Origin of the sequence: Microbacterium sp. NPDC086615 (assembly GCF_040686055.1) — a bacterium.
Lineage (GTDB): Bacteria > Actinomycetota > Actinomycetes > Actinomycetales > Microbacteriaceae > Microbacterium.
In genome coordinates this window covers 57,672-110,436 of sequence record NZ_JBFBJJ010000013.1, presented here as the reverse complement: position 1 = coordinate 110,436, position 52,765 = coordinate 57,672, and the positions used below count along the sequence as shown (strand labels likewise).

General features: G+C 68.1%; 67 protein-coding genes (1 of these 67 running past the window's edge). 20 read left to right on the top strand and 47 right to left on the bottom strand.

Annotation, left to right across the window (positions count from 1 at the left end; all coding sequences use genetic code 11):
* Positions 1–656 carry the 3' portion of an ABC transporter ATP-binding protein gene (locus AB0O24_RS13890; RefSeq protein ID WP_363375660.1) on the top strand. The gene continues 109 nt to the left of window position 1, outside the view, so 656 of the gene's 765 nt are visible here — the last part of the coding sequence; the start codon falls outside the window, past its left edge; the stop codon is at positions 654–656.
* Positions 653–2,107 (top strand): FtsX-like permease family protein, encoded by a 1,455-nt coding sequence (locus tag AB0O24_RS13885; RefSeq protein WP_363375658.1) that lies wholly within the window; start codon positions 653–655, stop codon positions 2,105–2,107. The genes AB0O24_RS13890 and AB0O24_RS13885 overlap by 4 nt, the downstream gene beginning before the upstream one ends.
* Before the next feature lie 2 nt (positions 2,108–2,109).
* Here the strand turns inward: AB0O24_RS13885 and AB0O24_RS13880 are convergent, their stop codons facing one another.
* Positions 2,110–2,781: a DUF998 domain-containing protein gene (locus AB0O24_RS13880; protein ID WP_275800949.1), complete on the bottom strand. Its 672-nt coding sequence runs from the start codon at positions 2,779–2,781 to the stop codon at positions 2,110–2,112.
* 534 nt (positions 2,782–3,315) lie between these two features.
* Between AB0O24_RS13880 and AB0O24_RS13875 the strand changes: the two genes are divergently transcribed.
* Together AB0O24_RS13875 and AB0O24_RS13870 are read left to right on the top strand one after the other, a co-directional pair.
* Positions 3,316–4,671, top strand: coding sequence for a cell division initiation protein (locus AB0O24_RS13875; protein ID WP_307382720.1), 1,356 nt, complete (start codon positions 3,316–3,318; stop codon positions 4,669–4,671).
* A gap of 92 nt (positions 4,672–4,763) precedes the next feature.
* Positions 4,764–4,982: a hypothetical protein gene (locus AB0O24_RS13870; protein ID WP_275800951.1), complete on the top strand. Its 219-nt coding sequence runs from the start codon at positions 4,764–4,766 to the stop codon at positions 4,980–4,982.
* A gap of 32 nt (positions 4,983–5,014) precedes the next feature.
* Here AB0O24_RS13870 and AB0O24_RS13865 read toward each other — a convergent pair whose 3' ends face one another.
* A complete protein-coding gene (locus AB0O24_RS13865; RefSeq protein WP_363375653.1) occupies positions 5,015–5,386 on the bottom strand; it encodes a hypothetical protein in 372 nt (123 codons plus the stop codon).
* Between the two features lie 93 nt (positions 5,387–5,479).
* Between AB0O24_RS13865 and AB0O24_RS13860 the strand changes: the two genes are divergently transcribed.
* The 3 genes from AB0O24_RS13860 to AB0O24_RS13850 are packed head-to-tail and all read left to right on the top strand — an operon-like array spanning position 5,480 to position 8,709.
* Positions 5,480–6,019 carry a MarR family transcriptional regulator gene (locus tag AB0O24_RS13860; RefSeq protein ID WP_363375651.1) on the top strand — a complete coding sequence of 180 codons (540 nt, stop codon included), beginning with the start codon at positions 5,480–5,482 and terminating at the stop codon, positions 6,017–6,019.
* Positions 6,016–6,810, top strand: a complete 795-nt coding sequence (locus AB0O24_RS13855; RefSeq protein WP_363375649.1) for a transglutaminase family protein — start codon at positions 6,016–6,018, stop codon at positions 6,808–6,810. The genes AB0O24_RS13860 and AB0O24_RS13855 overlap by 4 nt, the downstream gene beginning before the upstream one ends.
* 51 nt (positions 6,811–6,861) lie before the next feature.
* The gene (locus AB0O24_RS13850; protein ID WP_363375646.1) at positions 6,862–8,709 is read left to right on the top strand and encodes a DUF2207 domain-containing protein; all 1,848 of its coding nucleotides are present in this window, start codon (positions 6,862–6,864) and stop codon (positions 8,707–8,709) included.
* 2 nt (positions 8,710–8,711) lie between these two features.
* Here AB0O24_RS13850 and AB0O24_RS13845 read toward each other — a convergent pair whose 3' ends face one another.
* Positions 8,712–9,488, bottom strand: a complete 777-nt coding sequence (locus AB0O24_RS13845; RefSeq protein WP_345799728.1) for an alpha/beta hydrolase — start codon at positions 9,486–9,488, stop codon at positions 8,712–8,714.
* Between the two features lie 30 nt (positions 9,489–9,518).
* Between AB0O24_RS13845 and AB0O24_RS13840 the strand changes: the two genes are divergently transcribed.
* Complete coding sequence (locus AB0O24_RS13840; RefSeq protein ID WP_363375644.1) at positions 9,519–10,961, top strand: glycosyltransferase; 1,443 nt, start codon at positions 9,519–9,521, stop codon at positions 10,959–10,961.
* 163 nt (positions 10,962–11,124) lie between these two features.
* Here the strand turns inward: AB0O24_RS13840 and AB0O24_RS13835 are convergent, their stop codons facing one another.
* Positions 11,125–11,313, bottom strand: a complete 189-nt coding sequence (locus tag AB0O24_RS13835; protein WP_275800959.1) for a hypothetical protein — start codon at positions 11,311–11,313, stop codon at positions 11,125–11,127.
* On the bottom strand, positions 11,310–14,003 hold the full coding sequence (locus AB0O24_RS13830; protein WP_363375641.1) for an MMPL family transporter: 2,694 nt from the start codon (positions 14,001–14,003) through the stop codon (positions 11,310–11,312). Before AB0O24_RS13830 ends, AB0O24_RS13835 begins: the two co-directional genes overlap by 4 nt.
* 113 nt (positions 14,004–14,116) lie before the next feature.
* Between AB0O24_RS13830 and AB0O24_RS13825 the strand changes: the two genes are divergently transcribed.
* The 3 genes from AB0O24_RS13825 to AB0O24_RS13815 all read left to right on the top strand — a co-directional run bounded on the left by AB0O24_RS13825 (position 14,117) and on the right by AB0O24_RS13815 (position 17,046).
* Positions 14,117–14,689, top strand: coding sequence for a TetR/AcrR family transcriptional regulator (locus tag AB0O24_RS13825; protein WP_363375638.1), 573 nt, complete (start codon positions 14,117–14,119; stop codon positions 14,687–14,689).
* Between the two features lie 262 nt (positions 14,690–14,951).
* Complete coding sequence (locus tag AB0O24_RS13820; RefSeq protein ID WP_058595144.1) at positions 14,952–15,974, top strand: TerC family protein; 1,023 nt, start codon at positions 14,952–14,954, stop codon at positions 15,972–15,974.
* A 106-nt stretch (positions 15,975–16,080) separates the two neighbouring features.
* Complete coding sequence (locus AB0O24_RS13815) at positions 16,081–17,046, top strand: LLM class F420-dependent oxidoreductase (protein ID WP_363375635.1); 966 nt, start codon at positions 16,081–16,083, stop codon at positions 17,044–17,046.
* A gap of 24 nt (positions 17,047–17,070) precedes the next feature.
* On the opposite strand, the gene AB0O24_RS13810 is transcribed toward AB0O24_RS13815, so the two are convergent.
* The 5 genes from AB0O24_RS13810 to AB0O24_RS13790 all read right to left on the bottom strand — a co-directional run bounded on the left by AB0O24_RS13810 (position 17,071) and on the right by AB0O24_RS13790 (position 20,463).
* On the bottom strand, positions 17,071–17,889 hold the full coding sequence (locus tag AB0O24_RS13810) for a helix-turn-helix transcriptional regulator (protein ID WP_363375631.1): 819 nt from the start codon (positions 17,887–17,889) through the stop codon (positions 17,071–17,073).
* A 509-nt stretch (positions 17,890–18,398) separates the two neighbouring features.
* The gene (locus tag AB0O24_RS13805; protein ID WP_363375628.1) at positions 18,399–18,890 is read right to left on the bottom strand and encodes an FBP domain-containing protein; all 492 of its coding nucleotides are present in this window, start codon (positions 18,888–18,890) and stop codon (positions 18,399–18,401) included.
* 274 nt (positions 18,891–19,164) lie between these two features.
* On the bottom strand, positions 19,165–19,542 hold the full coding sequence (locus AB0O24_RS13800) for a PPOX class F420-dependent oxidoreductase (RefSeq protein WP_363375625.1): 378 nt from the start codon (positions 19,540–19,542) through the stop codon (positions 19,165–19,167).
* Complete coding sequence (locus tag AB0O24_RS13795) at positions 19,536–20,066, bottom strand: 2'-5' RNA ligase family protein (RefSeq protein ID WP_363375622.1); 531 nt, start codon at positions 20,064–20,066, stop codon at positions 19,536–19,538. The genes AB0O24_RS13800 and AB0O24_RS13795 overlap by 7 nt, the downstream gene beginning before the upstream one ends.
* Before the next feature lie 19 nt (positions 20,067–20,085).
* Entirely contained in the window at positions 20,086–20,463 is a 378-nt protein-coding gene (locus tag AB0O24_RS13790; RefSeq protein WP_363375619.1) for a hypothetical protein, read from the bottom strand.
* A 167-nt stretch (positions 20,464–20,630) separates the two neighbouring features.
* Here AB0O24_RS13790 and AB0O24_RS13785 point away from each other — a divergent pair, with 167 nt between their 5' ends.
* Positions 20,631–20,924, top strand: coding sequence for a hypothetical protein (locus tag AB0O24_RS13785; RefSeq protein WP_363375616.1), 294 nt, complete (start codon positions 20,631–20,633; stop codon positions 20,922–20,924).
* A 7-nt stretch (positions 20,925–20,931) separates the two neighbouring features.
* Here the strand turns inward: AB0O24_RS13785 and AB0O24_RS13780 are convergent, their stop codons facing one another.
* Positions 20,932–21,255, bottom strand: coding sequence for a hypothetical protein (locus tag AB0O24_RS13780; RefSeq protein ID WP_275800971.1), 324 nt, complete (start codon positions 21,253–21,255; stop codon positions 20,932–20,934).
* Positions 21,256–21,445: 190 nt separating this feature from the next.
* Here AB0O24_RS13780 and AB0O24_RS13775 point away from each other — a divergent pair, with 190 nt between their 5' ends.
* The gene (locus tag AB0O24_RS13775; protein ID WP_363375613.1) at positions 21,446–21,901 is read left to right on the top strand and encodes a MarR family transcriptional regulator; all 456 of its coding nucleotides are present in this window, start codon (positions 21,446–21,448) and stop codon (positions 21,899–21,901) included.
* 4 nt (positions 21,902–21,905) lie between these two features.
* On the opposite strand, the gene AB0O24_RS13770 is transcribed toward AB0O24_RS13775, so the two are convergent.
* The gene (locus tag AB0O24_RS13770) at positions 21,906–22,226 is read right to left on the bottom strand and encodes an ATP-dependent DNA ligase (RefSeq protein ID WP_275800974.1); all 321 of its coding nucleotides are present in this window, start codon (positions 22,224–22,226) and stop codon (positions 21,906–21,908) included.
* Positions 22,227–22,382: 156 nt separating this feature from the next.
* Here AB0O24_RS13770 and AB0O24_RS13765 point away from each other — a divergent pair, with 156 nt between their 5' ends.
* Positions 22,383–23,339 carry a glycoside hydrolase family 6 protein gene (locus AB0O24_RS13765; protein WP_363375610.1) on the top strand — a complete coding sequence of 319 codons (957 nt, stop codon included), beginning with the start codon at positions 22,383–22,385 and terminating at the stop codon, positions 23,337–23,339.
* Between the two features lie 135 nt (positions 23,340–23,474).
* A complete protein-coding gene (locus AB0O24_RS13760) occupies positions 23,475–24,449 on the top strand; it encodes a response regulator transcription factor (RefSeq protein ID WP_363375607.1) in 975 nt (324 codons plus the stop codon).
* 103 nt (positions 24,450–24,552) lie between these two features.
* Here the strand turns inward: AB0O24_RS13760 and AB0O24_RS13755 are convergent, their stop codons facing one another.
* Entirely contained in the window at positions 24,553–26,028 is a 1,476-nt protein-coding gene (locus AB0O24_RS13755; protein ID WP_058596227.1) for a glycosyltransferase family 2 protein, read from the bottom strand.
* A 149-nt stretch (positions 26,029–26,177) separates the two neighbouring features.
* Between AB0O24_RS13755 and AB0O24_RS13750 the strand changes: the two genes are divergently transcribed.
* Positions 26,178–27,251 (top strand): hypothetical protein, encoded by a 1,074-nt coding sequence (locus tag AB0O24_RS13750; protein ID WP_275800977.1) that lies wholly within the window; start codon positions 26,178–26,180, stop codon positions 27,249–27,251.
* Between the two features lie 54 nt (positions 27,252–27,305).
* On the opposite strand, the gene AB0O24_RS13745 is transcribed toward AB0O24_RS13750, so the two are convergent.
* The gene (locus tag AB0O24_RS13745; protein WP_275800978.1) at positions 27,306–28,106 is read right to left on the bottom strand and encodes a fructose 1,6-bisphosphatase; all 801 of its coding nucleotides are present in this window, start codon (positions 28,104–28,106) and stop codon (positions 27,306–27,308) included.
* A gap of 174 nt (positions 28,107–28,280) precedes the next feature.
* On the opposite strand from AB0O24_RS13745, the gene AB0O24_RS13740 reads away from it, so the two are divergent.
* A complete protein-coding gene (locus tag AB0O24_RS13740) occupies positions 28,281–29,948 on the top strand; it encodes an ATP-binding protein (RefSeq protein ID WP_081318599.1) in 1,668 nt (555 codons plus the stop codon).
* The gene (locus AB0O24_RS13735; protein WP_363375603.1) at positions 29,945–31,063 is read left to right on the top strand and encodes a hypothetical protein; all 1,119 of its coding nucleotides are present in this window, start codon (positions 29,945–29,947) and stop codon (positions 31,061–31,063) included. The genes AB0O24_RS13740 and AB0O24_RS13735 overlap by 4 nt, the downstream gene beginning before the upstream one ends.
* Before the next feature lies 1 nt (position 31,064).
* Here the strand turns inward: AB0O24_RS13735 and AB0O24_RS13730 are convergent, their stop codons facing one another.
* Positions 31,065–31,691 carry a hypothetical protein gene (locus tag AB0O24_RS13730; RefSeq protein WP_363375600.1) on the bottom strand — a complete coding sequence of 209 codons (627 nt, stop codon included), beginning with the start codon at positions 31,689–31,691 and terminating at the stop codon, positions 31,065–31,067.
* A gap of 87 nt (positions 31,692–31,778) precedes the next feature.
* Between AB0O24_RS13730 and AB0O24_RS13725 the strand changes: the two genes are divergently transcribed.
* Both AB0O24_RS13725 and AB0O24_RS13720 read left to right on the top strand, forming a co-directional pair.
* On the top strand, positions 31,779–33,545 hold the full coding sequence (locus AB0O24_RS13725) for a DUF4012 domain-containing protein (RefSeq protein WP_363375598.1): 1,767 nt from the start codon (positions 31,779–31,781) through the stop codon (positions 33,543–33,545).
* A 203-nt stretch (positions 33,546–33,748) separates the two neighbouring features.
* Positions 33,749–34,321: a hypothetical protein gene (locus AB0O24_RS13720; RefSeq protein ID WP_363375595.1), complete on the top strand. Its 573-nt coding sequence runs from the start codon at positions 33,749–33,751 to the stop codon at positions 34,319–34,321.
* A gap of 74 nt (positions 34,322–34,395) precedes the next feature.
* On the opposite strand, the gene AB0O24_RS13715 is transcribed toward AB0O24_RS13720, so the two are convergent.
* The 32 genes from AB0O24_RS13715 to rpsJ all read right to left on the bottom strand — a co-directional run bounded on the left by AB0O24_RS13715 (position 34,396) and on the right by rpsJ (position 52,447).
* Complete coding sequence (locus tag AB0O24_RS13715) at positions 34,396–35,088, bottom strand: endonuclease/exonuclease/phosphatase family protein (protein ID WP_363375593.1); 693 nt, start codon at positions 35,086–35,088, stop codon at positions 34,396–34,398.
* Positions 35,089–35,153: 65 nt separating this feature from the next.
* The gene (gene truA, locus AB0O24_RS13710) at positions 35,154–36,011 is read right to left on the bottom strand and encodes a tRNA pseudouridine(38-40) synthase TruA (protein WP_363375590.1); all 858 of its coding nucleotides are present in this window, start codon (positions 36,009–36,011) and stop codon (positions 35,154–35,156) included.
* Between the two features lie 78 nt (positions 36,012–36,089).
* On the bottom strand, positions 36,090–36,650 hold the full coding sequence (rplQ, locus tag AB0O24_RS13705) for a 50S ribosomal protein L17 (protein WP_363375587.1): 561 nt from the start codon (positions 36,648–36,650) through the stop codon (positions 36,090–36,092).
* Between the two features lie 43 nt (positions 36,651–36,693).
* Positions 36,694–37,683, bottom strand: coding sequence for a DNA-directed RNA polymerase subunit alpha (locus tag AB0O24_RS13700; protein ID WP_013583989.1), 990 nt, complete (start codon positions 37,681–37,683; stop codon positions 36,694–36,696).
* A 178-nt stretch (positions 37,684–37,861) separates the two neighbouring features.
* Positions 37,862–38,260, bottom strand: coding sequence for a 30S ribosomal protein S11 (gene rpsK / locus AB0O24_RS13695; RefSeq protein ID WP_013583990.1), 399 nt, complete (start codon positions 38,258–38,260; stop codon positions 37,862–37,864).
* A gap of 36 nt (positions 38,261–38,296) precedes the next feature.
* A complete protein-coding gene (gene rpsM / locus AB0O24_RS13690) occupies positions 38,297–38,671 on the bottom strand; it encodes a 30S ribosomal protein S13 (protein WP_058623963.1) in 375 nt (124 codons plus the stop codon).
* Positions 38,672–38,850: 179 nt separating this feature from the next.
* Positions 38,851–38,967, bottom strand: a complete 117-nt coding sequence (rpmJ, locus tag AB0O24_RS13685) for a 50S ribosomal protein L36 (protein WP_005050492.1) — start codon at positions 38,965–38,967, stop codon at positions 38,851–38,853.
* Between the two features lie 61 nt (positions 38,968–39,028).
* The gene (gene infA, locus AB0O24_RS13680) at positions 39,029–39,250 is read right to left on the bottom strand and encodes a translation initiation factor IF-1 (protein ID WP_013583992.1); all 222 of its coding nucleotides are present in this window, start codon (positions 39,248–39,250) and stop codon (positions 39,029–39,031) included.
* 141 nt (positions 39,251–39,391) lie between these two features.
* The gene (locus AB0O24_RS13675) at positions 39,392–40,096 is read right to left on the bottom strand and encodes a thioredoxin domain-containing protein (protein ID WP_275799833.1); all 705 of its coding nucleotides are present in this window, start codon (positions 40,094–40,096) and stop codon (positions 39,392–39,394) included.
* Positions 40,096–40,935, bottom strand: coding sequence for a type I methionyl aminopeptidase (gene map / locus AB0O24_RS13670; protein ID WP_275799832.1), 840 nt, complete (start codon positions 40,933–40,935; stop codon positions 40,096–40,098). The genes AB0O24_RS13675 and map overlap by 1 nt, the downstream gene beginning before the upstream one ends.
* Positions 40,936–40,937: 2 nt before the next feature.
* Complete coding sequence (locus tag AB0O24_RS13665; RefSeq protein WP_275799831.1) at positions 40,938–41,534, bottom strand: adenylate kinase; 597 nt, start codon at positions 41,532–41,534, stop codon at positions 40,938–40,940.
* Positions 41,531–42,853: a preprotein translocase subunit SecY gene (gene secY / locus AB0O24_RS13660; RefSeq protein WP_275799828.1), complete on the bottom strand. Its 1,323-nt coding sequence runs from the start codon at positions 42,851–42,853 to the stop codon at positions 41,531–41,533. Before secY ends, AB0O24_RS13665 begins: the two co-directional genes overlap by 4 nt.
* A gap of 109 nt (positions 42,854–42,962) precedes the next feature.
* Positions 42,963–43,496 carry a 50S ribosomal protein L15 gene (gene rplO / locus AB0O24_RS13655; protein ID WP_275799826.1) on the bottom strand — a complete coding sequence of 178 codons (534 nt, stop codon included), beginning with the start codon at positions 43,494–43,496 and terminating at the stop codon, positions 42,963–42,965.
* Positions 43,496–43,681: a 50S ribosomal protein L30 gene (gene rpmD / locus AB0O24_RS13650; RefSeq protein ID WP_013583998.1), complete on the bottom strand. Its 186-nt coding sequence runs from the start codon at positions 43,679–43,681 to the stop codon at positions 43,496–43,498. The genes rplO and rpmD overlap by 1 nt, the downstream gene beginning before the upstream one ends.
* Positions 43,681–44,337 (bottom strand): 30S ribosomal protein S5, encoded by a 657-nt coding sequence (rpsE, locus tag AB0O24_RS13645; RefSeq protein ID WP_231848142.1) that lies wholly within the window; start codon positions 44,335–44,337, stop codon positions 43,681–43,683. The genes rpmD and rpsE overlap by 1 nt, the downstream gene beginning before the upstream one ends.
* A gap of 20 nt (positions 44,338–44,357) precedes the next feature.
* A complete protein-coding gene (gene rplR / locus AB0O24_RS13640) occupies positions 44,358–44,717 on the bottom strand; it encodes a 50S ribosomal protein L18 (protein ID WP_058596239.1) in 360 nt (119 codons plus the stop codon).
* A 2-nt stretch (positions 44,718–44,719) separates the two neighbouring features.
* Complete coding sequence (gene rplF / locus AB0O24_RS13635) at positions 44,720–45,256, bottom strand: 50S ribosomal protein L6 (RefSeq protein WP_058596240.1); 537 nt, start codon at positions 45,254–45,256, stop codon at positions 44,720–44,722.
* A gap of 6 nt (positions 45,257–45,262) precedes the next feature.
* On the bottom strand, positions 45,263–45,661 hold the full coding sequence (rpsH, locus tag AB0O24_RS13630) for a 30S ribosomal protein S8 (RefSeq protein ID WP_058596241.1): 399 nt from the start codon (positions 45,659–45,661) through the stop codon (positions 45,263–45,265).
* 92 nt (positions 45,662–45,753) lie between these two features.
* The gene (gene rplE, locus AB0O24_RS13625) at positions 45,754–46,344 is read right to left on the bottom strand and encodes a 50S ribosomal protein L5 (RefSeq protein WP_058614733.1); all 591 of its coding nucleotides are present in this window, start codon (positions 46,342–46,344) and stop codon (positions 45,754–45,756) included.
* A 2-nt stretch (positions 46,345–46,346) separates the two neighbouring features.
* On the bottom strand, positions 46,347–46,706 hold the full coding sequence (rplX, locus tag AB0O24_RS13620) for a 50S ribosomal protein L24 (protein ID WP_058596243.1): 360 nt from the start codon (positions 46,704–46,706) through the stop codon (positions 46,347–46,349).
* Between the two features lie 2 nt (positions 46,707–46,708).
* On the bottom strand, positions 46,709–47,077 hold the full coding sequence (rplN, locus tag AB0O24_RS13615; protein WP_013584005.1) for a 50S ribosomal protein L14: 369 nt from the start codon (positions 47,075–47,077) through the stop codon (positions 46,709–46,711).
* Positions 47,078–47,111: 34 nt separating this feature from the next.
* A complete protein-coding gene (gene rpsQ, locus AB0O24_RS13610; protein WP_058596244.1) occupies positions 47,112–47,438 on the bottom strand; it encodes a 30S ribosomal protein S17 in 327 nt (108 codons plus the stop codon).
* Positions 47,438–47,749 carry a 50S ribosomal protein L29 gene (gene rpmC / locus AB0O24_RS13605; RefSeq protein ID WP_013584007.1) on the bottom strand — a complete coding sequence of 104 codons (312 nt, stop codon included), beginning with the start codon at positions 47,747–47,749 and terminating at the stop codon, positions 47,438–47,440. The genes rpsQ and rpmC overlap by 1 nt, the downstream gene beginning before the upstream one ends.
* Complete coding sequence (rplP, locus tag AB0O24_RS13600; RefSeq protein ID WP_013584008.1) at positions 47,749–48,168, bottom strand: 50S ribosomal protein L16; 420 nt, start codon at positions 48,166–48,168, stop codon at positions 47,749–47,751. Before rplP ends, rpmC begins: the two co-directional genes overlap by 1 nt.
* The gene (rpsC, locus tag AB0O24_RS13595; RefSeq protein WP_013584009.1) at positions 48,168–48,926 is read right to left on the bottom strand and encodes a 30S ribosomal protein S3; all 759 of its coding nucleotides are present in this window, start codon (positions 48,924–48,926) and stop codon (positions 48,168–48,170) included. The genes rplP and rpsC overlap by 1 nt, the downstream gene beginning before the upstream one ends.
* Positions 48,926–49,324, bottom strand: a complete 399-nt coding sequence (gene rplV / locus AB0O24_RS13590) for a 50S ribosomal protein L22 (protein WP_013584010.1) — start codon at positions 49,322–49,324, stop codon at positions 48,926–48,928. The genes rpsC and rplV overlap by 1 nt, the downstream gene beginning before the upstream one ends.
* A 25-nt stretch (positions 49,325–49,349) precedes the next feature.
* Positions 49,350–49,631 (bottom strand): 30S ribosomal protein S19, encoded by a 282-nt coding sequence (rpsS, locus tag AB0O24_RS13585; RefSeq protein ID WP_013584011.1) that lies wholly within the window; start codon positions 49,629–49,631, stop codon positions 49,350–49,352.
* Between the two features lie 12 nt (positions 49,632–49,643).
* On the bottom strand, positions 49,644–50,483 hold the full coding sequence (gene rplB / locus AB0O24_RS13580) for a 50S ribosomal protein L2 (protein ID WP_013584012.1): 840 nt from the start codon (positions 50,481–50,483) through the stop codon (positions 49,644–49,646).
* Between the two features lie 24 nt (positions 50,484–50,507).
* Positions 50,508–50,807, bottom strand: coding sequence for a 50S ribosomal protein L23 (rplW, locus tag AB0O24_RS13575; protein ID WP_058596245.1), 300 nt, complete (start codon positions 50,805–50,807; stop codon positions 50,508–50,510).
* Positions 50,804–51,466, bottom strand: a complete 663-nt coding sequence (gene rplD / locus AB0O24_RS13570; protein WP_058596246.1) for a 50S ribosomal protein L4 — start codon at positions 51,464–51,466, stop codon at positions 50,804–50,806. Before rplD ends, rplW begins: the two co-directional genes overlap by 4 nt.
* A gap of 4 nt (positions 51,467–51,470) precedes the next feature.
* The gene (gene rplC / locus AB0O24_RS13565; RefSeq protein ID WP_058596247.1) at positions 51,471–52,130 is read right to left on the bottom strand and encodes a 50S ribosomal protein L3; all 660 of its coding nucleotides are present in this window, start codon (positions 52,128–52,130) and stop codon (positions 51,471–51,473) included.
* A gap of 8 nt (positions 52,131–52,138) precedes the next feature.
* Positions 52,139–52,447, bottom strand: coding sequence for a 30S ribosomal protein S10 (rpsJ, locus tag AB0O24_RS13560; protein WP_013584016.1), 309 nt, complete (start codon positions 52,445–52,447; stop codon positions 52,139–52,141).
* Positions 52,448–52,765 lie beyond the last annotated feature (318 nt).

Genomic DNA, 52,765 nt, shown 5'->3' with positions numbered 1-52,765 from the left:
CCGTTCGCCGCGGCGAGTTCGTCGCGGTCATGGGACCGTCCGGTTCGGGCAAGTCCACGCTCATGCACGTGATGGCGGGCCTGGATGCACCCTCCAGCGGTCGGGCGTGGCTCGGCGAGCAAGAGATCACCGGCCTGTCCGACGCTGAGTTGACGGTCCTTCGGCGGCGGCGCGTCGGCTTCGTGTTCCAGGCCTTCAATCTCGTTCCCACGCTGACCGCGGCTGAGAACATCCGGCTGCCCTTCGACCTCGATGCTCGTCGACCCTCGGCGACCGAGGAGGCACGGATCGCGAGCCTCGTCGACTCGCTGGGACTGTCGGCGCGGATGAACCATCGCCCGGACCAGTTGAGCGGCGGGCAGCAGCAGCGCGTGGCCATCGCCCGCGCTCTCGCCACGGCGCCCGATCTCGTCTTCGCGGACGAGCCGACCGGCAACCTCGACAGCAGGTCGGGGCGCGAAGTGCTGCAGCTGCTTCGGACGGCGGCGCAGGAGTTCGGTCAGTCGATCGCCATGGTCACGCACGACGCGGTAGCCGCGAGCCGCGCCGACCGAGTCGTCTTCGTGGCCGACGGTCGCGTCGTCGCCGACAAGCCCGGCCAGACCGCCGAGGAGATCTCGTCGTTCATGCTCCGCGCGGAAGGGGCTGCAGCATGACCGCCCCCGCCGTCACTCCCCCCGCACGCCGGAGCGCTGCGGCCTGGTTGCGCGAGCCCGGCATGGGTGCCACCGTGCTGGTCGGCGCGATCTCGACGGCGTTCGGTGTCGTCCTCCTCTCGGTCACCGAGTACGTCGCCACCCTCATCCGGACGCAGCCCGGACTCGAAGGGGTCGAGGGGGTGCAGAGTGTGCTCACCATCGCGACGACCGTCCTGGTGGGCCTGTCGATCTACGTCGGCGCGGTGGTCACCGCGAACACCTTCGCCACCGTGGTCGCGGGGCGGACACGCCGTATCGCGCTTCTGCGGCTGCTCGGGTCCTCCGCTCGACGTGAGCGGACGATCCTTGCTCGCCAAGGTCTCGTTCTGGGGTGCCTCGGTGCGGCGGCGGGGTTGATCGGCGGTCTCGTCGTCTCTCTCGTCGGACTGCGACTCGCGTCGAACGCGTGGGGGCTGGACGTTCAGTGGACCGTTCTCCGTGCCGATCTCGCGGCTCCCTCGATCGCCGTCATCCTCGTCACGTGGGCAGCCGCATGGGTCGGTTCGCGGCGGGTGGGGGTCGTCACCCCCGTCCAGGCGCTCTCGAATGCTGTGGAAGCGCCGCGTGAGCGGGTCGTCGCGCGACGCGGCCGTCATGTCACGGCGGCCGCGCTGGCCATCATCGGGACGGGGCTGCTGGCGGTCGGTATCGTCGTGGGGGGAGTGTCGTCGTCGGGCATCCTGTTCAGCTTCGTCGGAGGAGCGCTTTCGTTCACCGGGATCATCCTGGGTGCCACTCTCTTCCTTCCACCGGTGCTACGCGGGGTGGGAGCGTTGTTCGGGCGGAGCGTCGTCGCTCGGATGGCAGCGGCCAATGCCCTCCGGCATTCGGAACGCTCCTCGCGGATGGCGGTCGGCGTCGTCATGGGTGTGACCCTCGTGACCATGTTCGCCGTCGCGTCAGCCACCTCGACGCGCTTCTTCCACGTCGTCCTCGGCGAGGATATCCCCGCCGAACTCTCCCTCTCCGTCGACGTCTTCACCGGAGTGATGATGGGGCTGGTCGGGGTGTCCGCGGTCATCGCCGCGGTGGGAGTCGTGAACCTGCTGATCCTCGGCATCCTTCAGCGTCAGCGGGAGCTCGGTCTCCTTCGCGCTCTCGGACTGTCCGTCCGGCAGGTTCGCACGATGGTGGTCTGGGAAGCCGCGCACGTCGTTGTCACCTCGGTCGCGATCGGCCTCGTCTTGGGCGTGGTCTACGGCTGGGCGGGCGCGCAGTCCCTCTTCGGATGGATGCCGCACGCGGCCGGTTTCGCCGCCGGTCCCGTGTTCGTCGCGCCGGCGGTTCCGGCGTCCGCCGTCCTGGTCATCGCGGTCGCGACGGCCGCGCTCACCCTGGGCGCCTCGATCGTGCCCGCACGCCTTGCGACCCGTCTGAGCCCCGTGAGATCCCTCGCGGCTCAGGTCTGAGATCAGGACGCCGAGATGCGCTCGTCGGACGCCACCTGCAGACCGAAGACCCCGAACCACGCGATCGCGAGCGTGGCAGCGGTGAACTCGAGGTTGCCGCCGAGCACGGTGTCACCGCGGAACAGCGAGATCATGGCGCCGGTGAACGACGTGGCTCCCACGGCGACGAGCGTGGCCACGCTCGCGGCTCTCATCCACGGCCGGCGCCTCAGCGCGGCCACCTGGGCCATCGCGATGATCGCGAGCACGAACCCCATGACCGCAGAAGAAATGTGCACGAGGTCCTGCGGCAACGCGCCGGGGGTGAAGGGCACGGGGCAACCCGGCGAACACGTCACGACGGAAGCGAGCGCGAAGCAGAGGCCGCACGCGACCAGGGTCGCAGCAACCGGCCACCCTGCCCGGTACGGCCGCGCGCTGCCCACGACCGCGCGGTCGACGAGCACCGTGGCGACCGCCAGGAGCAAGAGCGCCAGGTTGAAGACGGGGGCGGTCGACATCCCGGTCGCCCCCAGCTGGCTGACGTAGTGGACGCTGGGCTCCCACGAACGGCACAGCCAGATCAGACCGGCGCTCGCGAACGCCGCGATCGCACCCGCCGTGGCAACGTGCGCGGGGCGCCGGAGTCGGCCGCTGCCGGTCGTCTCAGCGGACAGCTCCGTCGTTCGGGTCATTCGGCTCTCCGCGCGTGGTCAGTGGCCTCGCAACATTACCGTGCCCCCAGCCGCACCGCCGATGCGTGGATGACTCATCCGCGGGTCGCGGGTGATTTCCACCCGGCCTCACCGAGGGGCGCGAGCAGAGGTCGGATGCTGGTCAGGCGGGCAGAGCCTGCGGAACGCCTGCGTGCCGGGGGGCCGTATCGCGCTGCGGCTCTGCCCGTCTCTCGCTCCGGGGACGCGGCAATGACGTCGAGGCTTCGCGATCTTTCGACGGGCGATTCACCGGGTGAGGAATACCGCTCCCCGCGACGGACGAGCACCTCGGCGTGCGATTCTCTTCGGGAGCGATCAGGAATGGTTCTCCCCCAAGCACCCTTTCTCATTCGGTCGCTCTCCTCGGATGCGCGGTCTCCACACCACGGCACCCGGTCGTCGAGGCCGCGCATCCCCTTGGAACCTCCTTCGAGCTCTCCAGAGCGATCCCCCGCGTGGGGTTGAATCGAAGGGACGTCCGCGCCGGGACGCCACACCGCGAGAGGACTGCCTGTGACCGACGACCGCGAGATCGCGAACGACCACCGAGACGACACGGAAGGCGCTGGTACCGACGCCCTTCTCGACGAGCTGCTGTCGACCAGCGGTGAGGTCGACGGCACGACGGTCTTCCCCGTCGGCTTCCGCGGGTACGACCGCGAAGCCGTCGACGAGGCGATCCGGCAGCTGGTCGAGCGAGTCCGCCGAGCCACGGAGGACTCGCAGGATGCCAAGCGCCGCGCCGAAGCGATGTTCGCTCAGCAGCGCGCCGAGCACGACGCCGAACTCGAGGAGTCGGCCCGAAGGTACTCCGAAGAGGTCGCCGGCCTGCAGGAGCAGCTTCGCGCGGCTTCCGCGCGGGCCGCCGACGCGGAGTCTCAGGTGCACGCGCTGTCGGACGAGTTCGCGTCGAGGGAAGACGACGATCCCCAGCGGGGCCGTGAGCACTTCGACGCGATCCTCCGCGTCGCCGAGGAGCAAGCCGGTGTCCTCGTTCAGAATGCCGTCGCTCAGGCCGAGCGGCTCTTGGCGAGCGCCCACGACGAAGCCGCATCGATTCGCGATGAGGCCCTCGCCGAGCAGGACCGTCTCCGCGCCGAGGCGCAGCACGACGCTGATCAGGTTCGTCTGCGCATCGAGACCGAATCGACCGCCCACACCGCCCGCCTCGAGCGCGAGGGCGCACACGCCGCCGAGAAGGTCGCCCAGGCCGAGCGCGAGGCCGTCGCGATCCGCACAGAAGCGGAGAAGGGAGCGGCCGCTCTGCGCTCGATGGCGTCTCGAGAGACCGGGGAGCTCCGCGCGAAAGCCGAACGCGATGTGCGGGAGATGACCGCGCGGGTCCTCGAGTTCGAAGAGTCGCTGACACGCCGCCAGGATGAGGCGCAGCAGGAGTTCCTCGTCCTGCACAACCAGGCCGTCGCGCACGCGGAGCGCATCACCGGCGATGCGAGCGAGCAAGTCGCCGCCGCCCTCGAGCACGCCCGTCGCATCTCCGCCCGTGCGGACGATTACGAGCGTCTCGCTCGCGCTCAAGCGCAGCAGGTCGAGGCCGATGCCCAGGTCAAGGCCCGAGAGATCCTCGACGCCTCCCGCGAGCGTGCGCAGCGTATCGCCGACAAGATCACCGAGCATGCGGCATCCGTCCTTCGCGACGCCGAAGACCGCACGCGCGACCTGCGGTGGCAGCAGCAGCAGCTCGGCAGCTTCATGTCGGAGATGAACGAACTGCTCCGCGCCGCGCCGCGCGGCGGGTCCGCGGGGGCCGACTTCGGAGACGAAAAGTCCACCGACGAGAGCGCCGATGATGCTGCCGTTCCTTCGGAGAGGGAAGAGACGACCGCCGATGAGGAGAACGAGCGCAGCTGAGGCGGGCGCCGTATGAGCCGCCGATCGGATGGCTCCGCTACGCCGATGTGATCGCGCCCGCTCTAGGCTGGGGGCAATCGAAGGGAACCGGGATGGACAGTCGTCGATCACGCCCGATGGGCGCTGCCCTCAGCGCCCTCGCCGCCCTCGTCTTTGCGACGCCGACACTGTTCCTTCCCGCCGACGCGCACGCCTCGGTGAAACTGGTGTTCATCGTGGGCGGGTCCGCGCTTTTCGCGTTCGGTGTGGTCCGCGTCCGCGCGGAGGGCGCGGAAACGCGCGAGCCGAAAGATGACCGCCCGATCGACTGAGGTCCACCCCGGTTGCGCGGGGGCAGAGAGTCTCAGGCGGCGCGGACCAGAGACCTCTGGGCCGCAGAGCGAGCCGGTGCCTTCGCGGGAGCGGTTGCCTGCTTCTCGTCGACCGTGACGTCGAGGCTCAGGCCACGCGCGGAGTTCGCGTCGTTGGCGAGGCGCTTGAGCAGTTCCTGGTCGAGGGACTCCGGCTGCTCGGAGTCGAAGACGAAACGCAGAGGAATCGCGGGCTGGAGCCAGATCGTCGATCGACCGGCGGGCTCGTCGGCGCGGTGCGTCCAGGAGAGGGTGAAGCTCTCGCCGCGGCGGAGCTTGGTCGCGGCGACGACCTTGACATGGGCGAGCATCCGGTCGTCGACCAGGATCGGCTCGGGGGTGGTTCCGTAGAACAGCTTCGCCATGATGTTTCCTCTCCTCGTTGCTTGGTTAGGAACTTACTAGGTAGACTAGCGAATAGGCAAGCGAGATATCAGGCAGATTTTCGGAGGACATCCATGACCGACATCGATGCGAGTCCCCCGTCGTACTGGTACAGCGACAGCACGGAGGACGAGCGCGGAGCGCGCGTCATGGAGGCCCTGCGCGCCTATCGCGCCGCGGAGATGTCCATGCGGCGGCGAACCCGGGCGTCGATGTCGATGGGCGAGAACGAGCTGCTCGTCCTCCGCTTCCTCACCCGACGGGGCCGCCGGCACCACGATGTCACGCCGATCGATCTGGCTCGCTACCTCGGGATCTCGACGGCGTCTATGACCGCTCTCCTGGATCGTCTGGAGAAGTCCGGTCATCTCGAACGACAGCCGCACCCGAGCGACCGACGGAAAGTCCTCATCGCCGTGACAGCGCACACCGAGAGTGACATGCGTCACGTGCTGGGGAACATGCACGCGCAGATGATGCTCGCGACGCACGGGATGAGCGAGACCGAGGCTGCGGCGGTCATCCAGTTCCTCGAGCGCATGCGTGGCGCCGTCGACGGCGTCGGAACGGCGCCGATCCCGCACACGTCGGGAACCCCGGACGTGGCGGCGTGACAACTCACGTCGAGTCCCGCCTGGATCTGCGCGTCGACCACGCCACGGATGCGGTCTTCTCCCTTGCGGTCGCGCGAGGCTGGGCACGGAGTGACAACCTCACGCTGACGGTGGACGGGCGTCCGCTCGCCGCCGAAGAGATCGCGGACGAGCACGGAACCCGCCTCCATCGAGCGACACTCCCCGAGGGAGAGGTCGTCGTGCGGTATCGCGCCGAGGTGGAGCGGCCGACCGAGCCCGTGGCATCCGATGTCGTCGACCCGCTCCGGTACCTTCGGCCGAGCCGATTCATCCCGTCCGACGAGCTCGCCGCCACCGCCCTGTCGTGGTTCGGCGGCGCCACCCCCGCCGAGAGCGTGCGGAACATCCCCGACTGGGTCGCCGCGCACCTGTCCTACGTCCCCGGCTCGAGCGGCCCGACCGATACGGCGATTCACACGCTGCTTCTCCGGCAGGGCGTCTGCCGGGACTACGCGCACCTCACGGCGGGACTGCTGCGAGCGGTCGGAGTTCCCGCGCGACTCGTGTCGGTCTACGCTCCGGGCCTGAGCCCGATGGACTTCCACGCCGTCGTCGAGGCCTTCGTCGACGGCCGATGGGAGGTCGTGGATGCCACACGCCTCGCGCCCCGTCCCGAATACGTCCGGATCGCCACCGGCCGCGACGCCGCCGACACCGCTTTCCTCACGACCCTCTCGGGCGCGGCCACGCTCGAGAACGTCGAAGTCCTGGCCGTGGCGGGCGGGGATCTGTCACCCGACGATCCGGCCGCGAGCGTGCTGCTTCCCTGAATCCTCCTCGCGGTGGAGTTTCCGCCGGCTCGACCTCGCTACCGTCGAGGAATGGATGCCGCTCCGAGCCCCCGACCTCGCCACGCCACGCTCTCGGCACTGTTCGTCCTCGCGCTCCTCGTCCTGACGTTCACGGGTGCGCCGCTCGCACGCGCCGACGTCGACGACTTCACCTTCGACTCGTTCGACGCCGACATGGTTCTGAGCCGCAGTCCGGACGGACACGCGGCGCTCGAGGTGACGGAGACGATCGTCGCGCGCTTCCCCGACGAGGACCAGAACAAGGGGATCGTCCGCGTCATCCCCGACGACTACGACGGGGTCCCTCTGCACACCGAGGTCGTCTCCGTGACCGACGGCAGCGGATCGGCGGTGCCGTACGAGGTCGAGCAGAGTCGACGGGAGGTGCGAGTCCTCACCGGGGACGACACCTACGTGAGGGGCGTCCAGACCTACATCATCTCGTACACGCAGCGAGACACCATCCGTGCGTTCGTCGACACAGACGCCGACGAGTTCTACCGCGGAATCAACGGCACGGACGCCGCCCAACCGTTCGGCGAGGTCACCGCGCGACTGACCCTGGACGCCGAACTGGCAGCCGCCGCCCTCGACGGCGCCGCGTCCTGCTACCAGGGCCCGCGGGGCTCCACGACGCGCTGCGACATCTCCGCGGCGGGCGGAGGAGGGACGCCCCTGACGTGGTCCGCTCGCGCGACCGCTCTCGGGCCCGGCGAGAACATGACCATCGCCCTCGGGTTCGTTCGGGGCACGTTCGTCCCCGGCGAGGTATACCGCACTCCGCTCGAGCAGTTCTCGATCGACAACGCTCCGCTCCTCGGCGGCGTCTCGCTCGGCGCGGTCGGGCTGGGTGCCGCGGGCGTCGCCGCGGCTCTCGTGGCGCGCCGGCGGGGACGTGACGCGGCTGGGCGAGGGGTGATCGTCCCCGAATACGGTCCTCCGGACGATGTCGACGTCCTCGAGGGCGCCGAACTGGTCCAGCGGGGACGGGCCGGGGTGCCCGCCGCGATCCTCGACACCGCGATCGCCGGTCATCTCCGCATCATCGACGACCAGGTCGACTCGAAGAAGCTGATCCTCGAACTCGTTGACGCGGAGGATCCCACACCGCTTCGGCGTGGCATCCTGAACGCGGTCTTCGGCGCCGACGCGCAGCAGGGCGCGCGCGTGACACTCGGCCCTCAGAGCCAGGACGTCGCGATCGCCCTTCAGGCGCTCCCGAAGGCCGCAGCCGCCGAACTCCGACGGCGAGGGTGGACGGGACCACCACGGCACGGCCGTTCGGCGCTCGCCGTGTGCCTCTCGATCGGGGCCTTCATCGTCGCGATCGCGACTCTCATCGTCGCCGCCGCGGGCACCTCCCCGGCCTGGTGGCAGGTCGCCGCCGTCCCGGCGACGGTGGTGGCCGGCATCCTGACCTTCGTGTTCCTGCGCTACCGGGATCGGGTGACGGATGCCGGAGCCCCGGCCCGTGATCACCTCCAGGGATTGCGCGACTACCTGGCCCTGGCCGAAGCCGACCGCCTGCGCGTCCTGCAGAGCCCGGAGGGCGCGGAGCGTCGGCCGGTCAACGCGGGCGATCCGACCGAGATGCTCCACCTCTACGAGCGTCTCCTGCCGTGGGCGGTGGTCTGGGGCGTGGAGAAGGAGTGGGCGGAGGCGCTCGACACGCGCGTCCGCGAGACCGGCGACGATCTGCGCTGGTACGGCGGGTCGCACGGCTTCTCGACCGCGGCCTTCGCTTCGACGTTCAGCTCCCTGCAGTCGGCGAGCGCTCCCGCCGTGTCGAGCGGCAGCTCAGGGGGCTTCTCGGGCGGATCCTTCGGAGGCGGTTTCTCAGGAGGCGGGATGAGCGGGGGCAGCGTCGGTGGCCGGTGAGCTCACTCGGCGACGCGGATGACCTCGGCGACCACTCGGGGGTCCGCGAGAACGCGGAAGTGGCCTCCCGTGGAAAGACGCACGTTCTTCGCCCCGGCCAGCTCGCTCCCCTCGGGGATGTGCGGATCGAACGCACCGTAGACCGAGGTGATGCGGGTGTTCACGTCCGCCGAGGCGGCGAGCGCGCGCATGGTCGCGTCGCCGGATCGGAAGGCGCGCAACGACGGCGTCGGCATCAGTCGGCTGTAGCGGGAGCCGCCGAAGGGGGTCGCCACGGCCACCATCGCGCGGATCCGCTCTCCCGCGGGGTCGAACGCCATGACGTGCTTGCCGATGAGACCGCCTTTGCTGTGGGCGACGACGACCACGTCCCGGAGATCGCGGGCGATCAGGAGACGGGCGACGCGCTCGGCCGACTCCGTGACGGGCCGACGGTTGCCGCCGAGTTCCGCAACGACGTGAACGGGGTGCCCGCGGTCGTGGAGTGCGCGCGCGAGAGGCTCGAGGAACCGCCAGGTCTCGTAGATGCCGGGGAGGAGGACGATCGGTACGCCGTCGCCCTCGGCGAGGGCGTCCGGGAGGCTGCTCCCGCGCAGGGCCCGGGCTTGCGCGAGGACGGCGTAGACGTAGTCCTGCGCCCACCACAGACCGTTGCGCAAGATCGACATGCGCCCATCGTGCGTCACCGGCGCGCCCACGGCCAGCGGGTTGCGAAGTGCCCGCGCGCGAGCCTCGGCGGCGCGCGGAGCCGAGAGGTCAGCACGTAGAGTCGCGGGCATGGAGACCCCCGACATCCAGGCCGACGACGCATGACCGCACTCCCCACCGGACGGCAGTTCGTGCTCACATGGGGGATCCCCCGCGACTTCGGAGGGCTGACGGCCGCCCTCCTGCAGCGGTCGCGCCTGTTCGACCGACGAGGCGATGTCCCCGTCCACGTCCTCACCTGCGACGATCGCGAGGATGCCGCCGAGGTCGCGGCAGAGCTGACCCGTCGCGGTGCGCTGTCCGAACGCGTTCGTGTCACGAATCTCTGGGACTGGTTGCGCGAGAACGATCTCCCCGGCCGCCGCGTTCGTGCGGCGGACGGTTTCGATCCCCTGCCGGACTCGGCCGTCGAGGAGCCGACGGGAGGACTCACCCGGCGTCGCATCCGAGTCGACGCGAACGGTACCGTGCAGCAGATCGACCACCTGCGCGCCGACGGCACGCTGGCCGTGAGCGACCGGCGAGACGTCCCCCGCGCTTCGGGCCGGAGGCGACGCGTCGTGATCGCCTGCGACCCGGACGGCACGCCGCGGGCCGCGTGGAACGGAGTTCGCGAGGTCTACCGTTCATGGTTGGACCACCTGACCGCCGGCGAGCGCTCTTTCCTCCTCGTCGACAGCAAGGCGATGGCGCGCTTCGCCGCGGACTACCGGCGCCCGCACGTCGTCGTGCTGCACATCGTGCACGGCTCTCACCTGACGGACGACGGGACGGCCATCCGCGCGTCCCGCGCCGAGGTGTTCGGCCGGCTCGGTGCGTTCGACGCGGTGGTGTTCTGCACCGAGCGACAGGCGCGGGATGCGCGGCGACATGCGGGACCCCTCCCCCTCCTGGCGGCGGTGGCACATCCCGTCACGATCCCGCCGGATGTCGACGTCACCTCTCCGCGGCGCGGAGCCGTGGTCGTGTCGCGCCTGGCACCCATCAAGCGGGTCGAGGACGCGGTCGACGCTGTGCGGCTGGCGCGGCGCGACCACCCGGGTCTCACGCTCGACGTCTACGGGGACGGTCCGAGCCGTTCGCTCCTCGAGGCGCGCGCCGCTGCGGACCCCGCCATCCGCTTCCGGGGTTTTCAGCCCGCGGCCGTTTCCGCCCTGGCCACTGCCTCGGTGCTGCTGATGACGAGCCGGTCGGAGGCATTCTCGATGGTGGTGGCCGAGGCGATGGCATCCGGATGCCTGCCCATCGCGTACGACGTGCCCTACGGCCCCCGCGAGCTGATCGACGACGGACGCACCGGCTGGCTCGTGCCGGCGGGGGACGTGGCCGCGCTGGCCGACGCCGTGCGGCATGCGGCGGACCTCGACGACGCGACGCTGACTCGGATGCGTCGAGATGCGATCGCCCGCGCGCGCCTCTACGACGAGAGGGCGATCCTCGCCAGGTGGGCGCGTACCCTGCGACGGGCGGATCGTCGGCATGCGCTCCGTCGCCGCACGTGGCGATTCCGTGAGGTGCTGCGGCGCCGCCTTCGAGTTCGCTGAATCCGGTCCCAAACGCCCCGGATCGGCGTACCGTTCTTCTCACCCAGCCCCGGCATCGCCGGCGCGGATGACGCCCCTTCACCGGCGCGTGCGACGACCCTCGTCCGTCGAGCCTCTCCCCCACCTGGCTCCGGACGAGGGCCGCCGCTCTTTAGGCGGGTCGTCAGCGGTCTTCGCCGTAGGCGCGGATGCTGCGCAGATCGTCCTGCAGGTCCTCGTTCGGAAGATCGTCGTCCTCCACGGCGGCATCAGCGGAACGCTGCTCCTGTGCGCCGGCCTTCTTCTCCTCGGGTGCCGCGTCCGTGGCACCGTCCATGACGGGGGCGTCCTGTGTCTCTTCTCGATCGGTCATCGTCGTCCTCCTCGGAATCGGTGATCACCGGCATCCTGACGCCCGTCGCCTGCGACCGTCCGGGGCTTGCGCGGATGGTCGCGGGATGATGAGTGCATGGGGTGGCGGCGCTCGAGGGCGGCCCCTTCGACGTCGACGTTGGGCACGATTCGGTCGAGCCAGCGGGGCAGCCACCAGGCGGAACCGCCGAGAACGTGCATGATCGCCGGAACCAGGAGCATGCGCACGATGAACGCGTCGAACAGCACGCCGAGGGCGAGTCCGAGGCCCATCGACTTGATGATGACCGAGTCGGAGGCGATGAATCCCGAGAACACCGCGATCATGATGATCGCTGCCGCCGTCACGACGGTACGACCGGCACGGAAACCTTGCGCGACGGCCAGCCTCGGTGCCGCCCCGTGTGCCCACGCTTCGCGCATTCCGGTGGCGAGGAAGAGCTGGTAGTCCATGGCGAGACCGAACAGGATGCCGACGAGGATGACCGGCAGGAAGCTCAGGATCGGCCCCGGGTTGTGCACGCCGAGCAGCCCGCCGAGCCATCCCCACTGGAACACCGCCGTGACCGCGCCGTAGGTCGCGAACAGCGAGAGCACGAAGCCAGCCGTCGCGATCAGCGGCACCAGCAGCGAGCGGAAGACCATGACCATGATCAGGAACGACAGCCCGACGACCACGACGAGGTAGATCGGCAGCACATCGGCCAGCCCCTCGGAGATGTCGATGTTGATCGCCGCGGCTCCCGCGACGCCGAGGTCGATGTCGCCGTTCACCGGCGGCAGAGCCCGCAGATCGCGCACGAGCTGCTCGGTCGACACCGCGTTGGGCCCCTCTTGCGGGATGACCTGGAACGCGGCGAGCGTGCGGTCGTCGGACACTGCGACTGGGGCCACTGCGGCCACGTCGTCCTGGGCGAAAAGCTCACGCGCGACGTCGAGCTGCAGGCCCTGCACGTCGCCCTCCGTCGTGCCGGCGGGAAGGGAGGCCGTGACGAGCAGCGGAGCGTTGGCACCCGCACCGAAAGCCTCTTCTGTCCAGGTGAAGGCCCGATAGGCGGTGGAATCCTCCGCCTCGGATCCTCCGTCGGGAAGACCGAGGCGCATCGAGAGAGCGGGAACGGCGATGACGAGCAGCGCGGCCGTGGCCACCACCATGGTGACGACGGCACGGAGCGTCGACATGGGGCGCACGGGCCGGCCCACGGTCGCGACAGGAACGGTGCCGGTCCGAGCAGCCCGGCGCGGGTGTTCGTCGACGTCGACCGAGGCCGGGCGGGTGTCGCGCCCGGAGTGCGCCGACGCGTCGGTCGCGGCTGCCGCACGGGCACGCGCCTTCTTGCTGAGGATTCGCGTGCCCGCCAGGCCCAGCAGCGCGGGAATGAGCGACACCGCAATCAGCACGGCGACGAGGACGCTCACCGCGCCGGCGGTGCCCATGAGGCCGAGGAACGGAATGCCGGTGATGTTCAACGCGAGCAGGGCGACGATCACCGTCGTGCCGGCGAACACCACGGCGTTGCCCGCCGTGCCGTTGGCCAAGCCGATGGACTCGACCACGTCGGCCCCCTGCAGAAGCTGCCGACGATGGCGGTAGAGGATGAACAGGGCGTAGTCGATCCCGACGGTCAGGCCGAGCATCACCCCGAGGATCGGGGTCACGGATGCCATCTGCACCAGACCCGAGAAGGACAGGGTCGCCATGGCGCCGATGGCTACGCCGACGAGCGCCGTGATGATCGGGAACGACGCGGCGAGCAGCGAACCGAGCACGACGATGAGGACGATCGCCGCGATCGCGACGCCGATGGCCTCGCCGACACCGAGGATCTCGGGCACGCCCTGCGAGATCTCGGTGTTGAACGCCACGTCGGCCCCCCGAAGGGGTTCGGCGGTGAAGTGCTCGACCACGGCTTCTTTCGACGCCTCGGGGAGCTCGAGCCGGGGCTTGTCGAAGGAGACGTTGACGATCGCGGTCGATCCGTCCTCGGAGACCAGGCGGACGGCATCCGCGAACGTGAGAAGTTCGGCACCGTCGGCGAGCTGCGTCTCCTGCGCCGCGATCTGCGCGAGCCCGTCGGTCACCTGCGTTCGCTGCTGCTCGAGCGCGGCGCGCTGCTGATCGAGCTGCGCCTGCTGCGCGTCGAGGGCGTCGAGCTGCGCCTGCTTCTGCGCATTCGGGAGAGGTGCCGCCTCGACCTGGGCTCGACCGGCGGCGAGTTGCTGCTGCCCCGCGTCGAGTTGGGCCGCGCCCGCGTCGAGCTGCTGCTGCCCCGCTTCCGCTTGCGTGCGCGCATCCGCGAGCTGCTGGCGACCATCGACGACCTGTTGTCGCTGGTCGTCCAGCTGCTGTTGGGCCGAGAAAGGGTCGGTGACCCGTGCCACGTCGGGGAGATCGTCCGCGGACGCGACGAGCGCACTGATCTCGCTCTTCTGCGCGTCGGTGAGAGCGGATCCGTCGGCGGTGCGGAACACGACCGTGCCGGAGGCCCCGCTGAAGTCGGGCAGCTCGTTCTGGAGTTTCGCGATGACGTCTCCGGATGCCGTCCCGGGGATGTCGAAACTCGAGCTGAGGCCCTTGAACCCGATGAGGAAGCCGCCGACCACGATCCCCAGGATGACGGCCCAGGCGACGATCACGGTCCATGCCCGGCGGGCTGCGAACGTCCCGAGGCGGTGCAGCAGTTCGGCCATGAAGGGTTCCTCTCGCGTGGCGCACAAGAGAGCACCGTCGGCTCCGACCAGTCGGCGTAAAGATAACACGGACCGTCTCGTCTTTTCTGGGGACCTCATTCAGAATGTGTGACATGGCTCTTCCGCGCAGTGGCCCCGTTCGCAGTGAGGCCGCCCGCCTGGCGATCCTCGAGGCAGCGGCAGCGCTGTTTGCCGAAAGCGGGTACGACCACCTCACGATCGAGGGCATCGCGCGGCGCGCGGGCGTCGGGAAGCAGACGATCTATCGCTGGTGGTCGAGCAAGGGAGACGTGATCGCCGAGGCGATCCTCGAGGGTCACCTCCTGGGCGGTCGCCGTCACCTTCCCGACACGGGCGACGCACGCGCCGACCTCGCGGCGTGGCTCACCGAGCTGTTCGCCCTGCGCGCGAGCCCCGACGGAGAGGGGCTCCTACGATCGTTCGTCGCCGCGGCCGCGGAGAACGCCGAGATCGGCTGCCGCCTTCGCGAGGCCATCCTCGCCGCGCCCCTCATGGAGCGTCTGTCGCAGGCGATGGGCGGAACGAGCGGGGCGCGCCTCGAGGCGGGCGCGGAGGCACTGCTCGGCGCGGTGATCCTGCGAGCGCTCAGTCGCGAGGACTTCGACGCCGACGACATGCGCGCCCTCGTCGACGTCGTCACGAGCGGGTCGCCCCCAGTCCCCTGACCCGAGGACAGTGACGCTGCACGACCCGTACACGGCACCCGCACGGCGACCCCTCCACGGACTAGCACAGCGCGCGGATCGAGGTCCAGCCCCCGCGTGGTGACGCGCGTCCGCTAGAATCGCATTCAGCAAGGGGAGTACTCCCACCGCGACGTTCTCGTCAATACGGCCACGCCATCGTGGACCCGGGACGTCGGCCCATCTCACCGGGTGGAGGAGACCTTGGTGTCTTGTCGTACACCTATTTCCCTTGGAGGTCTCCATGGGCGTCACCCCGCTCATCTGGATCATCACGATCGCCGTGACGATCGCGTTCTTCGTGTTCGAGTTCTTCGTCCACGTCCGTAAGCCCCACGAACCGACCATCGGCGAATCCGCCCGATGGTCCGCCTTCTACATCGGTCTCGCCCTGCTGTTCGGGGTCGGCATCGGCGTGTTCTCGGGCTGGACCTACGGCGGCGAGTACTTCGCCGGGTATCTGACCGAGAAGGCGCTGTCGATCGACAACCTCTTCGTGTTCCTGATCATCATGACCGGGTTCGCGGTGCCCAAGAAGTACCAGCAGAAGGTGCTGATGATCGGCATCGTCATCGCGCTCATCATGCGCGGAGGATTCATCGCCGTCGGCGCGGCTCTCATCGAGAACTTCTCGTGGATCTTCTACCTCTTCGGCGCCCTCCTGCTCTTCCTCGCTTACAAGCAGGCGTTCTCCCACGGCGACAGCGACCCCGCCAACGGCAAGTTCATGCAGTTCGTGCGGCGCATCCTCCCCGTCAGCGAGGAGTACAACGGCGACAAGATGACGGTGCGCAAGGACGGCAAGCGGTTCGTCACGCCCATGCTCCTGGTGATCATCGCGATCGGCTTCATCGACCTCGTCTTCGCCGTCGACTCGATCCCCGCGATCTACGGCCTCACGAAAGAGGCGTACATCGTCTTCACTGCCAACGCCTTCGCCCTGATGGGCCTGCGCCAGCTGTACTTCCTCATCGGCGGTCTGCTGGAACGCCTCGTGTATCTGGCGCAGGGCCTGGCCGTCATCCTCGCGTTCATCGGCGTGAAGCTCGTCTTCCACGCTCTCCACGTCAACGAGGTGCCCTTCATCAACGGCGGCGAGCCGCTGCTGTGGGTGCCGGAGATCCCGATCTGGTTCTCGCTGCTGTTCATCGCCGCGACGGTGGCGGTGGCGACCTGGCTCAGCCTGCGCAAGACGCGGAACGATGCTCAGAAGGCCGATCGAACGACCTTCGACGACGAGAAGGTGATCCACGCGCCGGAGGATTGACGCTGCGCTGACGGGCCCGCGGCGCACACCGCGGGCCCGCTGCCGTATCCGACGCCGACGCGCAACCCCGGCGAGCGCCATACGCGTGCGGCCTACCGTGGCCCGCATGACGCGATTCGGGTACACCCTCATGACCGAGCAGAGCGGCCCCCGGGCGCTCGTCGATTACGCCGTCGGCGCCGAGCGCGCGGGCTACGACTTCCTGGTCTCCAGCGACCACTACTCCCCCTGGCTCACCAGCCAAGGCCACGCGCCCTACGCCTGGACGGTCCTCGGAGCGGTCGCGCACGCGACCTCGAACGTGGAGTTGATGACCTACGTCACCTGCCCGACGGTGAGATACCACCCCGCTGTCGTGGCGCAGAAGGCGGCCACGCTGCAGCTGCTCTCCGAGGGGCGATTCACCCTCGGGCTGGGGTCTGGCGAGAACCTCAACGAGCACGTGGTGGGAGAGGGATGGCCCGCGGTGCACGCCCGTCAGGACATGCTCGTCGAAGCGATCGAGATCATCCGCGCCCTGCACACCGGCGATCTGGTGACCTACGACGGCGAGTACTTCCGCGTCGATTCGGCACGCGTCTGGGACGCCCCCGAGGGCGGGGTCCCGATCGGGGTCGCGGTCTCGGGCGAGCACTCGATCGAGCGCTTCGCGCCGCTGGGCGACCACCTCATCACGACCGAGCCCGACGGCGACATCGTGAAGGGGTGGGACGAGCACCACGAGGGCGAGTCCCGTAAGATCGGTCAGATCCCGTTCAGCTGGGATCCGGACAAGGATGCCGCTGTCGCCCGCGCTCACGACCAGTTCCGCTGGTTCGCCGGAGGGTGGGCTGTGAACGCCGACCTTCCCACGCCGGCCGGCTTCGCGGGGGCCTCGCAGTTCGTGCGCCCCGAAGACGTCGCCGACTCGATCGCGTGCGGCCCCGACCTCGATGAGCTCGCGGAGAGCGTGCGCCCGTTCATCGATGCGGGCTTCACCGACATCGCGATCGTGCAGGTCGGAGACGAGCAGCAGCAGCGGTTCGTCGACGAGATCGCCGCCCCTCTTCTCGAGAAGCTCCGCGCGCTCTAGGCCCGGCGGCGCCGGGCACATCCGTCAGTGCGGGGTGTGCCCGGTCTCGCGCACCCACTGGTCGAGCCGCCACGACGGGATGCGGAAGACCCGCGCGACGTCGGCGAGCGCGTACCCGCCCTCGACGACGGAGGCTACGGCGAACTCCTGGAGAGAGCGGAAATCCCGTCCGGCCAATGCGCCGGTCCGCAGATCCGCGAAGGTCCGGGGGGCCGGTTTCGCCGAGGCACCCGGAGCCACGAAGACGTAGGCGGACTTCTTTCTCATCCCATTGGCGAGCGCGTAGTCGTGGGCGTGGGTTGCCGCGGGCGTCGACGTCATGCGCGCCGACGGAACGACGACCTCGTCCGTCCCGAGCGGTTCCTGCGGCACCCAGGGTGCCTGCGGAAGCGGGCCGCCCCAGACCTTCTCCGCGGGCTGGAACGGTGGAACGTCCGATGCACCCCTCACCGGATGCCGCTCATCAGGCACCTCGACTTCACGCGCTGTGTCGCCCGAAGCGGTGACCCAGGGGGCCGGGGGAATCTCTCCTCCCCACACGACGGGGCTCGGCACGACGTACGGGCTCAGGGGCTCGGCATCCGCACCGTTGCTCGCCGTCTTCGTCGCGTCTTCGAACAGGTCGGCGAGACCGATCTCGAAGGTGTCGGCGATCGCTACGAGCGTGGCCAGCGAGGGTGCGGCGCGGCCCGACTCGACGGCGCGCAGTCGACTCTCCGAGAGTGCTGACTCGAAGGCGAGGTCGCTCAGCGACATTCCTCGACCTCCGCGGAGGAGCCTGACTCGATCGGCGAGCGCACGGAGGACCTCGTCGAGACGGTCGGATTCGAGGTCTTCACTCATCGCTGCTCCCTCACCGCGGGTGCATCTGCGACAGGGGCATCGTCCCCCCACTGCGGCAGACGCCGCTGCTGAACGCGGACCAGCCGTGAGATGGTCGCCAAGGAATACCCTCCCTCGACGAGAGCGGCAGGTGCCGCGGCGAGAGCGGCATGGTTCTTGGGCACCCCCGATGCCCTCCCCGGTTGCTCGCCGAAGGACACGTCGACCAACGCTCTCCCCTCAGGCGTCGAGTATTGCGAATGGATGCCCGGGGGAGACACTGAAGATTACCGCGAGAGCGGCGCGGACGGGAAGGCCGTCCGTGACGAGCACGCCCTGGAACACATCGCCCGGGATCGTGGCATCCCGCACAACAGGCAATGCCTCGGCTCCCGGAGGACTTCGACGCCCGTCGGAGCGCGGGGCGGTTGCCGGAGCGAGCGATGTCGTGGACGCGGGTGCGCACGCGCTCACCATCCTGCCCGCATCCCCGCCGCCCGATCGTGCGGAACGGCGGGGCATCGGTGTCGTCAGGCTCCGTCGCGCAGGTCGCGGAAGAAGCTGTCGACGTGCGCGCGCAGACCCTCGATGCGGCGGTCCCGTGCGGCCGCGGCATCGTGCCCGAGGTACGCCGGAGGATCGAGACGCCGGACGTTCCGCGAGCACTCGAAGTTCGCGCAGAGCAGGGTGCCCACGGTGTTTCCCGCGCGGCCCGCCTTGCCCGCGCGCCGAGCGGCGAAGAAGACGACGTCGTTGGGCAGCGTCACGTCGGCGCACCAGGAGCACTGCGGACGTGACCGCGTGGGCTGCTCGGCCTGGCGCAGTTGCAGACCGACCGGCTTTCCGTCGATCTCGGCGACGACGAACCCGAGGAGGGGCGTCTTGGGGTCGCGCCAACCGAAGTAGTCCAAGCGGTCCCAGTCGTTCCCGTCGAGATCGGTGGGGATGACCAGGGCGTTGCGTTCGCGCGTCGAGACATTGACGAACGAAGAGCGTACGGAGGCAGGGGTGAGAGCGTGCATGAAGGAATCCCGTCGATGGGCTGCGCGACCATCGGCCGTGCAGCAGAATGCCGCGCGCAGCAGTGCTGCGCGCGAGCGGAGACCCGGCCGCCCGAGGGGGGCGGTGGGCGGAAGGGCGCGACCCGAGATGTCGGGCCCGCGCCGGCGCCGGTCAGCCGGCGAGAGAAACGGCGCGGTCGGCGCCTCTGCCGCCGGCGTTTCGCACGCCGACGACCCCCTCACGCCCGGTGGGCATCGACGAGGAGACGGGGGGCATGTCTCCAGGGTACGCCGCTCAGGCGCGGAACGGCTGAGAGCCGAGGACGCGCTCGACGGTCATCTCGAGCACGACGCGCTCGGGATTGACGCGCGGCTGGCGGTAACGCGCCGCGTACAGCTCGACGGCGTGTGCGACCGCCTCGGGGTCGTCGGTGACGCGTGCCGGACCCTCGAAGCTGATCCATCGAGCCCTGTCGACGGAGCACACCGCCGCGCGGCCGCTGCGCTCGGCGTTGACGAACTTCTGCGTCCCACGGGATCCGATGATCCGCACCACGCCGTCCTCGTAGGTGAACCCGACGGGCACGGCGTGGATCCTCCCCCGTCGCCCCACGGTCGACAGCGTCGCGAGGTGATACTCGCGGAGGAAGGAGAGCGCGTCGTCGGTCAGCACGGTTCCAGGGTGCCACGTCCGGCTATGTGGGTAGTGGTGCGGTCAGCGGCATCCCAGCGCCGCAGGCACGTCGCCCGCACGTACAGCTCGCCGCCACCGGCTGCGGCCACGACGGTCAACGCCTCGGAGAGATGCTCGAGAAGAACGCGGCGCGCGAGAGTGACGTGGGGCGTCCATGCGCCCGGAGCGGTGTGATCGCCCTCGCCGATCGATCCCGCCTCGGCGTGGATGGCGGCATGCAGGCGCAGCAGGGCCGCCGACGGAACGACCGAACGGGCGAGCACTCGGCTCCGTCCCAGGCCGAAAAGCACGGGAGCCCCGAGCGTCAGGCCCAGGGGCAGCCCGTCCTCGAACGTCGAACCGTCGATCTCGTTCAGGGAGGAGCGCACCAGCATCGTCACGTGCGGGCGATTGCTCGCGCCCGTGTGCTGCGCCTGACTGGGCAAGCCGGCCGCGAGCAGGGCGTCCCACTCGCGTCGCACCGCGGCATCCGATGATTCGTCGAAGGTGAGCTCGATGCTCACGACGGACTTCATACGTATGTCAGCGCGTAGACCACCACGCCGCGGCCACGAGCGCGGGCTGGAAGAACAGACGCGTGAAGCGCTTGCGGTCCGTGTCGAGCCCGAAGGCAGAGCGCCGCTTGCGCCACTGATCGACGTTCCCGGGGAAGATCGCGATGAAGAAGGCCGCAAGAGCCGCGCCGATCCGCCGACGTTCCCGCGGAAGAGCGATCAGGGCGAGACCGAAGCCCGCTTCGACGACTCCGGATGCCACGACCACCAGGTCGCGATCGAGGGGAAGCCGTTCCACGAGAGCGTCGGGCACCTGGGCCTGGAAGTCGCGACGCGCGAACGTCAGGTGGGAGACGCCGGCGAAGATCATGGCCGCTGCGAGCGTCCTCCGTACGAGCGATTTCATGACCTCACCGTAGGCTCCGCCGCTCACGTCGAACGCGGGCTTGACGGGCGGGCGCGCGGCGGGGTGAACCGTCCCCGGCGCCTACGCGAGGAGGTCGGTTCGCGCAACCCCCGGCCTCCGCCCGCAGGACGGCGTTTGACTGTGACCACCAGCGAGAGGAGGAGCGCGTGACCATCACGGAGATGCCGCCGGCGGCGACCGATGACGCTGATGCCGACACCCTCCTCACACGCGCCTCAGCGGGAGACCGAGACGCCTTCGGCGAGTTCTACGACCTCACGGCTCCCCGCATCCATGCCGTGCTTCTGGTCCTGACGCGGAATGCGACACGGTCCGCGCTTCTCCTCGAAGAGGTATACGTCGAGGCATGGGAGCACGTCTTGGCGCGGGGCGTCCCGCGGTGCCCGGCGTGGGAGTGGGTGTCGCTGATCGCGCGCCGTCGCGCCGTCGCTGCGGTCTGACCCGGACTTACGCGGAAAGTGGGGCGGACCGTTCCGTCGCACCGATGTCGACGGTCAGTCCGCCGGACGAGTTCGCCGAGTTGGCGTACAACTGGAGCAGAGACGGATCGAGCATCTCGGGCTCACTATCGCCGAAGACGAAACGCAGCGGGATCGAGGGCTGGAGCCAGATCGTGCTCCGTCCCACGGCCTCGCCTTCGGGATGCCGCCACGAGAGGGTAAAGCTCTCCCCCCGTCGGAGCTTCGTCGCGATCACGACTTTGACGTGCGCCAACACGCGGTCCGGCATCTGGATGGGGTCCGCGGAGGACCCGTAGAACAAGGAGCCCATCGCGGGCCTCCTTCCGGAGTTCGTCGTAACAAAAATTTTACTAGATTCCCTAACTATCTCCTAGTGCGAAGAGTGACTTTTCCACGTCCCGAAATGAACTATCCGCTATCCCGCGAGATCCATAGGCATGCGTGATTCTCGTTTACCTAACTAGACTGTGCGATCGGGCGGTCCGGGCGACAGGAGAACGATGACGATCGTGGAGAACGACGACCCTTCGACGGTTGCCGCCCGCGCCGTCGAGCGTCTGCGCCTGGCCGAGGCACGCCTCGCCCGTCGACGCCAGACCGATTGCGGCCCGAGCGAGAACGCCCGGGCTGCCATGCGGTTGATTCTCGAGCGCGCCGACGACGCGCAGACGGTGACGCCGACCGAGATCGCTCAGGCGCTCGGCGTGTCCACCGCATCGGTGACAGGGATGCTCGACCGGCTGCACGCCGGCGGCCTGATCGGGTTCATCGCGAACCCCGACGACCGGCGCAGCAAGTTCGTCGTGCCGTTCGATCGATCCGTCGACGCCGACGCCATCGATCCCGTCACCGCGCGGATCAGGGAGTTCGCCCTCACCCTCCCCGCTGACGCGGCCGGCCACCTCGCGACCTTCCTCGACCAGGTGCGCGAGGTCGTCGACGCCGAATGCCGCTGAAGCACTAAGCCGGGCGAGCCTCGGGCGAATCCGGCTCCGGTTCGGCGATCACGGTCAGGCCGTTCGCCGAGCTCGCTTCGTGCATGAGCTCATCGATCCAGCGGCGGTTCAGCTGCGGCGGTCGGCTGCCGTAGAAGTGGAAGACGAGGGGGATCGACGGGTGGATCCAGAGCGTCCGCGTCCCGCTTCCGTCCCCGACCGGGAAATGGAACATGAAGGGTTCTCCGCGGCGCAGCTTGTTCATGAACACCATGCGCAAGTGGGAAAGCGTTCTGTCCTCGATATCGAAGGAATGACCCAGCGCGTTGTAAACCAGTTTTCCCACGAAAACAGATTACATGGCGGCGTTCGATTAATTACCCGAGAAGGAACAACGCCCTCGATCAACCCACGCTCGGATAGAGTCCAGTGCGTGGGGAGAGCGCATCGTCCGAGCCGGCAGCGCCGTCGCATTCCTCGGGTCGTTTTCCTGGTGGGTGCCGTGGTGCTCGTCGTTGCGCTCATCGCCGCGATAGCCGTCGTCGGGAACCTGGTGTCCTCGCTTTTCCAGACCCTCGCCGCCCGTCCGCCCGCCGTCGACACCCGCATCGTCGCTCCGGACGAATCGAAGGCCGCGAAAGCCGCCGGCGATGCCTCGGCCACGCCCGACGAAGCCGCCGCCGCGACGTGGCTCGCCGCTCAGCCCACGACATATTGGCTGACCCCCGAGATCGACCCCGTCGACGAGGTCTGGGACCGCGTCGCTCATCTCGCCTCCGAGGCTCGGGATCAGGATGCCGCCCTCTCCGTCGCCGTCTATGGGCTGCCGGACCGCGACTGCGGGAATCACTCGGCCGGTGGACTGGACCCCGAATCCTACCGCGACTGGACCGCGCGGATCGGCGATGCGCTTCGCAACGCACCCGACGTGCAGAAGATCGTGATCCTCGAGCCCGACAGCATCGCGTTGTCGTCCTCGTGCGGTTCTCCCGCGGATCGCGCGGGCTACCTCAAGACCGCCGTCGAGAACGTCCGCGGGACGAACACGTGGATTTACCTCGATGGCGGCCACTCCGCGTGGCATCCGGTCGACGAGATGGCCTCGCTGATCTCGGCCACGGGCCTCATCGGCGACGTGCGCGGGGTGGCGCTGAACGTGTCGAATTACCAGGACACCGCGGCGGAGTTCGCCTATGCGCACGCCCTGTCCGAGCGACTCGGGGGGACGCACGCGGTGATCGACACGTCGCGCAACGGTGCCGGCCCGGCCGGTTCCGAGTGGTGCAACCCTGCCGGACGGCTCGTCGGGCCGGCAGGCGGCTCCTTCGGCGACGGAGTCGTCGACACGACGCTGTGGATCAAGCCCCCCGGCGAAAGCGACGGCGAGTGCAACGGAGGACCTCCCGCGGGAACCTGGTGGCCCGCCGCCGCGGTCGAACTCACGCGCGAGAGCCGCTGACACCACGCGTCGAACAGTCCCCGCGCCGCCCAGGGGTTCGCGAAAGTGTGTAAAGATGTGGCTCGGTCCGTGTGGCCGCCGCGTCTCGGGGGAGAACGCGGGCACGTTTTCGTGCGAACCAGAAGAGTGGGTGCGATGAGCGACAGCACGGAGATGCTGAAGACGGCCGTGATCGTGGAAGACGATCCGGATATCCGTCATCTCCTCGTCGAGGTCTTGGAAGCGGCCGGTTTCTCGACGGTCTCCGTCGGCAACGGCATCGACGGGGTTCGCGCCGTCATCGCCTATCAGCCCCTCATCACCACTCTCGACGTCAACATGCCGGGCATCGACGGCTTCGAAGCCGCGCGACGGATCCGGGCGCAGAGCGACACGTACATCATCATGCTGACCGGGCTCGAGGAGGAGGCCGACGTCGTCCTCGGACTCGGCGCCGGTGCCGACGAGTACGTCGTGAAACCGTTCCGACCGCGCGAGCTGCGCGCGCGCATCGAGGCGCTTCTGCGCCGGCCCCGCGCCGGCGGGACCGCTGGTGCCGCCCCGCGACAGGACAGCGTGGGCCCGTCCTTCCCGGCTGCCCGCCCGGCCGAACAGCAGGCACCCGCTGCCGTCCCGCCGACGGCTCCCCCACCCGCCGCGACGAGCGTCCCCGTCGTCGTTCCCTCATCCCAGGGCCCGGAGCCCCGGGAACACGCCGGCGCGGAACTCGCGGCGCGCCCGTCGTCCGACGTCGTCGCCCGATCGAACAACGCCGTCACCCCTGGCGGCGGCCCCTGGATCGTGCACCGCGACCTCCAGCTCGACCCCGACAGCCGGATCGTGCTCGTCGGCGGCGACGAACTGGAGCTGACGCGCACCGAGTTCGACCTCCTGGCGACGCTCATGGAGTCGAAGCGACGCGTGCGGAGCAAGGCCGACCTCACGCTGGTTCTCCGAGGCGAGTCCTACGTGACCAGCTACTTCGTCGGTGAGGCCGACAAGCGGGCGATCGAGGCGCACATGACCAACCTCCGTCGCAAGCTCGGCGACAACCCCGCGAACCCGCGCTACATCGAAACGGTCCGCGGGGTGGGGTATCGCCTCACGTCCGAGTTGATGGCCGCTCCCTGATCCTTCGCCCCTCCGACGGATACAACGGATGCCTCGACCCTCCCCAGGGCCGAGGCATCCGTGTTTTCTGACGCGTTCGGGTCGCGATCAGATCGGGTGTCCGTCACACCTTGAAGCCGTGGTGACGACGGACGAGCTTGGAGAACATCAGGAGGGTCTGCAGAACGGTGACGACACCGACGATCGGCCACCCGATCCACAGGATCGACGACTGCACCATGGGGCCGACCATGACCCAGATCACGGCGAGCGCGACGGCGACGGCGAGGAGCACGACCATCGGGGCCCAGTGGCCGAGTCCGCCACCGCGTTCGGCCTTGGCCTGCATCGCCCAGTTGTCGACCTTCTTGCGGGACAGGAAGCGCGTCCACGAGCGGACGAAGTGGCTGATGCGAATCCACATGAAGATCTCGGCCGGGAAGAAGAGCACGGCGAACAGGATGTCCCGACGGTTGACGGCCTTCATCGTGCGGGCGATGCGCAGGTTCAGCAGCATGGCGATCACGGGCGGGATGAGCCACAGCGGCGAGAAGACGAACGCGCCGATCGAGAGCGATCCCGCGAGCAGGGTGAGGAACGCGACGCGGACGAACAGGTTCGTCAGCATGCCGAAGTTCTCGAACCACCGCAGGCGCAGGTTGGGGTGGAAGGGCTGGCCCTTGGTGTCACCACGCTGGCCAGGCCACATCAGCTCGATCGCGCCGTACGTCCACTTCACCTGCTGGGCGTCGTACCCGGAGAGCGTGGTCATGCCACCCACGTCGGCGCGGGCGTACGGGCTGATCTTGGTCAGGTAGCCGGCGCTCTTGATCTGCAGCGAGAGGAGCGAGTCCTCGACCTCCGAGTCCTTGACCCACGGGGTGACCTGGTGGTTCTGCTTCATCGCGTCGCGGAGCGCGTTGGTCGAGAAGATCGAGAACTGCCCGCCGAGCACGGCCATGTTGCGTCCACGGAGCATGTTCTGCAGGTTGAAGGCCGCGAACTGCGTGCGCTGCCCGGCGGTGAGGAACTTGGCCACCACTCCCTTGATGGGGCGGTCGTCGATCGTGTAGATCGCCGAGATGCCACCGATGCGGGAGTCGGAGACGGCCTCGGTCTCGAGGTACTCGACGGCTTTGCTGTCGGCGATGGTGTCGCCGTCGACGCCCAGGAGGTAGTCATAGCCCTCGACGAGCGAGTACCCGTAGTTGAGCGCACCGACCTTCTTGTCGGGGTTCTTGCCGATGTCGTGGACGAACACCTCGGTGAACTGCTCGCCGAGATCGGTGACGACCTCGTGCGGGCCGCTGTATTCGGAGGCGATCTTGACGGTGTTGTCGGACGTGTTGTTCACCACGACATGGATGACATCGGGCACGCGGGTCTGACCGAGAAGCGCCTCGATCACGGCGGCGATCGACTCCTCCTCGTTGTACGCGGGGATGACACAGCCGATCGTCGAGCGGTGGACCGAGGTGTTCTCGAGCACCGCCGCGAAGTCGTCGGCGAAGCCGTGCTCCGAGGCCGCCCCGCCGTTCACGTCGTCGGACGTGTAGGCGAGTGCCTTGGTGTGAGGGGCGAAGCTGCGCGCATCGGTCATGGCGGTGTCTTTCCGTTTCGGAGGGGTGGCGTGTCGGCCATGTCCCACTCTGGTAGGTTCACCGCAAGACGCCAGCCGGGATCCGGCATCGTCCCCGCAAGATTCCCTCAAGATCCGCTCAGGGGAGCAGGAGCAGAAAGCGCCCGCCGATGGCTGTCCTCGACCTCATCGCCGCCATCGCCGCCGCCGCTCTCTCCGTGACCGTGCTCTTCCTTGCCCACGGCCGTCACGGAGACGATCGCGGAGGGCCGCGTGCCGAGCTGGTGCGCTACTTCGGGATCGCCGCACTGGCCGCGCTCGCGTGCGCTTTCCTGAACGTCCTCGAGGAGATGGGCGGTGGCACGTTCGCCGCCGCCGTGGGTAACGCCACGAACGTCTTCGCCCCGGCGCTGGCGTGGGCGGGACTCCGACGCCTCAACGCCCGACCCGCGATCGGTGCGATCACCGCGGGCGCCGGCGCCATTCTCATGCTCGGCGTGACGTACGTCATGCCGCTCGACGACGCCATCCTCTGGAAGACCTTCGGCATCGCCGCCTTCAGCACTCTGGCCGCGATGGAGGCGCGCCGCGCACCGATCAGCGCGATCCGCGGGACATCCCTTCTCGCCGGATCCCTCGCGGTCTTCGCCGCGTACAACGCGAGCCGCCTGGTCGTCGCCGGGGCGACGGGGATCAACTCACCGCTCTGGGAGAAGGTCAGTTCCGCAGAGCTCACCTCGGTCGTGAGTGCGCTCACCATCTGCGCCGCCACCATCGCCACCCTCCAAATGGGCCGGCAACTCGACGACGACCCTGCCCCCGGGACGCGAGCGCACGACCGCGGGGCACTTCGACGCGAGGCCCACGATCTGTTGGAAGAACATTCGGCCATCGACGTGGTCGTCGTGCGCATTCCCGAAATCGACCTCATACGGGCCGCCCACAGCAACGAGCGCGCCGAGCAGATGCTCACCGCCCTCGTGGATGCCGCCCGCGAGACGCTGTCCGCGGTCGGCGCGGGGGTGCCCGCGCGCGACACCGTCTTCTTCCTCCTCCCGGCGAGCGCGGAGGTCGCTCGGGTCGAGCAGTCCGTCCGCGACGCGTTCGCCACGGCGATGCCGCTGATCGGGTACGACGACACCCCCGATCTCTTCTTCGAGCATCACCGGGTCGGTGATGTCGACGGGGTCTCGATGCTCATGGAGAGCCGCCGCCTCCGACCGCGCCAGCCTCTCCCCCACTGACATCGGGGGAGCATGGCAGGGAGGGCGCCGTGCCGAACGAGCGTCGAGGCCGGGTCAGCCCTGATCGGTCGTCTGACCCCATCCGGGCGCGCGTCCGTTGGTGTCGGTGGTGGTGCTCTGCGGCGTCGTCTGGGTGCTGTCGACGGGATAGATCGCGATGGGGAGGTATTGGTAGACGGTCTGCTGGCTGAACGACGCGTCCGTGTTGGCCGTTCCCTCGACCGCGACGCTCAGCGCGAACTCGAGAGTGATCCCGTACGTGTCGTTCGGTAGTTGGCGGATCGAGGTGGTGGGCACCAGCAGCCCGCCCTGGAAGCTGTTGAGGAGCAGTCCGCGGTCGGATCGAAGCGTGTCCGACGGCACGAGGGTGCGCGGATCGGCGCTGAACTGGAACGGGTTCGACACCTGTCCCCCGGTCTGGGCGGTCTGCGACGTGATCGAGACCGAGGAGAGGTAGACGCGGCGCTTCTGCGTCAGCACGGCCTTCTCATCGACGCGGTGATCGTAGACGTTGACCGCGAAGCCGAGCTGCTTCTCGTTGGTGGGTGTCCACTCCATCGTGCGCTTGGGGTCCACGGCCCAGACGTCCAGCCGGAGCTCCAGACCATCTTCAACCTCGGACGACAGGGTCACCGAGCCGTCGTAGGTGAAGCGCGAGTCGAACGGCATGCTGGTCGACGCCGCTTGCGGGGCGGTCGTCGGCACGACCACCGACTGATTCGTCGACGAGTGGCCCTGGAAGGCGTTGAACGCGTCGATGACCTGAGTGCACCCACTGAGGGTGATCGGTCCGACGACGAGCGCGGAAGTGATCGCGAGCACGCGCAGAGCGCGTCGGCGAGAGGTCGAGGTCACGGGTGTCTCCTGAGGGAGGGCGCTGGCGCGCAAAGGTCGATAAACGACCATCACACTGCGGGATGCAGGCCTCAGGGGGAGTCTGACCGGACGACGTGCCCCGGTGGGCACAAACGGCGAGCAGAGACAGGATGGCGCGCAGAAGACTACACCACCGTCGATACACTCGAAGACATGTCAGCGGGAAGGAGCGTCGGATCGGCAGCACCGATCCGGGCGCTGGAGCTCGACGAGGGGTCCACTCCCAGCAGTAGGACGCGTTCCGTCTGGCTCCTGCAGCTCGTTCTCGGAGCCAGCGTGGTGATCACCGTGCTGCTCACTCAGGCGCTGGAGCCGTCCCTCTTCGCCGTCTGGACGTTCTCGACGGGCGTCGGCGTCGTCATCGCCCTGACCGCGGTCGCCATCATCGTCCCCTGGCACCGCCTCCCGCGAAGCGCGGTGGCCATCATCCCGTTCGGCGACATCATCGGCATCGGGCTGCTGAGCTTCGGCACGGATCTGCGTTTCGGGTTCTTCTGGGTGTTCCCCATCACGTGGATCGCGACCCATTTCGCCGTGACCCTGTTGATCTCGACTCTCGCGACCGTCGGCGTCATCATCGTGGTCGACGCCGCCGCGAACGGGTCCGGACCGGCCACCGCTCTCCGGCTCATCGTCGTCCTCCTGTCACTGACGTTCATCGGAATCACGGCCTATCTCTCGTCGAGGCAGACCCGCGCGTTCAAACAGCTCTTGCGACGCCAAGCCAGTCGATTGCAGGGCACCCTGCAACGCGTGACGGGTCAGGAGAGGCGCGTCTCGCAGGTGCTCAACGGGCTCGACACGGGCATTGCGCGCATGTCGGCGGACGGCGAGGTCCTCGCCCTCAACGACACCTACCTGTCGTTGTACGGCATCGATCGCGACGAGCCGCAGCGCCCCGGCAGCGCCGTGGAGTACGCGACCCTGCGCGGCGAGCCGCTGAGCGAGTCGGAGCGCCCGTTCGCTCGCGCAGCTCGAGGCGAGCAGTTCGACGACGAGCGGGTCTGGCTGTTCGACGCAGACGGAGCGTGGCACGCCCTGTCCGCTTCCACCCGACGCCTCGTCTCGTCCGACGAGCCGGAGAGCACGCTTCTGATCGTCCACGACATCACCGCTCTCATCGAAGCCGAGCGCGCACGCGAACGACTGGCCGCGACGGTGTCGCACGAGTTGCGCAACCCGCTGACCGCGATCATCGGCCACGCCGATCTGGCTCTCGACGACCCTGATCTCTCGCCGAAGGTGCGGGAGCAACTCGAGGTCATCGCCGGCGCCGGGGAACGAATGCAGAAGTTGATCTCCGAGATCCTGGCGAACTCGCGAGGTGTCTTCCGCGAGAAGGACACGCCGAAGACCGCGGATGCCATGCGCATCATCGCGTCGTCGCTGGAATCCTTCCGCCCGGCCGCCGCGTCGCGCCGAGTCAGCATCATCGACGATCTTCCCGACACCGCCGAAGTGGTCGGCGATGCGTTCCGGCTCCGGCAGGCTTTCGACAACATCCTGAGCAACGCGATCAAGTACACCCCGGGCGGCGGCACGGTGCGCCTCTCCGCGGAGGTCGGCGACGAGAGCGTCGTCCTGCGATTCGCCGACACGGGGATCGGCATCCCGGCCGAAGACCTGCCGCGAATCTTCGACCCCTATTTCCGCTCACGCGCGGCCCGGGACAGTTCGACGCCGGGGACGGGCCTGGGGATGGGGATCGTCCGAGGGATCGTCGAAGAGAACGGAGGCACCGTGTCACTGGAAAGCGAACTCGGATCCGGCACCACGGTGACGGTCGTCCTCCCGATCCCGCTGAAGGATCGCGAGGAGTGACGGCCGTCGAGACCCTCGCGAATCTCAGCCTCGCGCAGGCGACGGTCACCACCCTCGCGTCGATCATGATCGTCAGCCTGGGTTTCCTCCCCCGCCCTTCCCGCGCGGCCTTGCTCTGGTCCCTGGCATTCCTGCTCGCGATGAGCAGCACCTGGACATCGGTCGTCGGCGTCGCGGTCGGCGACGAGTCACTCCGCCGTGTGGGGCTGGGGTTGATGCTCGGCGCGCCGGCGCTCATCTGGTCGGGCTTCCGGGCGCGGCGGGGCGGGCGGGCCCTGCCGTGGGTGGGTGCGCTGCAGGGAGTGTGCTCGGCCGTGCTTTTCCTTTTCGCACAGGATGCCGCCGCATACGGCCTCGTGTTCCGTCTGGCGTTCCTCGCCGCCGCCGTGTTCGCGGGGCTGACGATCCTCGAGTTGAGGCGCTCCCCCGACGGACGCGAGCGTCTCATGCTCCCTCTCCTCGTCGTCTCGGCTGGGTTCGTCGTCCTCGCCCTGGCGAGCGTGGTCTCGGCGATCGCGGCTCCGGCAGCGATCGGTGACCTCCAGCTTCCGCGCCTGCTGAACGGGCTCGCGATGCTCATCTACCTCGTGTGCGCGACCGTCAGCCTGCTCTATTTCACGTCGGTCTCCCCCGGGTACTCGCTCACGGCGACCGCGTGGCCGCAGTTCGCCGTCACGGCATCCGATCGTCTGCGACGTGCGGGCGATGCAGCCGAGCCCGGCTGGGTGGCGCTCTCGATCCAGGTGGACGATCCGGCTCACCTGCGCAGTGCGGCGGGCGACAACAACTGGGCGCACATCATCTCGGCGTTCGAGTCGCTCATCACCGAGGTGTTTCCCGCCGAAGCCGACATCGGACGCAGGGCGAGCGGTCATCTCGTGGTCGTCGTGGCGCGCCCCGACACCGTGGTCCGAGAGTACGTGCGAACGGTGCTCCGCCGATTCACCGAGATGGATGCCACGTCGTGGATCGCCGTCCAGCTCTCGGCCAGCGTCGGGTGGGTACCCGCGGAAGCCGCAGGTTACGACTTCGATGCGCTCGTCGAGCAGGCGGACACGGCGGCGTCGACGGCTCAGCGTCTCGGCGGAGACCGGTGGGAACGCGTGCGGCTCTGAATCAGCCGGCGGATCCCCCGCCCGCGATCGCCACGGTGAGCGTGTCGCTGGCCGTCTGCTTAGCGTACTCGTCCGACGTGGGCGTCGCCTGCACGAGGTACTCGTAGGTGAATTGCAGGGTGACAAATGTGGCGTCGGCGGGGACCTCGCCGACGTTGAACGTCTGCGAATAGCTGTAGGGCGAGAGCACGAGGTAGCCGGGTGCGTTCGACTGGTCGGTCTGCGCGGCGAGCGGCGCGAAGGACTGGGTCTCGTTCCCCGGGACCGCGGTCATCGTCGCGCGTTGCAGGTAGACCTTCTGGCCGTCGTCCGGCGTCACCGTCGTGACCATCGACAGGCTCACCGGCTTCAACGCGGTCGGGGTCCACTTGTCCATCGACAGCGTGGACCAGTAGTTCACCGTCGCCGAGACGGCCCCGGCCGTGACGGTCTTCTGCGTTGAGCCGCTGGAGAGGTCGTTGGACACCGGCTGGGGCGCCGGCGTGGAGACCTGCGTCGGCGACGGAGACGCTGACGCGGCGTTGCCGCCCTGCGCCCACGGCGGCGCTCCGCACCCGGCGACGGCGAACGTCATCGCCACACCGACCGTGCCCAGCACGACACGACCACCACGCGCCCGGTTCCGCATGCGCCCTCCCCCGTCGGGGTCAATTCTAGGGTGAGGCGCACCACCCGGGCCTCTGACGCCCGCTCGAGGGCGTCCTATTGTTCGTGGGTGATCGGTACTCATGATCGTCGGCCGGCGGCTCGGGCAGAACGCGTCTTCGCCTGGAGCCTCGGGGCCGTTCTCGTCGTCGGGCTCTTCGCGACGGCGTGGGTCGGTGTGCGCGGGGGCTTGGCCGTCGCTCACCTCGCGTCTGCGCGCCAAACGCTCCAGACCGCCGAGGCCAACTGGGACGACCCTCCGACCATCGCGGCGGCACTCGATGCCGCTCAACACGACACCTCCGCCGCCCACGCCCTGACGAGCGACCCCGTGTGGTCGTGGGCGGAACTGCTTCCGTGGATCGGGCCGCAGCTCAGGGCTCTCGCCGTGTCCTCCGCGGCGCTGGACACCGCCGTCTCCGAGGGTCTCGCACCGCTCTCGTCCGCGGCATCCGCTCTCTCCGGGGACGCCCTCCGCCCCCGGGAGGGTGCGTTCGACACGGCCGTCATCGCGTCGCTCGAGCCCGAGGCCGGGGCCGCCGCGACGCACCTTCGCGCCGCGGCGGACGAACTGTCCAGCGTCGACACGGCGCCCCTGCTCGGCCCGCTTCGAGACGGCGTCACGCGCGCACGAGAGCTCGTCGGCAGCGCCGCGACAGCGTCGGACGCTCTTCATCGAGCAACCCTGCTGCTTCCGCGCATGCTGGGCGCCGACGGACAGCGGTCCTACCTCGTCCTGTTCCAGAACAACGCGGAATGGCGCTCGCTCGGCGGCATCGTCGGCGCGGTCGCGCAGGTCGACACGCAGGACGGGCGCTTCGCGCTCGTCGACCAGGCGTCGACGTCCGACTTCCCGATCGAAACCGAGCCGGTGGTCGATCTCCCCGGCGAGGTTCGGGATCTCTTCGACACCCGACCGGCGCGCTACATCCAGAACGTCACGCAGGTACCAGACTTCACCCTCGGCGCACCGATCGCCCGCGAGATGTGGCAACGCCTGCGCGGGCGGACCGTCGACGGCGTCGTCACCCTCGACCCCGTCGCCCTCGGCTACGTCCTGAAGGCGACGGGTCCGGTCACGTTGCCGACCGGCGATCAGCTCACGTCCGACAATGCCGTGCCGCTGCTGCTGCAGGAGGTCTACCGGCGATACCCCGATCCCGCTCGTCAGGACGAGTTCTTCCGCGCGGCGACCGCGGCCGTCTTCTCGGCTCTCGCCGAGGGACGCGCCGATCCCGAGCTCCTTCTCGCCGCCCTGAGCGAAGCGGGCTCCGAGGGCCGACTGATGCTCTGGAGCGCGGATGCCGACGAGCAGGCGGTCCTCGACGGAACGACGCTGCAGGGCACGCTGCCGCATGACGCCACGGATCAGACCACGTTCGGGGTCTACCTCAACGACGGCACGGGCTCGAAGATGGACTCCTACCTGCACCCGAGCGTCGACGTCGCGTGGTGCGGACAGGGCTCGGCGGTGTTGAGCGTCACGCTGCGCAACGACGCCCCGGATCCGGCCTCCCTCCCCTCATATGTGACGGGAGGCGGCGAGTACGGAGTGCCGGTCGGCGAGGCGCTCACGGGCGTGTACGTCGTTCTGCCCGTCGAGGGAAGGCTCGAGGGATACGCTTCGACGTCGGACGGCATACCGCCGGGCTTCGCCGGGGGAACCTTAGAGGGACGCCCCGTTCTGAAGTGGTCCGTTCAGCTGGCTCCCGGCGAACAAGCGCATCTCGACGTACGGGTCTCCGCGTCGTGGACGCCGCATCTCGCTGCCGTTGTGACACCGACGATCTCGAGTCCGTCTATCGGGCACGGAGCCGCCGGCTGCGGGTCGAGCTGATCACGGAAGGACGAGTCACCACGGGCACCCCCGCCCGCCCTGGTGAAGTCCACGGCCTTCCCTCGTGAATCCGCCGCGATAAGACGGCACCCCGATCACGTCCTTCGAGAGACTGCCGTCTGGGGCGATCCTCACCGGCAGAGGTCGAGCGGATCGCTCTTCGACTTCCACCCGGCCACCGTGCCACCGAGATGGGACCCACCATGAAGAACACGATCCTCCGCGCTGCCGCTGCGGTCTCGCTGGCCGCAGCCGTGTTGTTGGCGCCGACCGCCGCCAACGCTTACGTCGATCCGTCCGCCGTCGTCGTGACGCCGAGCACGATCGCTCCGGGCGAGTCCTCGACCTTCACCACGCCCGGCACCCCGTTCACGGGCAACGAAGACGTGCTGATCTCCATCACCGGCGAAAGCGCCTCGGGCGCGACGCTCGGCGTGGTGAAGACCGCGGTCGAGACGAACTCGAGTCTGCACACCAGCGCGAACGCCGGAAAGCTCAACGTCCGGATCACGTTCCCCTCCAGTGCGACCGGCACGTACAACCTGACGTTCACGGGCGCGACGAGCGGCACCGTGCTGCACGCCCAGGTGCTCGTCGTCAAGGCGAGCCCGACCCCGACGACTCCGCCTGCATCGGCGGGGCTGGCCAAGACCGGCATCGACGGCGGTGCCACCGCCGGCCTGTGGATCGCGGGTGGCGCGCTCGTCGCCACGGGTGCCGCAGTGGGTGTCGGAGCGGTCGTGCGCCGTCGCCGCCAGACGGCCGCCCAAGGCTGACACACGAAAGAAAAGGTGGGATCGCCCCTTCGGGCGATCCCACCTTTCGCGTTCCGCCAGCCGGAACTCGTCGCTCACGAACCGGCGGGCGTGTGCGACGTCGACACCTCGGCGGTGATGAGGATCGGCAGGTGATCGCTCAGCCCCTGCGGCAGCGTGCGGATGTGGGCGATGTCGAAACCGACCGAGGTGGCGAAGTCGTAGTGCCCGCGAAAGAATCGATACCGCGTGTACGTCCGTGCATCACTCAAGGTGAGCTCGTACCCCTGGTCGCGCACCTTCTGTCCCAGGTTCTCCTTGAACACCGGGTAATTGTAGTCGCCGACCATGAGAGCGGGAAGCCCCGGCCCGAGGTTCTGCAGTTCGTTGAGGGCGGTGCGGATCTGGTGCCGCCGCAGGGAGTTCAGAGCGGTCAGCGGGGCTGCGTGGAACGATGCGACGATGACCTCGCGGCCGTCGTCGATGTCGCGCAGACGCACACCCAGCATGCGTTCCTCTGCAGGCTTCAGAACGTAGTCGTGCAGCGACTTCTTCAGCGCGATGGCACGCACCTCCACAGCCCGGAAGGTGTTCTCGCGATAGTAGACCGCCAGTCCGAGGCGATTGCGCTGGGTCGCCTCGGCGAGCCGAAGGCCTGAGATCTCGGGGGGAATGTCTCGTGTGTCGCACTCTTGAAGACACAACACGTCGACCGCGTGCTCGTCGACGAGCTTCGACAGCTCACCGGCGGCGCGGTGCTTGCGGAGGTTGTACGAGATGACCTTCATGACGGCACCAGCCTAGAGCCGTACTCTCCCGCGCAACGGGGGTTGCGGATGCACTCTTGGACGATTCACGCGCCGATGTCGTCTGCATCCCTCCGGTTTCGCGTCTGCTCGGCGCGAGAGGCCAGCAGATCGTCGGCGGGGTAGCCCACCTCAGCGAGCACCAGCCCTCGGGCGGCCAGCACCTTGGTATCGGGGGTCCGGCGCCCGTCATCGCGGATGCGGACCACGTCCTCCACGTCGAGGCGCCCCTCCCCCACGGCCACGCACGCGCCCACGAGCGCACGGACCATGCTGTGGCAGAACGCGTCCGCGCGCACGTTCGCGACCAGGATGCCGTCCTCCCGGCGACTCCAGTCGTACTCCAGCAGGGTGCGGATCGTCGTGGCCTCTTCACGAGCCTTGCAGTACGCCGCGAAGTCGTGCAGGCCGATGAGACGTTGCGCGGCGGCGTGCATGGTCTCCACGTCGAGGCGAGCCTTGACCGTGGTCGTGTGCAGGCGTTCCAGAGGGTCGTATCCCGAGTTCGCGTCCGCGACCCGATACGTGTATCGCCGCCACACCGCCGAGAAGCGCGCGTCGAAGCCCTCCGGGGCGAGAGTGGTGCGGTGCACGGTGACGTCGGGGTACGCGCCCAGGACGCCGCGCACACGGCCTGCGAGGGCGGCTACGGCGTCGTCCTCGTCGCCTTGACGGCGACGGCGCGGCAATCTCGCCTGTTGATCGTCGTCGAGATCCAGGTGCGCGACCTGCCCGGACGCGTGCACGCCGGCATCCGTCCTCCCCGCGACAACCAGACGGGGGTCACCGCCCAGAATTCTCGCGAGGGCATCCTCGAGGGTTCCCTGCACGGTGCGCAAGCCCGGTTGTCGGGCCCACCCCCGGAAGTGCGTTCCGTCGTAGGAAATGTCGAGTCGAAGACGCACCCCTCCAGCCTACGTCGACCCGGAAACACGACGAAGCCCTCACCCCGGTGGGGTGAGGGCTTCGTGGGCGAGCGGAGCTCAGGCCTTGGTGTCGTCCGCGACGGCGTCCTCGGCGGCAGCCTCGGCAGCGGCACCCTCGTCCTGCGACTCGGCGCCGGCCTCAGCCGACTCGTCGGCAGCGGGGGTCTCGTCGACGACGGTCTCCTCGGCGGCGGTCTCCTCGGCCGGGGCGGCAGCAGCAGGAATCGCGGCGGCCTTCGACGACGAGGGCTTCTTGGTCACGGGCTCGAGGACGAGCTCGATGACAGCCATGGGGGCGTTGTCACCCTTGCGGTTGCCGACCTTGGTGATGCGGGTGTATCCGCCGTCACGCTCGGCCACCAGCGGCGCGATCTCGGTGAACAGGGTGTGCACGACTTCCTTGTCGCCGATCACGCTCAGCACGCGACGACGCGCGTGCAGGTCGCCACGCTTGGCGAAGGTGATGAGGCGCTCAGCGAGCGGGCGGAGGCGCTTGGCCTTCGTCTCGGTCGTCTTGATGGACTTGTGCGTGTACAGCGCTGCGGCAAGGTTCGCGAGAAGCAGACGCTCGTGGGCCGGGCCGCCTCCGAGGCGGGGACCCTTCGTGGGCTTAGGCATTTCGTGTTACTCCAGTAGGAAGGTTCGGTCGGGTCTGACGGGGTCAGACGGTCTCTTCGTCGTAGCCGCCGAAGAACTGGGCACCGTCGAAGCCGGGCACCGAGTCCTTGAGCGAGAGGCCGAGCGAGACGAGCTTGTCGCGCACCTCGTCGACCGACTTCTGACCGAAGTTGCGGATGTTCATCAGCTGGGTCTCCGAGAGGGCGACCAGCTCGGACACCGTGTTGATGCCCTCGCGCTTGAGGCAGTTGTACGAACGGACCGACAGATCGAGGTCCTCGATCGGCATCGACAGCTCGTTCGAGAGAACGGTCTCGACCGGCGCTGGGCCGATCTCGATGCCCTCGGCCTCGACGTTCAGCTCGCGGGCCAGGCCGAACAGCTCGGTGAGCGTGCGCCCGGCCGAAGCAACGGCGTCGCGCGGAGCGATCGAAGGCTTCGACTCGACGTCGAGGACGAGCTTGTCGAAGTCCGTGCGCTCGCCGGCACGGGTCGCCTCGACGCGGTAGCTGACCTTGAGAACGGGCGAGTAGATCGAGTCGATCGGGATCTGACCCGCCTCGGCGTACTCGTTGCGGTTCTGCGTGGCCGAGACGTAGCCGCGGCCGCGCTCGATGGTGAGCTCGAGCTCGAACTTCGCCGTGTCGTTCAGGGTCGCGATGACCAGATCGGGGTTGTGCACCTCCACCCCGGCCGGAGCCGAGATGTCCGCGGCCGTGACCTCGCCGGAGCCGGTCTTGCGCAGGTACGCGGTGATGGGCTCGTCACGCTCGCTCGAGACGACGAGCTGCTTGATGTTCAGGATGATCTCGGTGACGTCTTCCTTCACGCCCGGGATCGTGCTGAACTCGTGCAGGACGCCGTCGATGCGGATGCTCGTGACGGCCGCGCCGGGGATCGACGACAGCAGGCTGCGACGCAGGGCGTTGCCGATGGTGTAACCGAAGCCGGGCTCGAGGGGCTCGATGACGAAACGACTGCGGAACTCCCCGACCTTCTCCTCGGTCAGAGTGGGACGCTGTGCGATGAGCACTATGTGTTCCTTTCGATCACGTGCCCGCTATATGACACGTGTAGTGGGGTGAGGTGTTGAGTTGTACTCGCGGGATGCCGTGAGGACCGCGACCGCGGGTCCCGGCATCCGGAAGTCTGAATCGCGCGTGAGCGCGGCGTTCCCGGGGAGCGAAGAACTCTCCCCGGGAACGGACGCGTCAGACGCGGCGACGCTTGGGCGGACGGCAGCCGTTATGGGCCTGCGGCGTCACGTCCTGGATCGAGCCGACCTCGAGGCCGGCCGCGGTGAGCGAACGGATCGCGGTCTCACGACCCGAACCCGGACCCTTCACGAAGACGTCGACCTTCTTGACGCCGTGCTCCTGCGCCTGGCGGGCGGCCGACTCGGCGGCCATGCCGGCGGCGTACGGCGTCGACTTGCGCGAACCCTTGAATCCGACACCGCCGGACGAAGCCCAGCTGATGACGGCGCCCGAGGGGTCGGTGATCGAAACGATCGTGTTGTTGAACGTCGACTTGATGTGGGCCTGACCCACGGCGATGTTCTTCTTCTCTTTGCGGCGCGGCTTGCGCGCGGCGGACTTGGCCTGTGCCATGTGCGTTCTCCTGAATCCTGACGCTCAGCCCGCGGCTTAGCGCGCCTTCTTCTTGCCGGCGACGGTGCGCTTGGGACCCTTGCGGGTACGCGCGTTCGTCTTCGTGCGCTGACCGCGCACGGGGAGGCCGCGGCGGTGGCGCAGGCCCTCGTAGGAACCGATCTCGACCTTGCGGCGGATGTCGGCGGCGACCTCGCGACGGAGGTCACCCTCCACCTTGTAGGTGCCTTCGATGTGGTCGCGCAGCGCGACCAGCTGGTCGTCGGTGAGGTCCTTGACGCGGATGTCCTGGCTGATGCCGGTCGCGTTCAGGATCTCGACGGAGCGGGTGCGGCCCACGCCGTAGATGTACGTAAGTGCGATCACCACGCGCTTATCGCGCGGGATGTCGACGCCGGCAAGACGTGCCATGCGGCTCTCCTCAGAGTGTGCTGGAGGTGTGGAGCAGGATCGGTGCTCGGGCCTCCGCCCCGAGGTGTCCCCGCCACTCGGCCGCTGAGATTATCGAAGCGTCCGAGAGGCGGATCTGATCCTGCCGGTGTGTATTCAGTTGGAGATGACGTCGAGTGGAACGACGTCGAGCTGGAAGCTCAGCCCTGGCGCTGCTTGTGGCGCGGGTTGCTCTTGCAGATCACCATCACGCGCCCGTGGCGGCGGATCACCTTGCAGTGATCGCAGATGGGCTTGACGGAGGGGTTGACCTTCATGATGTTCCTGTTTCGCTGTCTTCGAAGCCGCGAGGTGCGGTTCGTTACTTCTCGGCCGGACTCAGCGGTAGCGGTAGACGATACGACCGCGAGTGAGGTCGTACGGGCTCAGTTCGACGACGACACGGTCCTCGGGGATGATGCGGATGTAGTTCTGCCGCATCTTGCCCGAGATGGTCGCGAGCACTTTGTGCCCGTTCGTCAGCTCGACACGGAACATCGCGTTGGGCAGTGCCTCGGACACCGTGCCCTCGATCTCGATGACACCGTCTTTCTTCGCCATAAACTCGCTCACGCTCAGTTGCAGACCGGCCGGTCTGCGGTGGATGGGGGTTCGGTGCTTCGACACGCCAATGAAGGCGCAACGCACCAAAGATCAAGCATACGTGGTAATGCTCGACCCGGCAACTCGCCGGGAGTGTCGTCAGCCGTTCAGACGGGCGACGATGTCCTTCTGCGGGTCACCGGTCAGGTCGGTCTTGTTGGTGAGGAGCGTCCCGTTCACGACGATGGTGGGAGTGGAGACACCACTCGCGCCCGACTGGATCGGGGTCTGACGGGTCATGGCCGTCACGTACTTCTCGTATGTGCCGTCGTTGATGCAGGAGGTCACGGCATCCGATGCACCCGCGCTCGTCGCGATCGATGCGATCGTGGCGTCGTCCAAGCCGGAGGTGCCCTCCGCGGGCTGCTGCGCGTACATCGCCTTGACGAAAGCGGGGATGTTCGCGGGGTCGTCGACAGCGACACAGTAGGCCGCGCTGGCAGAGCGCGTCGAGTACTGGGTCCCCTGCGATGACCGATCGAGGATCGAGATCGGGTGGATGTTCAGCGTGATCGTGCCGTCGTCGACGAGCTGCTGGAGCGTCGGTCCGTACGACTGCTCGAACGAGTTGCAGATGGGGCACATGAAGTCGACGTAGGTGTCCACGGTCTTCGAACCGGAGCCCACCGAGATCGCCCCCGTGTCCGTGTTGACCGCCGAGGACTGCGGAAGGGTGCCGGGCGAGGTCGCCTGGCTGTTGGCGAACCACACGACACCGCCCACGACGAGGACGATCACCACCGCTGCAGCCGTGATACCGATCGCGAACCAGTTCGTGGCCTTGCGTGCCGCAGCCATCATCATCAATCGATCTCCTTCGGCACCACACCGAAGGGCGCCAGCTTTTCTGCACCACCGTCGGGCGCGGTGAGAACCCAGATGCCCCCATCGTGCACGGCGACGCTATGTTCCCAATGGGAGCCGGCTGTGCCGTCGATCGTCGACACGGTCCACCCGTCGTCCTCGACCTCGGTGGCCTGATCGCCGATGACCACCATCGGCTCGATCGCCACGGCGAGTCCGGGGCGCACCTCCGGGCCCTTGTCGGCCACGGCGTAGTTGAAGACGCTCGGCGATTCGTGCATCTTGCGCCCGATCCCGTGCCCGACGTAGTCGCGCAGGATGCCGTAGCCGCCCTCCGGCGCGTTGTCGTCGATGTACGCCTCGATGGCAGCCCCGACCTCGGCCAGGTGGGAGGCACGGCTGAGTGCCGCGATGCCCGCCCAAAGCGAACCTTCGGTGACTTCCGACAGGCGGCGCCGCGGAGCGACGACATCTTCGGGCGCCTCGCCCGGCACGATGACTGTGAAGGCCGAGTCGCCGTTCCAGCCGCGGAACTGCGCCCCCGCATCGATCGACAGGATGTCGCCCGCCCGCAGGGGTCGTTCGCTGGGGATGCCGTGGACCACCTGCTCGTTTACCGAGGCGCAGATGGTGTGCCGGTAGCCGCGCACCATCTGAAAGTTCGACTCGGCACCACGCTCGGCGATGACCCGGGCGGCGGCCGCGTCGAGCTCGAGCGTGGTGACACCCGGAGCGATCAGCGCACGCACGGCGTCGAGCGCGGCGGCGGTGATCAGCCCGGGCTCCACCATGGCGCGCAACTGAGCGGGCTTCTTGTAGATCGAGGAGCGGAAGACCACTGTCAGTCAGCCGAACGACGGCGGAGACCGCGCGCGTCAAGCGCCGCGAAGATCCGGCCCGTGACCTCGTCGAGCCCGCCGACACCGTCGATCTCGTCGACGATCCCTCGCGTCCCGTAGACCCCGAGGATCGGGGCGGTCTCGCGCTCGTAGATGTTCAGGCGGGTCTCGATCGCCTCGGCCGTGTCGTCGGCGCGGCCCTGCTCAGCGGCGCGCGCGGTGAGACGCGCCAGAGACTCGTCACGGGGAACCACGAGTGCGATGACGGCGTCGAGGGCCTCGTCGCGTCCGCCGAGGAACTCATCGAGGTGCATGACCTGCGCGAGGTTGCGCGGGTAACCGTCGAGGAGGAACCCCTCCCCCGCGTCCGGCTGCGACAGCCGGTCACGCACGACCGCACTGGTCAGCTCGTCGGGGACGAGGTCACCGGCGTCGATGATCGAGGTGACTTGTTTGCCGAGGTCGGTGCCTGCGGCCACATTTGCACGGAACACGTCGCCGGTCGAGACGACGGGGATGCCGAACGCCTCCGCGATGCGGACGCCCTGCGTCCCCTTGCCCGAACCCTGCGGGCCGACGATCAACAGACGAGCCGTCATCGGAGGAGCCCTTCGTAGTGGCGCTGCTGGAGCTGCGCGTCGATTTGCTTCACCGTCTCGAGACCGACACCCACGATGATGAGGATCGAAGCGCCGCCGAAGGGGAAGTTCTGGTTCGCGCCGACCGTGGCGAGGGCCACGAGCGGCAGGAGCGCGATCAGACCGAGGTAGATCGAGCCGGGGAGCGTGATGCGCGTCAGTACGTAGTCGAGATACTCGGCGGTCGGGCGTCCCGCGCGGATGCCGGGGATGAACCCGCCGTACTTCTTCATGTTGTCGGCGACATCGACGGGGTTGAACGTGATGGCGACGTAGAAGTACGTGAAACCGACGATCAGCAGGAAGTAGATGAGCATGTACAGCGGGTGGTCACCGCGCGTGAGGTACTGCGAGATCCAGGTGACCCACGGGGCCGGCTCCTGACCCGCCTGAGGCTGGTTGAACTGCGCGATGAGGGCCGGGATGTACAGCAGCGACGACGCGAAGATCACCGGCACCACACCGGCCATGTTCACCTTGATCGGGATGTAGGTGTTGGTGCCGCCGTAGGTGCGGCGGCCGACCATGCGCTTGGCGTACTGCACCGGGATGCGGCGCTGGGACTGCTCGACGAAGACGACGAGCGCGACGACCAGGATGCCGACGGCCAGGACGAGGAGGAAGACCTCGACACCGCGCGAGTTGAGGATCGACATCATCGCGGCCGGGAAGGTGGCGGCGATCGACGTGAAGATGAGGATGGACATGCCGTTGCCGACGCCACGCTCGGTGACCAGCTCGGCGAACCACATGACGAGGCCCGTACCGGCGGTGAGCGTGATGATCATCAGCAGCTGAGCCCACCAGACGTCGTTCGTCAGGAGCTGCTGGCACTCCGGGATGCCGGCAGTGCCGAAGAGCTGCCCGGAACGCGCCACGGTGACCAGGGTCGTCGACTGCAGCAGCGCGAGAGCGATGGTCAGGTAGCGCGTGTACTGCGTCAGCTTCGCCTGACCCGCCTGGCCCTCCTTGTAGAGGGTCTCGAAGTGCGGGATGACGACGCGCAGCAGCTGCACGATGATCGTGGCCGTGATGTACGGCATGACACCGAGCGCGAAGATCGACAGCTGCAGCAGGGCGCCACCGGAGAAGAGGTTGACCAGCGACAGCAGACCTTCGGTGCTTCCGGAGTCGCTCAAACACTGCTGAACGTTGGGGAAGTCGACGAACGGCGACGGGACATGAGCACCGAGCCGGTAGATGGCGATGATCCCCAACGTGAAGGCGATCTTGCGCCTCAGGTCGGGCGTGCGGAAAACCCGCGCGATGGCGCTGAACAAAGGGGATTCCTCCAGAACGATCTCGGCGCGCCGCAGGCGCACACCAAATCAGACTAACCCAGAAGGGGCCGACGGCCGTAAGGCCGCCGGCCCCTCCGGGGTTCGGGCGTCAGTTGACGGTGCCGCCCGCGGCGACGATCTTCTGCTCTGCGGAGCCGGAGACCTTGTCGACCGAGACGGTCAGCGCGACCGAGATGTCGCCGGTGCCGAGCACCTTGACCTTCTCGTTCTTGCGCACGGCGCCCTTGGCCACCAGGTCGGCGACGGTCACGTCGCCACCCTGCGGGTAGAGCTCGCCGAGCTTCTCCAGGTTCACGACCTGGTACTCGACGCGGAACGGGTTCTTGAAGCCGCGGAGCTTGGGGGTGCGCATGTGCAACGGCATCTGCCCACCCTCGAAGCCGACCTTGACCTGGTAACGGGCCTTGGTTCCCTTGGTACCGCGACCGGCCGTCTTACCCTTCGAGCCCTCACCGCGACCCACACGGGTCTTGGCGGTACGGGCACCCGGGACGGGACGCAGGTGGTGGACCTTCAGCACGCCGGGGCGGGCCGCGGGGGCTTCCTTCTTCTCAGCCGTCTTACGGGCCGAGGCCTTCTTCGGGGCGTCGACCGTGGCGGTCTCGTCCTTCTTGGCAGCCATTAGTCGATCTCCTCAACCTTGACGAGGTGGGCGACGGTCTTGACGTAACCGCGCGTCTGCGCGTCGTCGGGACGGACGACCGAGTCGCCGATCCGCTTGAGACCGAGCGAGCGCAGCGTGTCACGCTGGTTCTGCTTCTCGCTCACCTTGGACTTGATCTGCGTGACCTTCAGACGCTCGGCCATCAGGCACCTACCTTCTGAGCGGCGGCCTCGGCGCGCACGAGGCGGGCCGGGGCGACCTGGTCGAACTCCAGGCCACGGCGAGCGGCCACGGCGCGGGGCTCCTCGAGCGACTTCAGCGCTTCGACGGTCGCGTGCACGATGTTGATCGTGTTCGACGAGCCGAGCGACTTCGAGAGGACATCGTGAATGCCGGCGCACTCGAGGACGGCACGGACGGGACCACCGGCGATAACACCGGTACCGGCGGCGGCGGGGCGCAGGAGCACCACACCGGCAGCGGCCTCACCCTGGACGGGGTGCGGGATGGTCGAGCCCGAGCGCGGAACGCGGAAGAAGTTGCGCTTGGCCTCTTCGACACCCTTCGAGATGGCGAGGGGGACTTCGCGGGCCTTGCCGTAACCGACACCCACGACGCCGTTGCCATCGCCCACGACGACGAGCGCCGTGAAGCTGAAGCGGCGACCACCCTTGACCACCTTCGACACGCGGTTGATCGTCACGACGCGCTCGAGGAACTGGCTCTCGTTGCGGTCGCGCGAACCACGGTCGCGCTGGTTGGTGTTGCGCTCGCGACCACCGCGACGCGGCTCGCGCTCACGCTCGGCAGGGGCCGTGGCCGCAGCCGCACCCTCAGCCGGTGCAGTCTGCTCGGTCACTTCGGTCTCCTTGTTGTCACTCACAGGTTCAGCCCTCCTTCGCGGGCACCGTCGGCGATCGCGGCGACACGACCGGCGTACCGGTTCCCGCCACGGTCGAACACGACGTCGGACACGCCGACGGCCTTCGCACGCTCGGCGACGAGCTCGCCGACCTTGCGGGCCTTGGCGGTCTTGTCACCGTCGAAGCCGCGCAGGTCGGTCTCGAGGGTGGAGGCGGAGGCCACGGTGTGGCCCTTGCTGTCGTCCACGACCTGGACGAACACGTGGCGCGCCGAACGCGTCACGACCAGACGGGGGCGCAGCTCGGTGCCAACGACCTTCTTGCGAAGGCGCGCGTGGCGACGTGCGCGAGCAACAGACTTCGACTGCACAGCCATGCTTACTTACCAGCCTTTCCGGCCTTGCGGCGGACGACCTCGCCCGCGTAGCGCACACCCTTGCCCTTGTAGGGCTCGGGCTTGCGGATCTTGCGGATGTTGGCGGCGGCCTCGCCGACGGCCTGCTTGTCGATGCCGCTCACGGTGAGCTTGTTGTTGCCTTCGACCGTGAGGGTGATCCCGGCGGGCGGGTCGATGAGCACGGGGTGCGAGAAGCCGAGGGCGAACTCGACCGAGCTGCCCTTCTGCGCCACGCGGTAACCCGTGCCGACGACCTCGAGGCCCTTGGTGTAGCCCTGGGTGACACCGATGATGTTGTTGTTGATGAGCGTGCGGGTCAGGCCGTGGAGCGACCGCGACTCGCGCTCGTCGTCGGGGCGGGTGACGAGAACCTGGTTCTCCTCGACCGACACCTCGAGGGGCTGCGCAACGGTGAGCGCGAGCTCGCCCTTGGGGCCCTTGACGGAGACCTCCCGGCCGTTCACCGTGACGGTGACTCCGGCGGGGATGTCGATGGGAAGACGTCCGATACGCGACATGTCAGATCACCACACGTAGGCGAGGACTTCCCCGCCGACGCCCTTCTGCTCGGCCTGACGGTCGGTGAGGAGACCGGAGGAGGTGGACAGGATGGCGACGCCGAGCCCGCCGAGGACCGTGGGGACCTCGGTCGACTTCGCGTACACGCGGAGGCCGGGCTTCGAGACGCGCTTGATGCCGGCGATGGACCGCTCGCGGTTCGGGCCGTACTTCAGCGTCATGTTGAGGGTCTGGCCGACACGGGCGTCTTCGACGTTCCAGTCGGCGATGTAACCCTCCTGCTTGAGGATTTCGGCGATGTTGGTCTTGAGCTTCGAGCTCGGCATCGACACGGAGTCGTGGTGCGCCGAGTTCGCGTTGCGCAGACGGGTCAGCATGTCTGCGACCGGGTCTGTCATCGTCATGTGTTGCTTCTTTCGTTCATGAGGTTTCGCCTGCCGTTACACGACAGGCGACCTTCGATGATGGGCCCCCGGAAACCCGGGGGCCCAAGGGGTCAGGCCTGAGCGTCGGCCGACTGGAACGGGAAGCCGAGCTGGCGCAGCAGCGAACGGCCCTCGTCGTCGGTCTTGGCCGTGGTGACGATCGTGATGTCGAAACCACGGACACGGTCGATGCGGTCCTGGTCGATCTCGTGGAACACGGACTGCTCCTGGAGACCGAAGGTGTAGTTGCCGTTGCCGTCGAACTGCTTGGGCGACAGGCCGCGGAAGTCGCGGATGCGCGGCAGAGCGAGGTTGACGAGGCGGTCGACGAACTCCCACGCGCGGTCACCGCGGAGGGTGACGTGCGCGCCGATGGCCTGGCCTTCGCGCAGCTTGAACTGGGCGATCGACTTGCGGGCCTTGGTGACGACCGGCTTCTGACCGGTGATCTTGGTGAGGTCGTCGACCGCACCATCGATCACCTTGCTGTCACGAGCGGCCTCGCCGACACCGGTGTTCACGACGACCTTGACCAGGCCGGGGATCTGCATGACGTTCTCGTAGCCGAACTCGTCCTGCAGCGCCTTCTTGATCTCGGCGTTGTACTTCTGCTTGAGGCGGGGCTGGATCTTGCCAGTCTCCGCGGCAGTCACGGTGCTCATGTTCAGAGGTCCTTGCCTGACTTCTTCGCGAAGCGCACGCGGACGGTGCGCTTGACGCCGTCCTTGACCTGCTCCTCGACCCGGTGGCCGACGCGGGTCGGCTTCTTGGTCGAGGGGTCGACGATCGCGACGTTGGAGATGTGGATCGGGGCCTCGAACGTCTCGATGCCACCGGTCTTGGTGCCGCGCTGGGACTGGCCCACGCGGTTGTGCTTGGTGACGTAGTTCACGCCCTCGACGATGACGCGGTTCTGCTCGGGAAGGACCTCGAGGACCTTGCCCTGCTTGCCGCGGTCGCCGCCGCGCTCGGGCTTGGCGCCCGAGATGACCTGGACGAGGTCACCCTTCTTGATTTTCGCCATGATCAGATGACCTCCGGGGCGAGCGAGACGATCTTCATGAACTTCTTGTCACGAAGCTCACGACCGACCGGTCCGAAGATGCGGGTGCCGCGGGGCTCCCCGTCGTTCTTCAGGATCACGGCGGCGTTCTCGTCGAACTTGATGTACGAGCCGTCGGGACGGCGGGTCTGCTTGACGACGCGGACGACGACGGCCTTGACCACGTCGCCCTTCTTGACGTTTCCACCCGGGATCGCGTCCTTGACCGTGGCGACGATGACGTCACCCAGGCCGGCGTAGCGACGGTTGGAGCCGCCGAGCACGCGGATGGTGAGCAGCTCCTTGGCGCCGGTGTTGTCGGCGACCTTCAGCCGGGATTCGTTCTGAATCACTTTTACTCCTTGGGTTCCAAGCAAGCCGCGAGGCTTACTTGGCCTTCTCGAGGATCTCGACCAGACGCCAGCGCTTGGTGGCGCTGAGCGGACGGGTCTCGTTGATGACGACGAGGTCGCCGATGCCCGCCGAGTTGGTCTCGTCGTGCGCCTTGACCTTCGAGGTGCGACGGATGACCTTGCCGTAGAGCGGGTGCTTCACGCGGTCCTCGACCTCGACGACGATCGTCTTGTCCATCTTGTCGCTGACGACGTAGCCACGACGCGCCTTGCGGTAACCGCGGGCGTTCTCGTCACGGACATCGTGTTCGGCGTGCTCGTGACCGGCGACCTGCGCCTCGGCCTTCTTCGCGGTAGCCATTACTCCGCCTCTTCCTTCGCGGCGTCGTCAGCGGCATCCGCCTTCTTCGCCTTGCTCTTCTTCGCCTTCGTCGCCTCGACCGGAGCCGGGGTGGCGCGGATGCCGAGCTCGCGCTCACGGATCACCGTGTACAGACGCGCGATGTCGCGCTTGACTGCACGGATGCGGCCGTGGCTCTCGAGCTGGCCGGTGGCCGACTGGAAGCGCAGGTTGAACAGCTCTTCCTTGGCCTTGCGCAGCTCCTCGACGAGGCGCTGGTCTTCGAACGTGTCGAGCTCGCTCGGGGCGAGCTGCTTGGTGCCGATCGCCATTACGCGTCGCCCTCCTCGCGCTTGATGATGCGTGCCTTCAGGGGCAGCTTGTGGATGGCACGGGTCAGTGCTTCACGAGCGAGTTCCTCGTTGACACCGGCGACCTCGAAGAGGACGCGACCCGGCTTGACGTTCGCAACCCACCACTCGGGCGAGCCCTTACCGGAACCCATGCGGGTTTCGGCCGGCTTCTTGGTGAGCGGACGGTCGGGGTAGATGTTGATCCACACCTTTCCACCACGCTTGATGTGACGCGTCATGGCGATACGAGCGGACTCGATCTGACGGTTGGTCACGTAAGCGGGGGTGAGCGCCTGGATCCCGAACTCACCGAACGACACCGTGGTGCCACCGGTGGCCTGGCCCGAACGGCCGGGGTGGTGCTGCTTGCGGTACTTGACCTTGCGGGGGATGAGCATTACGCCGACGCTCCTTCTGCCACGGGGGCCTCGTTGCGCGGGCCACGACGACGGTCGCCACCGCGGTCGTCACGACCGCGCGACTTGGGCGCGTTGGCCTGCTCGCGGGCGAGCTCCTTGTTGGTGAGGTCGCCCTTGTAGATCCAGACCTTCACGCCGATGCGGCCGAAGGTCGTCTTGGCCTCGTAGAAGCCGTAGTCGATGTTCGCGCGGAGCGTGTGCAGGGGCACCCGGCCTTCGCGGTAGAACTCGGAACGGCTCATCTCGGCGCCGCCGAGGCGGCCCGACACCTGGATGCGGACACCCTTGGCGCCGGCGCGCTGTGCGCCCTGCAGGCCCTTGCGCATCGCGCGGCGGAACGCCACGCGAGCGGTGAGCTGCTCAGCCACACCCTGCGCGACCAGCTGAGCGTCGGCCTCGGGGTTCTTGACCTCGAGGATGTTCAGCTGGATCTGCTTGCCGGTGAGCTTCTCGAGGTCGGCGCGGATGCGCTCGGCCTCGGCGCCGCGGCGACCGATCACGATGCCCGGACGGGCGGTGTGGATGTCGACGCGGACGCGGTCACGCGTGCGCTCGATCTCGATGTTGCTGACACCGGCGCGGTCGAGCGACGTGGTCAGCAGGCGACGGATCTTGATGTCCTCGGCGAGGTAGTCGGCGTAGCGCTGACCGGCCTTCGTCGAGTCCGAGAACCACCGCGACACGTGGTCGGTGGTGATGCCGAGGCGGAAGCCGTACGGGTTGACCTTCTGTCCCATTACTTGCTCGCCTTCTTGTTGGCGCGAGCCGGGGCCGCCTCAGCGGTCTCGGGCGTCGCGAGCACGACCGTGATGTGGCTCGTGCGCTTCTTGATCTGGAAGGCGCGACCCTGAGCGCGGGGCTGGAAACGCTTCAGCGTCGTGCCCTCGTCGACGTACGCGTTCTTCACGTACAGGTCAGCGTCATCCAGGTACTCGTTCGTCTTGTCGGCCGTGACGCGAGCGTTCGCGATGGCCGAGGCGACGAGCTTGTAGATCGGCTCGCTCGCGCCCTGGGGCGCGAACTTCAGGATGGCAAGGGCCTCTTCGGCCTGCTTGCCCTTGATGAGAGCGACGACACGACGAGCCTTCTGAGGGGTCACGCGGATGTGTCGCACGCGTGCGATGGACTCCACCATTTCTCTCTCCTCTTGCGCCCCCGCGTCAGCGGCGGCGGCCCTTCTTGTCGTCCTTCACGTGGCCGCGGAAGGTGCGGGTGGGCGAGAACTCGCCCAGCTTGTGGCCGACCATGGTCTCGGTCACGAACACGGGGATGTGCTTGCGACCGTCGTGCACGGCGATGGTGTGTCCCAGCATGGCGGGGATGATCATCGAACGGCGCGACCAGGTCTTGATGACGTTCTTCGAACCGGCTTCGTTCTGCGAGACGACCTTGCGAAGCAGGTGCTCGTCGACGAAGGGGCCCTTCTTAAGGCTGCGAGGCATCTTCCTCTACTCCTACTTGCGCTTCTTGCCGGCGGTACGACGGCGGACGATGAGCTTGTCGCTCTCCTTGTTCGCGTGACGGGTGCGGCCCTCGGCCTTGCCCCACGGCGAAACAGGGTGACGACCACCGGAGGTCTTACCCTCACCACCACCGTGCGGGTGGTCGACCGGGTTCATGGCGACACCACGCACGGTCGGGCGGACGCCCTTCCAACGCATGCGGCCGGCCTTGCCCCAGTTGATGTTCGACTGCTCGGCGTTGCCGACCTCGCCGATCGTCGCGCGGCAGCGCACGTCGACGTTGCGGATCTCGCCGGAGGGCAGACGCAGCTGCGCGTACGGGCCGTCCTTGGCGACCAGACGCACCGAGGCGCCGGCCGAACGGGCCATCTTCGCACCGCCACCGGGACGGAGCTCGATCGCGTGGATCACGGTACCCGTGGGGATGTTACGCAGCGGCAGGTTGTTGCCGGGCTTGATGTCAGCGCCGGCACCCGACTCGACGACGTCACCCTGCGACAGCTTCGCCGGAGCGAGGATGTAGCGCTTCTCGCCGTCTGCGTAGTGCAGCAGGGCGATGCGCGCGGTGCGGTTGGGGTCGTACTCGATGTGCGCGACCTTGGCGTCGATGCCGTCCTTGTCGTTACGACGGAAGTCGATCAGACGGTACTGACGCTTGTGGCCACCACCGATGTGACGCGTGGTGATGCGGCCCTGGTTGTTGCGGCCACCGGTCTTCGACAGCGGGCGCAGCAGCGACTTCTCAGGCGTCGATCGGGTGATCTCGGCGAAGTCGGCCACCGACGAGCCGCGGCGACCGGGGGTCGTGGGCTTGTACTTGCGAATAGCCATTGTTGTTGTCCTCTATCCCGACCGTCAGCCGACAGACGTGAAGATGTCGATGGTGCCGGACTTCAGCGTGACGATCGCACGCTTGGTGTCCTTGCGCTTGCCGATGCCGAAGCGGGTCCGACGGGCCTTGCCCGCGCGGTTCAGCGTGTTCACCGAAGCGACCTTGACGCCGAAGATCTTCTCGATCGCGAGCTTGATCTCGGTCTTCGACGAACGGGGGTCCACCAGGAAGGTGTACTTGCCCTCGTCGATGAGCGAGTAGCTCTTCTCGGAGACGACCGGCTTCAGGATGATGTCGCGCGGGTCCTTGTTGACGGCGGTCATGCCGAGACCTCCTCGGTGGCGCCCGACTTCGACGCGACGAAGGCGTCGTAGGCGGCCTTGGTGAAGACGATGTCGTCGGAGACGAGCACGTCGTAGGCGTTCAGCTGGCCGAAGGTCAGCACGTGGACGTACGCGAGGTTGCGCACGCTCTTGATCGTCAGCTCGTCGTCGCGGTCGATGACCACGAGAACGTTCTTGACGGCACCGAGGCCGGTCAGCACCGCGGCGGCAGCCTTGGTCGAGGGCGCACCCTCGATGCCGAAGCTGTCGACGATGTGCAGGCGCTGGCCACGAGCACGGTCGCTGAGCGCACCCAGGAGGGCGGCGGCGATCATCTTCTTGGGGGTGCGCTGGCCGTAGTCGCGCGGCTTGGGGCCGTGGACGATGCCACCACCGGTCATGTGCGGCGCGCGGATCGAGCCTTGACGGGCGTTACCGGTGCCCTTCTGCTTGAAGGGCTTGCGGCCGGCACCCGAGACCTCGCCACGACGCTTGGTCGAGTGCGTGCCCTGGCGAGCCGCGGCGCGCTGCGCCACGACGACCTGGTGGATGAGGGGGATGTTCGTCTTGACGTCGAAGATGTCGGCGGGCAGCTCCACGGAGCCGGCCTTCTTGCCGTCGACCTTCAGGACGTCGAGCGCGAGAGTCGAGTCAGCCATGAGATCAGGCACCCTTCACTGCGTTGCGGACGTAGACGATGCGGCCACGAGCACCGGGGACGGCGCCCTTGACGAGCATCAGACCCTTCTCGGCGTCGACGGCGTGCACCGTGAGGTTGAGGACGGTCACGCGCTCGCCGCCCATACGGCCGGCCATGCGCATGCCCTTGAACACGCGGCTCGGGGTCGACGAGGCGCCGATCGAGCCGGGCTTGCGGTGGTTGCGGTGCGCACCGTGCGAAGCGGACACACCCTTGAAGTTGTGGCGCTTCATGACACCCGCGGTGCCCTTGCCCTTGCTGGTGCCGACGACGTCGACCAGCTGGCCGGCCTCGAAGAGGCCGTCGACCGTGAGCTCCTGACCGAGCGAGTAGTCCGCGGCATCCGCGGTACGAACCTCGGTGAGGTGGCGGCGGGGGGTGACGCCCGCGGCCTCGAAGTGGGCCGTGAGGGGCTTGTTCACCTTGCGGGGGTCGATCTGGCCGTAGCCGATCTGCACGGCGTTGTAGCCGTCCTTCTCGACCGAGCGGAGCTGGGTCACGACGTTCGGAGCGACCTCGATGACGGTGACGGGAACGAGCTTGCCGTTCTCGTCCCACACCTGGGTCATGCCGAGCTTGGTGCCGAGGAGGCCCTTGGAGATCTTGGAGTTGATGTCAGCCATGTCGAACCTCAGAGCTTGATCTCGATGTTGACATCGGCCGGGAGGTCGAGGCGCATCAGCGAGTCGACGGCCTTGGGCGTCGGGTCGATGATGTCGATGAGGCGCTTGTGGGTGCGCATCTCGAAGTGCTCGCGGCTGTCCTTGTACTTGTGGGGCGACCGGATGACGCACACGACGTTCTTCTCGGTCGGCAGGGGAACCGGGCCCACCACGGTGGCGCCGGCACGGGTCACGGTGTCGACGATCTTGCGCGCCGACGAGTCGAGCCCGGCGTGGTCGTACGACTTCAGGCGAATGCGGATCTTCTGTCCCGCCATTGTCTGCTCTCTCTCTTTCTCGCGTCTTACCCGACCTGGGGCATTGGACGCACGGTGGTGCTGACGCACCCTGGCACTTCCCCTCGCTCACGCGAGAGATGCTGCACCGCTGTTCAGCTGTCAAACCGGATGCCATGGCATCCGGCCCGCCCCTCGCACGCACGCGCGCGAATCCCGTGAAGGAAGAGGGGGTTCGGTGTGGTGTTCTGCTGCCCGCGGCCCAGGACCCTGCGCTCACGCGCCGCCTGTGCACTGCCCTGACAGTGATCCTGGCGCGCGCCGAGCGCACGCCGGAATGTGGAACTGGACTAGTCTACG

Excerpts from the sequence above, each read along its gene's own strand:
- rplV (WP_013584010.1), bottom strand. The coding sequence starts at position 49,324 with ATGGTGGAGTCCATCGCACGCGTGCGACACATCCGCGTGACCCCTCAG.
- rplB (WP_013584012.1), bottom strand. The coding sequence starts at position 50,483 with ATGGCTATTCGCAAGTACAAGCCCACGACCCCCGGTCGCCGCGGCTCG.
- AB0O24_RS13880 (WP_275800949.1), bottom strand. The coding sequence starts at position 2,781 with ATGACCCGAACGACGGAGCTGTCCGCTGAGACGACCGGCAGCGGCCGA.
- AB0O24_RS13750 (WP_275800977.1), top strand. The coding sequence starts at position 26,178 with ATGGCTGTCCTCGACCTCATCGCCGCCATCGCCGCCGCCGCTCTCTCC.
- AB0O24_RS13780 (WP_275800971.1), bottom strand. The coding sequence starts at position 21,255 with ATGGGCTCCTTGTTCTACGGGTCCTCCGCGGACCCCATCCAGATGCCG.
- AB0O24_RS13720 (WP_363375595.1), top strand. The coding sequence starts at position 33,749 with ATGAAGAACACGATCCTCCGCGCTGCCGCTGCGGTCTCGCTGGCCGCA.
- AB0O24_RS13740 (WP_081318599.1), top strand. The coding sequence starts at position 28,281 with ATGTCAGCGGGAAGGAGCGTCGGATCGGCAGCACCGATCCGGGCGCTG.
- rplR (WP_058596239.1), bottom strand. The coding sequence starts at position 44,717 with ATGGCTGTGCAGTCGAAGTCTGTTGCTCGCGCACGTCGCCACGCGCGC.
- AB0O24_RS13805 (WP_363375628.1), bottom strand. The coding sequence starts at position 18,890 with ATGCACGCTCTCACCCCTGCCTCCGTACGCTCTTCGTTCGTCAATGTC.
- rplQ (WP_363375587.1), bottom strand. The coding sequence starts at position 36,650 with ATGCCTAAGCCCACGAAGGGTCCCCGCCTCGGAGGCGGCCCGGCCCAC.
- AB0O24_RS13675 (WP_275799833.1), bottom strand. The coding sequence starts at position 40,096 with ATGATGATGGCTGCGGCACGCAAGGCCACGAACTGGTTCGCGATCGGT.
- AB0O24_RS13850 (WP_363375646.1), top strand. The coding sequence starts at position 6,862 with ATGGATGCCGCTCCGAGCCCCCGACCTCGCCACGCCACGCTCTCGGCA.
- rplP (WP_013584008.1), bottom strand. The coding sequence starts at position 48,168 with ATGCTCATCCCCCGCAAGGTCAAGTACCGCAAGCAGCACCACCCCGGC.
- rplX (WP_058596243.1), bottom strand. The coding sequence starts at position 46,706 with ATGGCGAAAATCAAGAAGGGTGACCTCGTCCAGGTCATCTCGGGCGCC.
- AB0O24_RS13820 (WP_058595144.1), top strand. The coding sequence starts at position 14,952 with ATGGGCGTCACCCCGCTCATCTGGATCATCACGATCGCCGTGACGATC.
- AB0O24_RS13835 (WP_275800959.1), bottom strand. The coding sequence starts at position 11,313 with ATGACCGATCGAGAAGAGACACAGGACGCCCCCGTCATGGACGGTGCC.
- AB0O24_RS13760 (WP_363375607.1), top strand. The coding sequence starts at position 23,475 with ATGAGCGACAGCACGGAGATGCTGAAGACGGCCGTGATCGTGGAAGAC.
- rpsQ (WP_058596244.1), bottom strand. The coding sequence starts at position 47,438 with ATGGCTACCGCGAAGAAGGCCGAGGCGCAGGTCGCCGGTCACGAGCAC.
- rpmJ (WP_005050492.1), bottom strand. The coding sequence starts at position 38,967 with ATGAAGGTCAACCCCTCCGTCAAGCCCATCTGCGATCACTGCAAGGTG.
- AB0O24_RS13865 (WP_363375653.1), bottom strand. The coding sequence starts at position 5,386 with ATGGCGAAGCTGTTCTACGGAACCACCCCCGAGCCGATCCTGGTCGAC.
- AB0O24_RS13885 (WP_363375658.1), top strand. The coding sequence starts at position 653 with ATGACCGCCCCCGCCGTCACTCCCCCCGCACGCCGGAGCGCTGCGGCC.
- AB0O24_RS13755 (WP_058596227.1), bottom strand. The coding sequence starts at position 26,028 with ATGACCGATGCGCGCAGCTTCGCCCCTCACACCAAGGCACTCGCCTAC.
- AB0O24_RS13665 (WP_275799831.1), bottom strand. The coding sequence starts at position 41,534 with ATGACGGCTCGTCTGTTGATCGTCGGCCCGCAGGGTTCGGGCAAGGGG.
- AB0O24_RS13870 (WP_275800951.1), top strand. The coding sequence starts at position 4,764 with ATGGACAGTCGTCGATCACGCCCGATGGGCGCTGCCCTCAGCGCCCTC.
- rplO (WP_275799826.1), bottom strand. The coding sequence starts at position 43,496 with ATGGCTGCCAAGAAGGACGAGACCGCCACGGTCGACGCCCCGAAGAAG.
- rpmD (WP_013583998.1), bottom strand. The coding sequence starts at position 43,681 with ATGGCCGAGCGTCTGAAGGTCACGCAGATCAAGTCCAAGGTGAGCGAG.
- rplW (WP_058596245.1), bottom strand. The coding sequence starts at position 50,807 with ATGACCGCCGTCAACAAGGACCCGCGCGACATCATCCTGAAGCCGGTC.
- rpmC (WP_013584007.1), bottom strand. The coding sequence starts at position 47,749 with ATGGCGATCGGCACCAAGCAGCTCGCCCCGAGCGAGCTCGACACGTTC.
- AB0O24_RS13845 (WP_345799728.1), bottom strand. The coding sequence starts at position 9,488 with ATGCCCGCGACTCTACGTGCTGACCTCTCGGCTCCGCGCGCCGCCGAG.
- rpsC (WP_013584009.1), bottom strand. The coding sequence starts at position 48,926 with ATGGGACAGAAGGTCAACCCGTACGGCTTCCGCCTCGGCATCACCACC.
- rplF (WP_058596240.1), bottom strand. The coding sequence starts at position 45,256 with ATGTCGCGTATCGGACGTCTTCCCATCGACATCCCCGCCGGAGTCACC.
- rplC (WP_058596247.1), bottom strand. The coding sequence starts at position 52,130 with ATGGCTGACATCAACTCCAAGATCTCCAAGGGCCTCCTCGGCACCAAG.
- rplD (WP_058596246.1), bottom strand. The coding sequence starts at position 51,466 with ATGGCTGACTCGACTCTCGCGCTCGACGTCCTGAAGGTCGACGGCAAG.
- AB0O24_RS13715 (WP_363375593.1), bottom strand. The coding sequence starts at position 35,088 with ATGAAGGTCATCTCGTACAACCTCCGCAAGCACCGCGCCGCCGGTGAG.
- rpsH (WP_058596241.1), bottom strand. The coding sequence starts at position 45,661 with ATGACGATGACAGACCCGGTCGCAGACATGCTGACCCGTCTGCGCAAC.
- AB0O24_RS13775 (WP_363375613.1), top strand. The coding sequence starts at position 21,446 with ATGACGATCGTGGAGAACGACGACCCTTCGACGGTTGCCGCCCGCGCC.
- infA (WP_013583992.1), bottom strand. The coding sequence starts at position 39,250 with ATGGCGAAGAAAGACGGTGTCATCGAGATCGAGGGCACGGTGTCCGAG.
- rpsS (WP_013584011.1), bottom strand. The coding sequence starts at position 49,631 with ATGCCTCGCAGCCTTAAGAAGGGCCCCTTCGTCGACGAGCACCTGCTT.
- rpsK (WP_013583990.1), bottom strand. The coding sequence starts at position 38,260 with ATGGCACAGGCCAAGTCCGCCGCGCGCAAGCCGCGCCGCAAAGAGAAG.
- AB0O24_RS13825 (WP_363375638.1), top strand. The coding sequence starts at position 14,117 with ATGGCTCTTCCGCGCAGTGGCCCCGTTCGCAGTGAGGCCGCCCGCCTG.
- rpsJ (WP_013584016.1), bottom strand. The coding sequence starts at position 52,447 with ATGGCGGGACAGAAGATCCGCATTCGCCTGAAGTCGTACGACCACGCC.
- AB0O24_RS13860 (WP_363375651.1), top strand. The coding sequence starts at position 5,480 with ATGACCGACATCGATGCGAGTCCCCCGTCGTACTGGTACAGCGACAGC.
- AB0O24_RS13810 (WP_363375631.1), bottom strand. The coding sequence starts at position 17,889 with ATGAGTGAAGACCTCGAATCCGACCGTCTCGACGAGGTCCTCCGTGCG.
- AB0O24_RS13790 (WP_363375619.1), bottom strand. The coding sequence starts at position 20,463 with ATGAAATCGCTCGTACGGAGGACGCTCGCAGCGGCCATGATCTTCGCC.
- AB0O24_RS13840 (WP_363375644.1), top strand. The coding sequence starts at position 9,519 with ATGACCGCACTCCCCACCGGACGGCAGTTCGTGCTCACATGGGGGATC.
- rplE (WP_058614733.1), bottom strand. The coding sequence starts at position 46,344 with ATGAGCACCGTGACTGCCGCGGAGACTGGCAAGATCCAGCCCCGCCTC.
- rpsM (WP_058623963.1), bottom strand. The coding sequence starts at position 38,671 with ATGGCACGTCTTGCCGGCGTCGACATCCCGCGCGATAAGCGCGTGGTG.
- AB0O24_RS13815 (WP_363375635.1), top strand. The coding sequence starts at position 16,081 with ATGACGCGATTCGGGTACACCCTCATGACCGAGCAGAGCGGCCCCCGG.
- AB0O24_RS13830 (WP_363375641.1), bottom strand. The coding sequence starts at position 14,003 with ATGGCCGAACTGCTGCACCGCCTCGGGACGTTCGCAGCCCGCCGGGCA.
- AB0O24_RS13730 (WP_363375600.1), bottom strand. The coding sequence starts at position 31,691 with ATGCGGAACCGGGCGCGTGGTGGTCGTGTCGTGCTGGGCACGGTCGGT.